The sequence below is a fragment of the Pantoea sp. GL120224-02 genome (genome assembly GCF_900215395.1).
Taxonomy (GTDB): Bacteria; Pseudomonadota; Gammaproteobacteria; order Enterobacterales; family Enterobacteriaceae; genus Pantoea; species Pantoea communis.
This window is the reverse complement of record NZ_OBEC01000005.1, coordinates 170,262-227,642: the sequence shown is the minus strand read 5'-3', so window position 1 is coordinate 227,642 and position 57,381 is coordinate 170,262. Positions and strand designations below refer to the sequence as shown.

Genomic DNA, 57,381 nt, shown 5'->3' with positions numbered 1-57,381 from the left:
TCTGTTTAAACACCGGCGTTTCATGTAACCAACGGCGCAGATACATTGCCAGCAAACCAAACAGGCCACCGAGGAAGAACGGAATGCGCCAGCCGTGATCGCGAATCGCAGCCGATGAAAGCGTGGTGTTCAGCAACGTCGCCACCAGCGAACCCAGCAAAATCCCCGCCGTTAAACCTGCTGTCAGCGTGCCACAGGCAAAACCGATGCGTTTTTCCGGCACATGTTCAGCCACGAAGACCCACGCACCCGGCACTTCACCACCAATCGCGGCGCCCTGCAGCACCCGCATCAGCAGCATCAAAATCGGCGCTGCGATGCCAATACTGGCATAAGTCGGCAGTGCGCCCATTGCCAGCGTGGGTAACGCCATTAACAGAATGCTCAGACTAAACATCTTCTTGCGCCCAATTTTGTCACCAAAGTGCGCCATGATGATGCCGCCCAGAGGGCGCGCCAGATAACCGGCGGCGAAAATCGCGAAGGTCTGCACCTGACGCAACCACTCTGGGATATCCGGCGGGAAAAATAGCTCGCCAATTACGGCGGCGAAGAAAACGAAGATGATGAAGTCGTAGAATTCCAGCGCCCCGCCGAGGGCGGCCAGCGACAGGGTTTTATAATCCTGGCCGTTGAGACGGCGCGATGTGTGTGCATCCATAGTCGTGCGGTATCCAGAAGCAAAGTCAGTGTGGTTGTAAAGCTGGAGTTACTATACCGTCAATATTTCGCCACACCAGCACCGCTGGATTTTATGCCTGAAAACGGCGATTTTCAGACGTTTGTCTCACGCCTTGCACTTTTAGGGCGAAATGCTGCTACCACCTCGGGATCGGTTTCCACATAGGGCCCTTCCAGTAACTGTAAACAATAAGGTACGGCGGCAAAAATGCCTGGCACTTTCACTGCACCATCTTCTGCTTTCAGCCCTTCCAGCGTCTCTTTGATGGATTTGGGCTGGCCCGGCAGATTGAGGATCAGCGACTGTTTGCGTATCACCCCCACCTGACGCGAAAGGATTGCAGTCGGTACAAACTGCAGGCTGATTTGGCGCATCTGTTCGCCAAAACCCGGCATCTCACGATCGGCGACTGCCAGAGTGGCATCGGGCGTCACATCGCGGCGCGCAGGACCGGTTCCGCCGGTGGTCAACACCAGATTGCAGAACAGTTCATCGACCAGTTCGCAGATCGCCTGTTCAATCATCGGCTGCTCATCGGGCACTAAACGGGTTTCGATTTCAAACGGGGTAGTCAGCGCGGCGGCGAGCCAGCTTTCCAGCGCCGGAATGCCTTGATCCTGATAAATGCCATTAGCAGCACGATCGGAAACGGAAATTAATCCAATACGTAAAGTATCCATTAAGTTATCGCTGTGGTTGACCGCAATGCGGTAATTGAAGGGGAATGCAAAAAGGATAATACAAAGCGGAAGCGAGGGGAAAGCGTAAAACCGTGGCGACGGGTGCCGCCACGGCAAATCACCTTACAGCAGTTCGGCGATCATCTTCTCAAGTTTGCCCTGATCGATGGCAAAGTTGCGGATACCTTCAGCCAGTTTGGTCACGGCCATTGGATCCTGGTTGTGCTGCCAGAAGAACTCAGCTTCGGTCATTTTCGCAGGGCGCGCTTTGACTTCACCGGTATAGCTCAGCTTGCGCTCAACCGCGCCTTCGCTCTCTGCCAGCTCTTTCAGCAGGCCCGGAGAGATGGTCAGACGGTCACAGCCGGCCAGTTCGATGATTTCACCGATGTTACGGAAGCTGGCACCCATTACCACAGTTTCATAACCGTGCTGTTTGTAATAGTTGTAGATTTCCGCCACTGACACTACGCCTGGATCTTCATGCGCAGCGTACTCTTTCTTGTCGGTGTTCTGCTTGTACCAGTCGAGGATACGGCCTACGAATGGCGAGATCAGGAACACGCCTGCTTCAGCACAAGCACGCGCCTGCGCGAAGGAGAACAGCAGAGTCAGGTTACAGTTGATGCCTTCTTTTTCCAGCTGCTCAGCAGCACGGATGCCCTGCCAGGTTGAGGCCAGTTTGATCAGGATACGGTCGTTGCTGATGCCCGCATCGTTGTACAGTTTGATCAGGCTACGTGCCTTCGCGATGCTCGCTTCGGTGTCGTAGGAGAGACGTGCGTCAACTTCGGTAGAGATACGGCCTGGGATCAGTTTCAGAATTTCCAGACCAATGTTGACGGCCAGCTTGTCAGAAACCAGTGCCAGCTGCTCTTCTTTGTTGCTGCTCTGCTGACGTGCCCAGGTAATGGCTTCGTCAATCAGTTTGCGGTATTCAGGGATTTGAGCGGCGTTGAGGATCAAAGAAGGGTTGGTGGTCGCATCTTGCGGCTGATAAAGCTTCATCGCCGCGATATCACCGGTGTCGGCGACCACAGTAGTCAGCTGACGCAAGGAAGTAAGTTTGTCCGTCATGGTTCTCTTTCTCTTAGGTTGACTGTCAGGGTGTAAAAGGCTGTTGGGATAATATCACGCACAATTCAGTGCGCAACATCACGAAGTGCCTCATAACGATAGCGCTAACAAATGGGAGCGATTTGCCGATCCGTGCAGCTTTTTTGCTACACTCGTCGCAACTTAATTCCCATCAATCCCCTGTTAACAAGCGGGTCAACAAGGACAAACACGATGCTGATGGTTATCTCGCCAGCGAAGACACTGGATTTTGAAAGCCCGCTGGCGACACAGCGCTTTACGCAGTCAACACTGTTAGAAAAATCACAACAGCTGATCGATGTTGCGCGCGATCTTTCACCGGCGCAGATCAGTTCACTAATGAGCATCAGCGACAAACTGGCACATCTGAATGCCGATCGCTTCAACCAGTGGCAGCCGCCCTTCACGCTCGAAAATGCGCGTCAGGCAATTCTGGCGTTTAAAGGTGACGTGTACACCGGTTTGCAGGCTGAGACGTTCAGTGATGCAGATTTCGATTTTGCCCAGCAGCACCTGCGCATGCTGTCCGGTTTATACGGCGTGCTGCGCCCACTGGATTTGATGCAGCCTTATCGTCTGGAAATGGGCATCAAGCTGGCCAACCCGGCGGCGAAAGATCTCTACGGTTTCTGGGGTGATTTACTGACGCAGAAGCTCAATGAAGCGATGGCCGAGCAAGGCGATGAGGTGCTGATCAACCTGGCATCTGATGAGTACTTCAAAGCGGTGAAGCCGAAGCAACTGAACGGTGAGTTGATCAAGCCGGTGTTCCTTGATGAGAAGAACGGCAAGTTTAAAGTGATCAGTTTTTACGCCAAGAAAGCGCGTGGCCTGATGAGCCGCTATGTGATTCAGAACCGCCTGAGCAAGCCCGAGCAGCTGAAACAGTTTGATGTTGATGGCTACTTCTTTGCGGCTGATGAGAGCAAAGGTAACGAGCTGGTGTTTAAGCGCCACGAACAGAAATAAAAAAGGTCGCCATCATGGCGACCTCACTCTTCAAAACGCGCATGGTCGCGCGCCTGTTTGCATTACTTCATCAAGAACTTACGCAGTTCAGAGAAGTCTGCCGCCATATTATGCGACAGCAGTGGCAGCTCAGCGCGCTCTGCCAGCTCTTTTGGCAGCGGCAATTCCTGACCCAGAATCTCGTCCACGCTCTCTTTGAACTTGGCCGGATGCGCGGTGCCGAGGAACAGGCCGAACTCGCCTTCCTGCAGGTTGTCGCGCAGCATGCGATAGGCAATCGCCGCGTGCGGTTCAGAGATGTAGCCAATTTCTGCCAGCTCACGCATGGTGGCTTTGGTGGTCTCATCCGATACCGCGCCAGACACCAGATCGGTCAGGCGCCAGGTTTTACGACGGAACAGCTCTTCCACGCGCGGCCAGTTGTTCGGCTGGCTGACGTCCATGGCGTTCGACAGGGTTGCCACTGTCGCATTTGGCAGCCATTCGCCCTTATCAAGGAAGCGTGGCACGGTGTCGTTGGCGTTGGTTGCAGCGATAAAGCGCTTGATCGGCAAGCCGAGGGATTTCGCCAGCAGGCCAGCGGTCAGGTCACCAAAGTTACCGCTTGGCACGGAGACCACCAATTGATTGCGCTGCTCTTGTGGCAGTTGCGCCACCGCTTCGAAGTAATAGCAAATCTGCGCCAGCAAGCGGCTGATGTTGATGGAGTTAGCCGAGTTCAGGCCAATCGCTTTCTTAAGCGCTTCATCATCAAACGCCTGCTTCACCAGCGCCTGGCAGGCATCGAAATCGCCTTCCACCGCGATGGTTTCAATGTTGCCGCCCAGCGTACAGAACAGCTTTTCCTGCAGCGGGCTGATTTTGCCCTGCGGATAGAGGATAACGACGCGCACGTTTTCCATGCCGTAGAAGGCATGTGCCACGGCGGCGCCGGTGTCACCTGAAGTCGCGGTCAGAATGGTGATCTGCTCATCAGCGCCTGACACATAAGAGAGCATCTGCGCCATGAAACGGCCACCGAAGTCTTTGAATGCCAGCGTGGGGCCGTGGAACAGTTCGAGGCACGCCACATCTGCACTGACTTTCGCCACCGGCGCGGGGAAGGCAAAGGCGTTTTTCACGCGCTCAGCCAGCTGGTGCGCGGCAATCTCATCGCCAATATAAGCTGAGAGAATTTTGCTGCTGCGGCTGACGAAATCCATCTCCAGCATCGCATCGATGTCGGTCAGTTCGAATTCCGGCAGTTCGAGCGGGAAGAACAGCCCTTGCTGCGAGCCGAGGCCCTGTTTAACGGCCTGAGCAAAACTAACCTGCTCGTTGTGATCCTTAAGGTTGTAGAGTTTCATGCGTTATCCCAAGTTACGTGCGCCAGCCGTATCAAGACGGCAGATATGGACGAAGCCTTCATCGTTCTGCAGATAGTGCTGGCTCAGCCAGTCTGCCATCCGCTGTGCCGTTGCCATCTCGTTGCAAACGGCGAAAAGTGTCGGGCCGGAGCCCGAAATACCACAGGCCAACGCACCGATGTCGGCAGCCGCCTGGCGCGCCTCAGCGAAGCCCGGCAGCAGTTTGGTGCGGTAAGGTTCTGCAATCACATCCTGCATCAGTTTAGCCGCCAGCAGCGGCTGGCGGGTATGACAGGCGTGAATAAAGCCCGCTAACAGACGGCCATGCTTGATGGCATCGTCTTTGCGGTACTGCGCAGGCAGAATCGCGCGTGCTTCAGCGGTTGAGACTTTAATGCCTGGATAGGCCATCACCCACAGCCAGTCATCAAAGCACGGCACATCCTGTGAGATGATACCGTTTTCTTCAATCATCAGCTGTACACCGCCGAGGAAGCAAGGCGCGACGTTATCAAAGTGCACGCTGCCGGAAATACGCCCTTCCAGCTCGCCCATCAAGGCCAGCAGCTCGGTATCGTTCAATGGCTTGCCGCAGAACTCGTTCATCGCCATTAAACCCGCGACCACCGAGCAGGCGCTGGAACCCAGACCTGAACCGATCGGCATGTTCTTTTCCAGCGTCATTGCCACCGGAACCTGTTTGCCAATCGCCTGGCAGAAACGTTCCCAGCACTGATAAACGATGTTCTCTTGCGGATTGGTTGGCAGCTTGCTGACAAAGCGCCCGGTGTTCACCAGGCTGAAGCTGTCGGCCGCTTCCACCGATACGCAGTCACCCAACAGGGTGCCATCCACCGGCGAAACCGCCGCGCCCAGCACATCAAAGCCGACGCTGACGTTACCTATCGAGGCCGGTGCATAAATTTTTACCATCATCAAACTCCCAACTTCCATGACAGTGTACGCAGCAAGTCGGCAAACACGCCGGCCGCTGTGACATCATTCCCCGCGCCGTATCCACGCAGAACCAGCGGGATCGGCTGATAATAGCGGCTGTAAAACGCCAGCGCGTTCTCGCCGTTCTTCACTTTGTACAGCGGATCGTTACCGTCCACCGCATCGATTTTCACTTTGCAGACGCCGCCTTCTTCAATGGCGCCGACGAAGCGTAACACTTTACCTTCATCACGCGCTTTGGCAACGCGGGCGGCAAAAGCATCATCCAGTTCCGGCAGGCGGGCCATAAACTGCTCAACGTCAGCGATGTCGGTGAGTTCAGCTGGCAGCAGCGGCTCAATCTCAATATCGCTCAGCTCCAGTTGATGACCCGCTTCACGCGCCAGAATCAGCAGTTTACGCGCCACATCGGTGCCTGAAAGATCGTCACGCGGATCCGGCTCGGTGAAGCCCATCTCACGCGCCATTTTGGTGGCTTCAGACAGTGAAACGCCTTCGTCCAGTTTCCCGAAGATAAAGGAGAGTGAACCGGAGAGAATACCGGAGAATTTGATCAGCTCGTCACCGGCATTCAGCAGATTTTGCAGGTTTTCGATCACTGGCAGACCAGCACCGACGTTGGTGTCGTACAGGAACTTACGACGCGATTTCGCCGCGGCCGCACGCATCTGCTGATAGTAATTCCACGACGATGTATTAGCCTTTTTGTTCGGCGTCACCACATGGAAACCTTCAGCAAGGAAGTCAGCATATTGATCGGCCACCGCCTGGCTGGAAGTACAGTCCACAATCACCGGGTTCAGCAGGTGATACTCCTTCACCAGACGCATCAGACGACCGAGATTGAACGGCTCTTTGGCTTCGCTCAGCGCGCCTTTCCAGTCGCTGAGATCGATGCCGTGCACATTGGTTAACAGCGCGCGAGAATTGGCGATACCGCACACGCGCAGATCGATGTGCTTCTCTTTCAGCCACGCCTGCTGACGATGCAGCTGCTCCAGCAACGCCGCGCCGACACCGCCGACACCGACAACGAACACTTCGATCACCTGATCGGTGGCGAACAGCATCTGATGCACCACGCGCACGCCAGTGGTCACTTCATCATTGCTCACCACCACCGAGATGGAACGCTCGGAAGAGCCCTGGGCAATCGCCACGATATTGATGTTGGCACGCGCCAGCGCCGAGAAGAATTTGGCGGAGATGCCGCGCAAGGTGCGCATGCCATCGCCGACCACGGAAATCACCGCCAACTGCTCCAGCACATCGAGTGGATCCAGCAAGCCATCTTTCAGCTCCAGATAGAACTCTTCTTCCAATACACGGCGCGCACGCGCCTGCTCGCTCTGCGGTACGCAGAAACTGATGCTGTATTCAGAAGAGGATTGGGTGATCAGCACCACGGAGATGCCGGTGCGCGACATCGCCGCAAACACGCGCGCTGCCATGCCGACCATGCCTTTCATACCAGGACCGGAGACGTTAAACATCGCCATATTATTCAGGTTGGTGATGCCTTTCACCGGGTTCTCATCCAACTCGCCTTCCCCACCGATTAAGGTGCCGGGCGCTTGCGGGTTGGCGGTATTTTTGATCAGACAAGGAATCTGGAACTGGGCAATCGGAGCAATGGTGCGAGGATGAAGGACTTTCGCGCCGAAGTAAGACAGCTCCATCGCTTCCTGGTAGGACATCGACTTAAGCAGTCGCGCATCCGGCACCTGGCGTGGATCGCAAGTGTAAACACCGTCTACGTCAGTCCAGATCTCGCAGCAGTCCGCACGCAAGCAGGCAGCCAGCACCGCCGCCGAGTAGTCAGAGCCATTACGGCCCAGCACCACCAGTTCGCCCTTCTCGTTACCGGCGGTAAAACCGGCCATCAGGATCATGTGATCGGCTGGGATCTGGCTGGCCGCGATGCGACGGGTTGACTCGGCGATATCCACGGTGGATTCGAGGTAGTGACCAACGGCCAGCAGTTTCTCCACCGGGTCGATCACCGTGACTTTGTGGCCGCGCGCCTGCAGCAGCGCTTCCATGATGGCGATAGAGAGCTTCTCACCACGACAGATAATGCCGGCATTCACCGCATCCGGGCACTGGCCCAGCAGGCTGATGCCGTGCAGCACCTGTTTCAGCTGGGCAAACTCCAGCTCAATGCGGGTTTTCTGTCCATCGTAATCGAAGCCCGGCTGAGCCTCCGCCAGGCCCTGCAGCAGGTCGGCAAAAATCCGTTCGGCATCGCTGATATTCGTCAGTGCGTCCTGGCCGCTAATGGTTTTCTCAATCATCGCCACCAGATGATTGGTGATTTTCGCTGGGGCAGAGAGCACGGTGGCAACCTGTCCCTGTTGCGCATTGCTTTCCAGAATATCTGCCACGCGGAGAAAACGTTCCGCATTGGCTACTGAGGTTCCGCCGAATTTCAGCACTCGCATGATTGAAGCTCTCCTGAATTTTTGCCGAAAAAAAAGCCCGCACTGTTTAGGTGCGGGCTTTTTTCTTTGTTTTTCCTGTATGCGTCAGCCCGCACCGTTACCTGTGGTAATGGTGGTGGTAATAATAATTGTGGTGTTCAGGCTGTGATTACGCATTGAGATTTTTTCTGTCTGTCTTTGTCTTGTCCGTCTGCCTTCCAGAAGTAAAGCAAAGCGCACGTTAAGTCAACGAATTTGTCTTAGCCGCCATTTTAAGGCGACTGCGCAGAGTTCGGTGTCTGCGCGTAAATCATATTGGGATCGTTCGACTGATCGCCCTGTTTCCCGATCAGTCACTATTAAAAACGATATTCACCGATTATTTATCTATAAGTTTTTTTTCTACATCATGTAGCAGGCGATGCAGCATGGCGCTATCGCGCTGTTCCAGTAGGCCAATGCGCTGATCGATCCAGTCCGCCATTTTGGCATCGTCGCTCACTTCCAGTTTCACCAGCAGCTGGTGGAAGCGCTCGCGCAGCGCCTGCAGCTGGTGTTCGTTCGCCACTTCTTTCACTTCTGCCGCGACCTGATTCAGCGCCGACAGCTGATAGCAGTACACCATCACCGCCTGTCCGAGGTTGAGTGAAGGATAATCATTGGCCATTGGAATGCCGGTCAGCAGATCGACCTGATCCAGCTCTTCATTGGTTAAGCCACTGTCCTCACGACCAAATACCAGCGCGATTCGGCTCAGCCACTGGCGCTTCTCCTGCAGAATGGTTTCGACTTGCGCCGGCGTGGCGTAGTAGCGGAACTTCGCACGACTGCGGGCGGTGGTGGCGACCGAGAAATCGACATCGGCCAGCGCCTCACTCAGCGTGGCGTAGGTTTTGACATTATCGAGAATCTCACCGGCACCGTGCGCAACACGACGCGCAGCCGGGTCTTGCCAGGCATCGCTGGCGACAATACGCAGTTCGCTAAAACCCATGGTTTTCATGGCACGAGCGGCCGCGCCGATATTTTCCGGACGGGCGGGTGAGACAAGGATTAGGGGGAAATGCATGATTTTTCCATCGAACTGTTAACAACTCGCCCTATGTTGGCATGCAGTGGCAAAAATACCAACCGCACGGACAAGAGAAAATAAGATGTTAAGGATGTTAAAAGAGGATAAAAGCGATGGGGAGAAGATATTGTGGGATATAACTAAAATTTCCACGCTTAATTAATATAAATCTATTGTTTTTCATATTATTAAAATATTATTTCCTGCAGGTTTTAGTTTTACCGTTATGCAGCCAAAATGTAGCAAAAATGCTGCTTTTTGTGAGCTAAGCTGGCATTCCTGGAGAAGTTTTTCATAAAAGTGTTAACGTGCTACACTTGCATTTGATATAAGTCAACGAAGCGTTGTTTTTATGCTTATCGGTTGTTGTTGGTGCTGTTAGGTTGCTGTTAATACGGTTAGGATAAGCGCCAGTCCGATACCCACGGGGCACGCAAATATTCATCCTGACTGGCTGAGCTAACACTGAAGTTGACATAGATGGATGGTGTATTCCGAAGATTATTTCGTACACCGGTTGCGTAAGGCACGCTGTTTTGATGAACAGTAAACGCAGCCATCGTACGCCCTGTTTTCGATTTGTTGGCAAATTTTAGGTAGCGAAACATGCAGACCCCGCACATTCTTATCGTTGAAGACGAACTGGTCACGCGTAACACCCTCAAAAGTATTTTTGAGGCGGAAGGTTACGTGGTCTATGAAGCCACCGACGGCGCCGAGATGCATCAGGTTTTGACGGAAAATGACGTCAATCTGGTGATCATGGATATCAACCTGCCAGGCAAAAACGGTTTGCTGCTGGCACGCGAATTGCGTGAACAAGCAAACGTTGCGCTGATGTTCCTGACAGGTCGTGATAACGAAGTAGATAAAATCCTCGGCCTGGAGATTGGCGCCGATGATTACATCACTAAACCGTTTAACCCACGTGAGCTGACGATTCGTGCACGCAACCTGTTATCGCGCACCATGAATCTGGCGATGCCAAGTGAAGAACGTCGCGCGGTTGAAAGCTATCGCTTTAACGGCTGGGAGCTGGATATTAACAGCCGCTCACTGATCAGCCCGAACGGTGAACAGTATAAGCTGCCACGCAGTGAGTTCCGCGCGATGCTGCACTTCTGCGAAAACCCGGGCAAGATTCAAACCCGTGGCGATCTGCTGAAGAAGATGACGGGCCGTGAGCTGAAGCCGCATGACCGCACCGTGGATGTCACCATCCGCCGCATTCGTAAGCATTTCGAATCCACCCCGGATACGCCAGAAATCATCGCCACCATTCATGGCGAAGGGTATCGCTTCTGTGGTGAATTGCAGGATTAAGTTTGCTGCAGTAAAAGAAAAACGCCCATCAGGGCGTTTTTTTATGCCTCAATGCCACGGCATGATTGGCACAGCGCTCAGCGCATTCTTCGGCGAACCGTCCACCACTTTATCTGAGTAGCTCAGGTAAACCAGCGCATGACGTTTTCGATCATAGAAGCGCACCACCTGCAGCTTCTTAAATACCAATGAAGTGCGCTTTTGGAAGACCACTTCTCCTTGCGCCTTGCCTTGTGCGATTTTATCGCTAAGCTCTACAGGCCCAACCTGCTGGCAGGAGATGGCCGCGTCGGAAGTATCTTCCGCCAGACCTAATCCGCCCTTGATCCCACCGGTTTTCGCCCGGCTGATATAACAGGTTACATTTTTTACGTCGGGGTCGTCGAAGGCTTCCACCACGATCTTATGGTCGGGGCCAAACATCTTGAAAACCGTGTCTACCGAGCCGATTTCCTCGGCCTGAACGCCCGCGCTGAAGAGACAAGTTGCAAGCGTGATTATAAGAAAGCGAGTTATTGTCATTGAGTTACCATTGCCAATCGAATAGATGAGACTGTAATGTACTGTCAATCGAACCCGGAACCAAACCTAAACGGGTTGTAGCCCGCATTGATTTAGCACAGCCGATTGACAAACCGCCCCCACGCTTTTGTGCATTTCGTGCTATTATTCGACGACTTCATAGTTGCGCCACCAGAGAGTTATGAGGATGTTTTATGGACCAAGCCGGTATCATTCGCGATTTGCTTGTCTGGCTGGAGAGCCATCTGGATCAACCCCTTTCATTAGATAATGTTGCGTTGAAAGCGGGCTATTCCAAGTGGCACCTGCAGCGTATGTTCAAGGAAGTGACGAGCCACGCCATCGGCGCTTACATCCGCGCGCGTCGCCTGTCGAAAGCCGCTGTGGCCTTGCGCCTGACCAGCCGCCCGATCCTCGACATCGCTTTACAATACCGCTTCGATTCACAGCAGACTTTTACCCGTGCGTTTAAAAAGCAGTTTAATCAAACGCCCGCCTGGTATCGTCGCTCATCGGAATGGAACTCCTTCGGCATTCGCCCGCCGATTCGTCTGGACGATCACCACATGCCTGAGGCCACGTTTGTCACGCTGCCGGAAACGGTGCTGGTCGGGCAAACGCAGAGTTACACCTGTACGCTGGAGCAAATTTCCAGCTACCGTGACGAAATGCGCATCCATTTCTGGAAACAGTTCCTGCTGGAAACTGATACCGTGCCACCGGTGTTATACGGTCTGCATCAGGTACGTGCCAGCCATGAAAAGGATGATGAGCAGGAGATTCTCTACACCACGGCAGTGCCTGCCGATCAACAGGCATTGAGCATGCAGTCGAATCAAAATGTGATTCTCGAAGCCGGGGATTACGTGCAGTTCACCTATAACGGTGCGCGCAGCGCACTGGGTGAGTTCATTCTGCTGCTGTACGGCACCTGTATGCCAACGTTGGGTCTGGTGCGTCGTCAGGGCCAGGATATTGAGCGTTTCTTCACGCATGGCGGTAAGAAACGCAGCGAGCCGCCAACGGAAATCCGTTGCGAATACCTGATTCCCATTCGCCCGCAGCAGAATCGCTGATATGAAAATGCCGTCATGATGACGGCATTTTTTTGGCTTCAATAACGGCAGGTCGTCATAAATGGCGAGCTGACCCTTTTGCTGGGCAGGCAATCATTACCCCCACCCTTTACAGGCAGCGCATTGATGCGCACCGAAACCGAATGACGCTTAACGCTGCAATTCGTCCAGCGCAGGCGCATCCAGATGCGACACATCGCCTGCCGTCTCGACCACCCAACCTGCAGCCAGCCACGCGCTCTGTTGATGATCCACGCGTGAAATCGAGCAGTTGCGCAGGCGCAAACGGCGCTCAGCGTGCGCCGGCAATCCCAATAGCGTACTCACTAACACGCCTAACGCCATACCGTGACTGACAATCAACGGACGGCTGCCCGCTGGCAGTTCGAGCAACGCGTTCAGCGCTTCGTGCATGCGCGTCGCCATCTCCAGCATCGATTCACCGCCAGGGATGCGGCCGTCTTGGGTGCCATCCACCAGCGTTTTACGCCAGCTCTCCTCTTCCGGCGTTAAGCCATCAAGGGGGCGCTGTTCGAGACAGCCCATATTCAGCTCACGCAAACGTGCATCAACCGTGACCGTACAACCGCAGGCATCCGCGATGATCTCGGCGGTGCGGCGCGTGCGGCCTAAATCGCTGGCGATCACATGGGTGATGCCCTGCGATTTCATCCGTTCACCCACTTGTTGGGCCTGTTGCTCACCTTTTTCCGTCAGCGGACTGTCGGATTGACCTTGAATGCGTCGGGCCGCATTCCATACCGTTTCGCCGTGACGAACAAGATAGACCTGTAGCATGCTTAATTTCCGTTATACTGCGACAAATTTGCCTTGAGGGTTCAAACAATTATGTACCACGTTGTCGCAGCCACCATCAACCCGGCAAAAATTCGCGCGATTGCTCAGGCGTTCAACGACGTCTTTGGTGAAGGATCCTGCCATATTGAAGGGGTCGAGGTCGAGAGCGGCGTCGCTGCTCAACCGTTAAGCGATGTCGAAACGCGAACTGGCGCACGTACCCGCGTAGCGAACGCCCGTCAGCAACGCCCTGAATCTGACTATTGGGTCGCGATTGAAGCCGGCATCGAGGGCGATTGTGCCTTTGCATGGATGGTGATTGAAAACGCCCAGCAGCGCGGCGAATCGCGCTCCGCCAGCTTCACCTTGCCGCCGATTGTCATGGCGGGCTTAGCCGCCGGACACGAACTCGGTCACGAAATGGCACGCTTAACCGGCGTTGATAATATCAAGCAGAAAGGCGGCGCTATCGGCGCGTTTACCAACGGTCTGTTGAGCCGCTCAAGCGTTTACCACCAGGCGCTGATACTGGCACTCTGCCCGTTCACCCATCCGCTGTATCAGCAGTAATTAATGGCGGCCTAAGCGCGCTTCCAGCCAGCGTTTCAGCTCAGGAGGCGCTTCTTTCAGACTGTTAGATCCACGCGTGATGGTGGCGATACCGACGCCCAGCTCATTCTTCAGCTCGCGCTGGCTCATGTCGCCGTTCATCAGCTCTTCAATAATGCGCAGGCGCGTGCCAAACGCTTCACGTTCATCGGGCGTCATCATCAGTTGCAGCAAAGGCAACGACACACCGTCCGCGAAAGCGTTCTGCATCAAATCAATAAAACGCAGCCAGTTATCTTCAACAGGCTGAGCCGCATCCGGCTGGGAAGAAAGAGGTTGGCTCATGAAGGGCTTCCGTACTCATTAGCGAGTACGGAAGCATAGCACAGCTAGTAACGGCGATTCCACTCGCCATCGGCGAGAATCTTATCCGGCTTGCCCATGAAGTAACGGTAGTAGGCGTCATACGCCAGCACGTTTTTCACGTAGCCGCGTGTTTCTGAGAACGGAATGGTTTCGATAAACGCCACTGCATCCAGTTTGCCACCGCTGTTATTCAACCAGCTGCGTACCCTGCCCGGCCCGGCATTATAGGCCGCCGAGGAGAAGATGCGGTTCTGATCGAACTGCTGATAGACGTATTCCAGATACTGCGTACCAATCTGAATATTGGTCTGTGGGTCGAGCAACTGGCTGCTGTTCACATAGCCGGGGATGTTGTACATCTTCACGGTATGGCTGGCCGTGGCTGGCATCACCTGCATCAAACCACTGGCACCGACCGGCGAACGCGCTTTCGGATTCCACGCACTCTCCTGGCGGGAGATCGCCATGGCATAGCTCTGCGGAATACCTTTATCGCTGGTGTATTGCTGATACAGATTGCGCCACGCCAGCGGGAAACGCTCTTTCAGGCTATCCCACATTTTCGCGGTAATGGTCGCCTGCACGCTTAGATCCCACCAGTCCTGCTCGTTGGCGTAACGCGCCAGCATCTGTTGCTGCGAATGGGTCTTGCTGGAGATCAGATTGGCCCACTCACTGCGCGCCAGGTTATCCAGCCCCCAATACATCAGCTCACGCACGCGCGCCAGTTCAGGCCCCTGCACCACCGAGCTGTCTGCCGCCGGGGCCTGATCGATCTGCAACGGATATTCCACGCCGAGACGTTGCGCCGCCACCATCGGGTAGAAACCACGAGCCTGCATCAGTTTACGCAGAATCTCATCGGCTTCTTCTTTGCGCCCCTGAGAAATCAGCAGATCGGCTTGCCAGTATTGCCACTCATCTTTCTCTTTGGCTTCAACCGGTAAACGCGCGATCCAGGTGTTCAGTCCACGACGATCGTTCTGACTCAGCGCCAGACGCACGCGACGCTCCACCAGCGCGGTGGATTCACTGTTCATCACCACTGCATCACGCCAGCGCGCCTGCTCGGAGGTCAGATCGGCGCCCATCATGCGCCACACCACGGTTTCCTTAAGATCCTGCTCTTCCGCCGGGCTCATTTTCTGCGCCTGCACCAGTTGCGGGATCATCATGCGCGCATTATCCATGTCTTCACGCGCGACGCGGGCAAAGGCATAACTGGTGGCCATACGGGTGAAATCGGTCGGACCGAGGCTGCTGGCAAAAGTGGTGACGGTCTGCGGATTTTGCTGCAGCGCAATCAGCGCGCTGGAAGTGGTTTGATAATCCGCCGGCAGCATTTTCGCCAGATAATTCACCAGACTGTCGTTGCCGGCTTTCATCGCCAGGCGAATACGTTCGAGAATGGTAATCGGCGACATCTGTCCGGACGCTTGCCACACCGAGAACAGCTGATCGCAGTCATTCGGTAGCGCGGAACCGCGCAGCCAGATCGATTTCGCGCCATCAAACGCCACCTGCTGCTGGCCGGTAGCCCACTTGGCGTAATACCAGTTACAGCGCGCCTGCACCGGTTTGGGCTCATCCGGGCTAAAGCTCAGCACGCCCTGCCAGTCCTGACGATGTGCCAACACGTTGACGAAGCGTGTCGAGAGTGAACGCGCCGGTGGCAGCGTTGGATATTGCTGAATGAAATTCTTCACCGCCAGCGGCGTCTCTTGATCGAGATCCTGCGCCAGCAAACGGTATTGCAGATACGGATAGAGCGGATAATCCTGCAGCGTTGGCATCAGCTGCGAGACCTGGTCCATTTGATTGTTATCCCAGGCTTGTTTGATTTGCGCATAGCGCTGTCTTTGTTGATCCAGCGAGTCGGCCCACACGCTGCTGGCCGTGCTGACCAGACAGATCCCTATCATCCAGTTACGCCACTTCTCCACTCTACTCTCCTCTCTGCTGCGATCCAGCTCATGCCAGACTTAACTCATGCTAACCAGGCCAACGGTCTCTTGCCATGTTCTTCACAAAATTTACGCAGGCGCACCGTGATTGCACACCGTCTGCGCTGTGACTGTGCAAATTATCATCACAAAATCCTATGTCATATCAATTAGCTACAGCTATTCATTTACTTACAAAAATGGCACGCGCTTTGCTCTGTTGAATTCCATCTTGTATACCAGTTGGAATTCACTCATGGCAGCAACCTTCGGATACACGCTTCAGGATTGGCAACACCGCTATCAGCAGGACCCACAGTGCATCAGCACCTTGTTGGCAGCACACCTCGACGCCATCGACCAGCAGGATAACGCCTGGCTGTATGTCGCTTCGCCCGCACAGCTGCAGGCGCAAATTGAACCCTTGCTGGCCAGTTACTTGCGCAATCCCGCTGCACTGCCGCTGTTTGGCGTGCCGTTTGCGGTGAAAGACAATATCGATGTGGCAGGCTGGCCGACCAGTGCCGCCTGTCCGGCCTTAACCTATACAGCTGAATCTGATGCCTTTGTGGTCGCACAGCTTAAAGCGGCCGGTGCGGTGGTGATCGGCAAAACCAACCTCGACCAATACGCCACTGGGTTAGTCGGCACGCGTTCTCCGTTCGGTGCGGTAAGCAACACCTTTAACCCCGAGTATGTTAGCGGTGGTTCCAGCTCCGGTTCTGCTTCGGTGCTGGCGCGCGGCCTGGTGGGCTTCTCGCTAGGCACCGATACCGCCGGTTCCGGTCGCGTCCCGGCAGGTTTTAACAACATCGTCGGTCTGAAACCGACCAAAGGCTGGTTCTCGGCCAGCGGCGTAGTGCCTGCTTGCCGTTTGAATGACACCATCTCCGTCTTCGCTCTGACGGTGGAAGATGCCTTCACCGTTGCCACCGCCGCAGGCGGTTACGATGCGGGAGACGCCTTCTCACGCAACAATCCGCACACCGCGCCTGCCAGCTTTAAGGCTCGACCTGATTTCGCCATTCCTGCCACGCCTGAATTCTTTGGTGATAAGCAGGCCGAAGCAGCCTGGTTACGTGCACTGGAGCAACTGCAAGCGGGCGGTGCGACGCTGCACCCTATCGACTTCACCGCATTCCACCAACTGGCGGAACAGCTTTATTACGGCCCGTGGGTTGCCGAGCGCACTGTCGCTGTCGGTGAGATGATCAATCGCCCGGAAGAGATGGACCCGGTGGTGTACGGTATTGTCAGCAGTGGCCTGAAATACACCGCCGTCGAGGCTTATCAGGCGGAATACCTGCGCGCTGAGCTGACGCGTCAAATCCAGCAAACCCTGGCGCAGTTCGATGCGCTTGTGGTGCCGACCTCGCCAACCATTCACACGCTGGAAGAGATGAAGCAGGAGCCGGTGCATTACAACTCGCAGTTTGGCACCTACACCAACTTCACTAACCTTGCTGACCTTAGCGCACTGGCGCTGCCTGGTCCGTTCCGCGCCGATGGCCTGCCTGCGGGCATCACGCTGATTGCGTCTGCCTGGCAGGATCGCGCGCTGGCAGGCTTCGGCATTCAGTGGCAACAGCAGATGGCGCTGACGTTAGGCGCGACCGGCAAAGCTCAGCCCGCTCAATACACCGCCTTCCCGGTGTCTGCCGATCACGTACGCGTGGCAGTGGTCGGTGCGCACCTCACCGGCATGCCGCTCAATTTCCAGCTCACCACCCGCAATGCGGTGTGGGTGGAAGAGACACAAACCGCCAGTCACTACCGCCTGTTTGCCCTGCTCGATGGTCCGATCAAAAAACCCGGCCTGCTGCGCGGTGACAGCGGTGCCGCCATCACCGTGGAACTGTGGGATATCCCACTCGCGCGCTTTGGCGAATTCGTGGCGGAAATCCCGGCACCGCTCGGCATTGGATCTCTGACGCTGGCTGATGGTCGCGTGGTGAAAGGCTTTATCTGTGAACCGGCGGTGCTGTCGCAGGCGCTGGAAATTACCGAATTTGGCGGCTGGCGCAACTGGCTGGCCTCTCAGGGGAGTAAATAACCATGTTCAGCACCGTCCTGATCGCTAACCGTGGCGAAATCGCCTGCCGTGCGATTCGCACCCTCAAGCGCCTCGGCGTGAAAAGCGTCGCCGTTTACTCCGATGCCGACCGTAACGCGCGACATGTCAAAGAAGCCGATGTGGCGATTGCCCTCGGCGGTGACAAAGCCAGCGACAGCTATTTGCGCATCGATAAAATTCTGGCTGCTGCTAAAGAGACCGGCGCAGAAGCCATCTGGCCGGGCTACGGCTTTCTCTCCGAAAGCCTGCCGTTTGCCGCCGCCTGTGAAGAGGCGGGTATTGCATTTGTTGGTCCGACGGCGCAGCAGATTGGCGAGTTTGGCCTGAAGCACCGCGCGCGTGAACTGGCGGCTAGCGCAGGTGTGCCGATGACGCCTGGCACACCGCTGCTCAACTCGCTGGAAGAGGCGCTCAGCGCGGCAGAAAACATCAATTATCCGGTGATGCTAAAAAGCACGGCGGGCGGCGGCGGTATTGGCTTAACCCGCTGTGACGACGCCGATGCGCTGCGCAATGCATGGGAGAGCGTACGTCGTCTCGGCGAACAGTTTTTCAGTGATGCAGGCGTGTTCCTGGAGCGCTTTATCGACCGCGCACGCCACGTTGAAGTGCAGATTTTTGGTGACGGCAGCGGCAAAGTGATTGCCCTCGGTGAGCGTGACTGCTCATTACAGCGTCGCAACCAGAAAGTGGTGGAAGAGACCCCGGCACCGAACCTGCCGCAGGCGACGCGTGAGGCGCTGCTCTCATCGGCCGTGCGTCTGGGCGAGTTAGTGAGCTATCGCAGCGCCGGTACCGTGGAATACATCTACGACGCCGCACAGGATGCGTTCTATTTCCTCGAAGTGAACACCCGCTTGCAGGTTGAGCATCCGGTGACGGAGTGTGTGACCGGGCTCGATCTGGTGGAGTGCATGCTGCAAGTCGCCGCCGGTGATGCCATCGACTGGGCGCGACTGCAGCAGGCCCCCAAAGGCGCATCGATTGAAGTGCGTATCTACGCCGAAGATCCGTTGAAAAACTTCCAGCCAAGTCCCGGCACCCTGACCGGCGTCAGTTTCCCGGATGGCGTGCGCGTGGATGGCTGGATCGATACCGGCACCGAAGTCTCAGCATTTTACGATCCGATGATTGCCAAACTGATTGTTCACGCCGACACGCGTGAAGCGGCGCTGGCAAAAATGCAGCAGGCGCTGGATGCCACGCAGCTGCACGGCATCGCCACCAACCTCGATTATCTGCGCCAGATTGTGGCCACCGAAGCGTTCAGCAGCGGCAAAGTCTGGACGCGTTTCCTCGACAGCTTTACCCCGTCCGCCAGCGTGATTGAAGTGCTGCAACCCGGCACCTTCAGCAGCATTCAGGATTTCCCTGGCCGCCTGGGCTATTGGGATATTGGCGTGCCACCTTCAGGCCCGATGGATGACTTCGCTTTCCGCCTCGCAAACCGCATTGTCGGCAACCACGACAGCGCCGCCGGGCTGGAGTTTACTTTGCAAGGCCCGACACTGCGTTTCCACAGCGACGCAGTCATTGCCCTGACCGGCGCAGATTGCCCGGCAGAACTGGATGACGCAAGCCTCGATTACTGGCAACCAATCAGTGTAAAAGCAGGCCAGACGCTGACGTTAGGCCGTGCGCAAAGCGGTTGCCGCACTTATCTGGCAGTACGCAACGGTTTCGATGTGCCGGAATATCTGGGCAGCCGTTCTACCTTCTCACTCGGCCAGTTTGGTGGTCATGCCGGACGCACTCTGCGCGTCGCCGATATGCTGCCGATCTCCCAGCCGCTGCTGGCCGCCTGCACCACGCCCGCGCCGATCAGTGAACCGCAAGCGCTCGATCACGTGCTGGTGCCGCACTATGGCAACGAATGGCGCATCGGCGTGCTGTACGGCCCGCACGGCGCGCCGGATTTCTTCACCCAGGCTGCCATCGACGAGTTCTTTGCCAGCGACTGGCAGGTGCACTACAACTCCAACCGTCTCGGCGTGCGCTTAGTGGGACCCAAACCGACCTGGACGCGTGCCAACGGCGGCGAAGCCGGGCTGCACCCTTCCAACGTACACGACTGCGAATACGCAATTGGCGCGGTGAACTTTACCGGTGACTTCCCGGTGATCCTGACCCATGACGGCCCGAGCCTCGGCGGCTTCGTCTGTCCGGTGACGATTGCCAAAGCGGAGCTGTGGAAAGTCGGTCAGGTAAAACCGGGCGACCGCATTCGCTTCCATCCGGTCAGCGCCGACGAAGCGGTGGCGCTGGAGAAAGCCCAGGCGCACAGCGTGGAAACCTTGCGCAGCACTCATGCGCCAGCCTTTGAGGTGCCCTCACTGGCGGCCAGTGACATCGGCTCAGCCACCTTACTGGCGGCGTTGCCTGCGACATCGACTACGCCAGCGGCGGTTTACCGCCAGGCCGGAGATAAATATGTGCTGATTGAGTACGGCGATAACGTGCTGGATCTGGCGCTGCGTCTGCGTGTGCACCTGCTGATGAATGCGCTGCGTGAACGTGCGGTGCCCGGCGTCGAAGAGCTGTCACCCGGCGTTCGCTCACTGCAGGTGCGCTATGACAGCCTGATCCTCAGCCAGAAACAGCTGATGAATCTGCTGCTGGAACTGGAAGCCGGACTCGGCGATGTCAGCCAGCTGAAAGTGCCTTCGCGCATCGTCTGGATGCCAATGGCATTTGAAGACAGCGCCACGCTCGGTGCGGTTGAGCGTTATCAGGAAACCGTGCGCGCTACCGCGCCATGGCTGCCGAACAACGTTGATTTTATTCAGCGCATTAATGGGCTGGAGAGTCGCGAAGCGGTGCGCGACACCATTTTCGATGCCAGCTATCTGATTCTCGGCCTGGGCGATGTCTACCTCGGCGCACCATGCGCAGTACCGATCGATCCGCGCCATCGCCTGCTCAGTTCCAAATACAGCCCGGCACGTACCTTTACCGCCGAAGGCACAGTCGGTATTGGCGGCATGTACATGTGCATCTACGGGATGGATTCACCCGGTGGCTATCAGCTGGTGGGCCGCACGCTGCCAATCTGGAACAAATTCCTCAAGAACGACCAGTTCGCGGCGGATGAGCCATGGCTGCTGCACTTCTTCGATCAGGTGCGCTTCTATCCGGTGACCGAAGACGAACTCACCCAGCTGCGTGATGACTTCCGCGAAGGTCGCGCCACGGTGCGTATCGAAGAGACGCTGTTTGATTTCGCCGCCCATCAGCAGTTCCTTGCTGAGCATGCGCAGTCGATTGCCGACTTCCGTCAGCGCCAGTCAGCCGCTTTCGAACAGGAAGTGACGCTGTGGGCACAGGAAGAGCAGAACGCGCCGCTGACCAGTGAAGAGACGCTGATGGCCCCGGAAGCCGACGAAGATGCGCTAGCGGTCTGTGCCGATATGAACGGCAACATCTGGAAAGTGCTGGTGCAGCCAGCTGACGCGGTGGAAGCCGGTCAGACGCTGATCATCGTCGAAGCCATGAAAATGGAACTGGCGATTGTCGCGCCGCAGGCCGGCACGGTGAAACGCATTGCCTGTCAGGCAGGACGTCCGGTGAGTCCGGGCGACACTCTGCTGTGGCTGGAATAAGGAGCTCGTATGCATCAAAGCCCACGCAGCAAAGGCCGCCCGGAAGCGCTGGCGGAGAAGGTTTATCAGGCATTGAAACAGGACATTTTTGAGTTTCGTTTGATGCCCGGTGACCGCTTTAGCGAAAACGAAATCGCCGATCGGCTCGACGTGAGCCGCACGCCGGTACGTCAGGCGCTGTTTTGGCTGGAGCGCGAGGGCTATGTCGAAGTGTGGTTCCGCAGCGGCTGGCAGGTGAAGCCGTTCGACTTCGAATACTTCGAAGAGCTGTACGACTTCCGCACCGTGCTGGAGCGCGAAGCAGTGCGCCGCCTGTGCGCGCTGCCGCCGCTGGCCTGTGCGGAAATCCTCAACGAACTGAAAGGTTTCTGGATCGATGCGCCACGCCTGGAGGATGGCAAAGCGGTGTCGGCGCACGACGAAGCCTTTCATATGGCGCTGGTAGCCGCCGCGGGCAATCAGGAGATGGCACGCATCCACGCCGAACTGACCGAAAAGATCCGCATCATCCGTCGTCTCGACTTTACCCGTGACGACCGGGTAGATGCGACATACCGCGAACACGCTCAGATTTTACGGGCGATTTTCCAGCAACAAACCGAGGAGGCACAACGCATTTTAACCGACCACATTGCCGTCAGTAAGGCAGAGGTCAGAAAGATCACATTGCATATGTTACAGCAGGCCCGGCTTCAACCCATTGAATAAAAACACTAACACATTTAGAGGGTTAACGATGAAAAGACGTTCGTTGCTAAAAGCTTTTGCGCTCTCCGCCACCGTGACCAGTTTGGGCTTTACCTTTGGTGCCCAGGCCGCTGATACCATCAAAGTCGGCATCATGTCGTCGCTTTCCGGCACCATGGCGATCTCCGAGACGCCGCTGAAAGACGTGGCCCTGATGACCATTGATGAAATCAACGCCAAAGGCGGCGTGCTGGGCAAAAAGCTGGAACCGGTGGTGGTCGATCCGGCGTCTAACTGGCCGCTGTTCGCGGAGAAAGCGCGTCAGCTGTTAACACAGGATAAAGTCGCGGCGGTGTTCGGCTGCTGGACTTCGGTCTCACGTAAGTCAGTGCTGCCGGTGTTTGAAGAGCTGAACGGCCTGCTGTTCTATCCGGTGCAGTACGAAGGCGAAGAGATGTCGCCAAACGTGTTCTACACCGGTGCGGCACCCAACCAGCAGGCGATTCCGGCGGTGGAATACCTGATGAGCGAAGACGGCGGCAGCGCCAAACGCTTCTTCCTGCTGGGTACCGATTACGTCTACCCGCGTACCACTAACAAGATTCTGCGCGCCTTCCTGCACACCAAAGGCATTCAGGATAAAGACATCGAAGAGGTCTATACGCCGTTTGGCTACAGCGACTATCAGACCATCGTTTCTAACATCAAGAAGTTCTCTGCCGGTGGCAAAACGGCCGTGATCTCCACCATCAACGGTGACTCCAACGTGCCGTTCTACAAAGAGCTGGCTAACCAGGGCATTAAAGCCACGGATATTCCGGTGATCGCCTTCTCGGTCGGGGAGGAAGAGTTGCGCGGCATTGATACCAAACCGCTGGTCGGTCAGTTAGCCGCGTGGAACTACTTCGAATCGGTGGATAACCCAACTAACGCGAAATTCGTGGCGGATTACCGTGCTTATGCCAAAGCGCACAACCTGCCGAACGCAGGCACCGTGGTCACCAATGACCCGATGGAAGCGACTTATGTCGGCATCCATATGTGGGCACAGGCGGTAGAAAAAGCGGGTACCACCGATGTGGACAAAGTGCGTGCGGCGATGGCCGGACAGACCTTTAAAGCGCCGGACGGCTTCACGCTGACCATGGATAAAACCAACCACCATCTGCACAAGCCCGTGATGATCGGCGAAGTGGAAGAGAACGGTCAGTTCAACGTGGTGTGGCAGACCGATAAGCCAATCCGCGCTCAGCCCTGGAGCCCGTACATCGCCGGTAATGATAAGAAGCCGGATTATCCGGTGAAATCGACGAAGTAATACGCAAAATGCGCGCTGATGCCCGATCTGGCTCTGTAATGGAGCCAGGGCAAAGGCATTAGCCGCCTGCGGATCTTCTCTGGCAAAGTATGGGAGAGGATGCCGAATGTGATTAACAGCGTTCTTTGCTGGATCGGTCCCCTCTCTCGCTTACGGGAGAGGGTTAGGGTGAGGTCACCAACCGCCCCCAAGCCCAACGACATACAGGATCATCATCATGACAATCCGCCGTTATCTTTGCTGTCTGCTGCTGCTCCTGCCGTGGCTCGCCCAGGCGGGCGATGGCGCGGATTTCGCCGCTGCCAGCCGCACTGATCAGGCCAACCTGCTGCAACAGTGGGCGGCCGCACCGCAGGCCAGCCGCTTGCCGCTGCTGCAGGCACTGCGCAACGAAAGCATGGTCATCGACCAAAATAAACAGCCGTTCAGCAAGCAGGATGACAAACTCATCCCGCTGGATAGCGCACAACAGCCGACGGGTGAGACCAAAAAGCTGTTTATGAACAACCGGCTACGCGTGTTAATCGCCAGCGCCCTCGCCGCCCACCAGCTGGTGAGCGAGGATCCCGCGATTCGCCTGCGTGCCGCCCAACAGTTGCAAAACGACGGTGCCGCCGATCAGTTGCCGCTTATCGAACAGCGTCTCGCCGTGGAAAAAGACACTCAGGTTCACGCCGTGCTCGTCATGGCCGCCGCCAACCTGCAACTCGCCAGCCCGGATGCCCGCGTGCGCCTCAAAGCCGTCACACTGCTCGGTGAGTCCAGCGACCCGAATATGCAGGCCAGCCTCGATCGCTTAACGCAGGCCAGCAACGAACCCGATGCGCAGGTGCGCGCCGCGGCCACGGAGAGCCTGCAACAAATCAAACATCGCCTGATGTGGGGCGATCTCTTCGGTCAGGCGTTTACCGGCCTGTCACTCGGCTCGATCCTGCTGCTAGCCGCGCTGGGTCTGGCGATCACTTACGGCCTGCTTGGCGTGATCAACATGGCGCACGGTGAGATGCTGATGCTCGGTGCGTACGCCACCTGGTTTGTACAAAACTTGTTCCAGCAGTTCGCACCGCAGTGGCTGGCGTGGTATCCGCTGCTGGCGCTGCCTGTGGCATTCCTGATCACCGCGAGCATTGGCATGCTGCTGGAGCGCACCATCATTCGTCATTTATACGGCCGCCCGCTGGAAACCCTGCTCGCCACCTGGGGCATCAGTCTGATGCTGATCCAACTGGTGCGTATGCTGTTTGGCGCACAGAACCTGGAAGTGGCTAACCCAGGCTGGCTGTCTGGCGGCTGGCAAGTGTTGCCTAACCTGGTGCTGCCGTACAACCGTATTGCGGTGATCCTGTTTGTGTTTGCGGTACTCGGCCTGACCTGGCTGCTGCTCAATAAAACGCGTCTGGGCCTGAGCGTGCGCGCCGTGACGCAAAATCGCGCGATGGCCGATTGCTGCGGCGTGCCAACCGGACGCATCGATATGCTGGCGTTTGGTCTGGGCTCTGGCATTGCTGGACTGGGCGGCGTGGCGCTGTCGCAGCTCGGCAACGTCGGCCCGGAACTTGGCCAGGGTTACATCATCGACTCTTTCCTGGTGGTGGTGCTGGGCGGCGTGGGGCAGCTGGCGGGCACCGTGGTAGCGGCCTTCGGCCTGGGCATCCTTAACAAAGTGCTGGAACCGCAGATTGGTGCGGTGCTGGGTAAAATCCTCATCCTCGTGCTGATCGTACTGTTCATTCAGAAACGTCCACAGGGCCTGTTTGCCTTCAAAGGGAGGGTAATAGACTGATGAGCCAACCCCTGACGTTAACGCTGACGCGCAAAGCGCCGCGCCTCAGTATCAGCCTCGGCATCGTGATCTCCTTGCTGCTGCTGGTGCTGCCGTTCTGCGCCCTATTACCCGCCACGCATCCGCTGGCGATCTCTACTTACACGCTGACCTTGATCGGCAAAATCCTCTGCTACGCCATCGTCGCGGTAGCGCTGGATCTGGTATGGGGCTATGCCGGATTGCTGTCTCTTGGACACGGTCTGTTCTTCGCATTAGGCGGCTATGCGATGGGCATGTACCTGATGCGCCAGGCATCGGGCGAGGGCTTACCGGCCTTTATGTCGTTCCTGTCGTGGAATGAGCTGCCGTGGTTCTGGGCCGGCACGCAACATTTTGCCTGGGCGCTGTGTCTGATCATGCTGGTGCCGGGTTTGCTGGCGCTGGTGTTCGGCTACTTCGCCTTCCGCTCAAAAATCAAAGGCGTTTACTTCTCGATCATGACGCAGGCGCTGACCTATGCCGGCATGCTGCTGTTCTTCCGTAATGAAACGGGCTTTGGCGGTAACAACGGTTTTACCGGCTTCACCACCCTGCTCGGCTTTAACGTTACCGCCACCGGCACGCGCATTGGATTGTTCGTCGCCACCGTGCTGCTGTTGTTCATCAGCCTTGGCATTGGCTTCACACTGGCGCGCAGTAAGTTTGGGCGGGTGTTGACGGCGGTACGCGATGCCGAAAACCGCCTGATGTTCGTCGGTTACGACCCTAAAGGCTTCAAGCTGTTTGTCTGGACGCTGTCGGCGGTGTTGTGTGGTCTTGCGGGCGCGCTGTATGTGCCGCAGGTCGGCATTATCAATCCCAGTGAAATGTCGCCGACCAACTCGATTGAGGCGGCTATCTGGGTGGCACTCGGCGGGCGCGGCACCTTAATTGGCCCGCTGTTAGGGGCCGCGATTGTGAACGGGGCCAAAAGCTGGTTCACCGTCGCCTTCCCGGAATATTGGCTGTTCTTCCTCGGCCTGATATTTATCCTCGTCACGCTGTTCCTGCCGCGTGGTGTGATTGGCCTGCTGCGCCGGAGGCGTGATGACTGAGCAACTGTTTACCCAACCCCATCCCGCCGATCGCCATCGCGATCAGAGCGATCCTGTGCTGCAACTGGAGAAGATCAACGTCTCATTTGATGGCTTCCGCGCGCTCACCGATCTGTCGCTGAAGATCGGCGTCGGTGAACTGCGCTGTGTGATCGGCCCCAACGGCGCGGGCAAAACCACGCTGATGGACGTGATCACCGGCAAAACGCGTCCCGATAACGGGCAGGTGATCTATGACCAGGATACCGATCTCACCCGCATGTCGTCGGTGGAGATCGCCCGGGCCGGCATTGGCCGCAAGTTCCAGAAACCCACGGTTTTTGAAGCGCTCACCGTATTCGAAAATCTGGAAATCGCGCTGAAAAACGATAAGTCGGTGTGGGCTAGTTTGCGTGCACGGCTTAACGGTGAACAGCAGGATCGCATCGATGAGGTGCTAAAACTGCTGCGGCTGAGCGGTGAGCGCCAGCGCAAAGCGGGCTTGTTGTCGCACGGTCAGAAGCAGTTTCTTGAAATCGGCATGTTGTTAGTGCAGGACCCGCATCTGCTACTGCTCGACGAACCCGCGGCAGGTATGACCGACGCGGAAACCGAGTACACCGCCGAGCTGTTCCGCAGTCTGGCAGGCAAGCATTCGCTGATGGTGGTGGAACACGACATGGGTTTTGTCGAGACGATTGCCGATCATGTCACGGTACTGCATCAGGGCCAGGTGCTGGCAGAGGGATCGTTACGCGAAGTGCAGGCGAACGATCGGGTCATCGACGTTTATCTGGGGCGCTAAGATGCTGCAAGTATCCGAACTGAATCAATATTATGGCGGCAGCCATATTCTGCGCGGTCTTTCGTTTGAGACGAAACCGGGCGAAATTACCTGCCTACTGGGCCGCAATGGCGTGGGTAAAACCACGCTGCTGAAATGTCTGATGGGGCTGATTCCGGCGAAATCCGGTGAGATTCGCTGGCAGGATAAGGTGATAAACAGTCGTAAGCCGCACCAGCGTGTACAGGCGGGCATTGCCTATGTGCCGCAGGGCCGTGAAATCTTTCCGCGCCTGACGGTGGAAGAGAATCTGCTGATGGGGCTGGCGCGCTTCCCGGGGTCGCAGGCCAAATCCGTGCCCGAGGAGATTTACGAGTTGTTCCCGGTGCTGCGCGAGATGAAAGCCCGACGCGGCGGCGATCTCTCCGGCGGGCAACAGCAGCAGCTGGCGATCGGTCGGGCGCTGGCTTGCAAGCCACAGCTGTTGATCCTGGATGAGCCCACCGAAGGGATCCAGCCGTCGGTGATCAAAGAGATCGGCGCAGTGATCCGCCAGTTAGCCCAGCGCGGTGATATGGCGATCCTGCTGGTGGAGCAGTTTTACGATTTCGCCGCCGAGCTGGCCGATCAGTATCTGGTGATGTCGCGTGGAGAGATCGTGCAGCGCGGCGCGGGTTCCAATATGGAAGCAGAAGGCGTGCGCGGGTTGGTGGCGATTTAGAGGTCTGGGGCGGATTGCCAGCCCCGGAACGGTACCAGCCTGCTCTGAACTTTCAGTGCGTGTTGTCAAAAACGGCACGATGGTAGAGGCCAGAGCGCCTCTACCCTGAAGCAACCCCTAGCCAGCTCTAAAGCGTAAGTGCGTGTTGTCAAAAACGGCACGATGGTAGAGGTCAGAGCACCTCTGCCCTGAAGCAACCCCAAGCCAGCTCTAAAGCTTCAGTGCGTGTTGTCAAAAACGGCACGATGTTAGAGGCCAGAGCGCCTCTGCTGCTGCAAGGGCTATCCGCAGCGCTGAGGCTTTTACGTTGGGCCAGGAGCCAGGCGCAGGGATGCGACTGGCAGTTCGGGTTGGCCAGGACGGCCTTACCCGAACGGTCCGTCGGCACGACGTGGAAGCCGAAGGCACCGCGTCAGCGGCGCGAGGACGGCCCGGCAGCAGCAGAGGCGCTCGGGCCCGCACTCCGGAATGCTTACCCAAACGAAAAGGCTGTCACTATTAACAGCGACAGCCTTTGCAAATATCGCCCTAACTAACAAGCATTACGCTATAAATAACGCCGCCACAGGCCAGCGCCTATCGGTGTAACGGCGTAGTTTGTTGCGCGACGTTACTGAGCCGGTTTCGACTCCAACTGGAATACGCTGATATTCTCCACCAGCGAGCCGACCTGCTGATTCAGCGCGCGTGCCGATTGGGCGGACTGCTGCGACAGCGTGGCGTTCTGCTGGGTGGCGGCATCCATATGCGTCACCGCCAGGTTCACCTGCTCAATACCCACGCTCTGCTCCGCGCTAGCGGATGAGATGTTCTCCATCAGCTCGCACAGCTGCTTCACGCTCTCGACGATCTCCTGCATCGACGAGCCCGCGCCTTTCACCAGCGTGTTGCCCTGTGCAATCAAACTCACCGAACGATCGGTTAAGCCACGGATGTTGCGTGCCGCCGAAGCCGAACGCTGTGCCAGCGCACGCACCTCCGACGCTACCACCGCAAAGCCACGCCCATCATTCCCAGCGCGTGCCGCTTCGACTGCGGCATTGAGTGCCAGAATATTGGTCTGGAACGCGATGCCATCAATCACCGTCACGATCTCGTTGATCTCACGCGAGAACTGGTGGATCTCGCCCATTGCCACCACCACTTTTTCCACCACCTCGCCGCCCTCGCCGGCGCGCTGGCGGGTATCACGCGCGATATCGCTGGCATGGCGTGCGTTCTCGGCATTGTTTTTCACCACGGAAGTCAGCTGCTCCATTGAAGCTGCGGTCTCTTCCAACGCACTGGCCTGCGCTTCGTTGCGCGCCGACAACTCGCGGCTGCCGTGTGCGACCTGATCGGTGGTATCGGCTATTGCCTCAGTCCCCGAACGCACGCCGGTCACAATACGCGTCAGGTTATGGTTCATATCACGCAGCGCCGCCATCAGCTGTGCGGTTTCATCACGTCCTGAGACCGCAATCCGGGCTCGCAGATCACCTGCCGCCACGGTCTTCGCGACGTTAATTGCCTGCTTCAGCGGACGCGTGATGCTCTGCACCAGCCAGGCCGTAATGCACACACCAACCAGCAAGATACAGCCCATCGCGATCAGCAGTAGCATGCGGGTTTTCTGGTAATGGGCGAGGTTGTTGGCTTCTATCTCCTGATGCATCTGCTGCGCGCGTTTCAGCGTGGCAGCCACCAGATCGTCGATTTGCTGTGTCGGTGCGCGGTCGATACCGGTGACCAGATGGTCAACGCGTGCCGCACTGTTAATATCGCTGATACTGTAGTTTTCCAGCGCCGCCAGATATTTGCTCTCCAGCCCGGCATGCACCGCGCGCGCCTGTTCCACGGGAGCGTCAGGTAACTCCAGCGACGTCTGAATCTGGCTCAGCTTACTCAGCAGCGCCTGCGTTTGCTGGCTCTCTTTCAAAAACGCCTTTTTGTACTTATCGAAGGTCTCCTGCCCTTGGGTGCCGCGCAACAGGGTATTTTTCCACTCCTGTACCTGTATCTTGAACTGCACCTGCGCACTGCGCGCGGTGTCGATGCTGTCGGCAATCAGGACTTCACGTGCCATCACGTCCTGATTGTTTTCCAGCGCCTGCATATTGACTTGCAGTCCGTGCAGTCCCATCAACAATGTGGCGAGCAACAGCAGCGTGGCGAGAAAACCCAGCCGCTGGCCAATTTTAAACTGATTGAGCTTCATAAATCTGAACCCTGGTAAAGAGAGAGGAGAACCAATGTGACGAATGTCACAGGCGTTATCGTCCAACAGGGCAGTTGGCTTTATAGGATTGGCAAGGATATTGCGTGACAGTTTCGTGAATAGCGAAGCGGTAAAAATTGAGGCGGCGCAAGGGCCGCCAGTGATTACAGAATGCCGGTCTCGACGCTGAAATGTCGCTTCTCGCCGGGTGCCAGCTCAATTAGGGTTCCAGCACGCTGTGCCGCCTTAAATCCTTCAGGCCGACAAGTTGAGGGCAGCACGTAAGCCGCGACCTGCTGATCGTGATTATGCAGCAGCCAGCGTGTGGCGTGGGGGAATTGTCGGCTATCGAAGCGCGTCATCAAGGCATAACCTTCCGGGGCATGCAGTTCGAACTGCACCTCGTTGCCGTATTGCGGCAGATTATCGGCAAAAAACACGATTTCCGGATCGCACATCTCCGGTTGATCTAGCTGCTGCAATGCCTGGGGATCGCGCGCCAGCCGATCAGTGTACGCGGTCCACTGGGGCGTTGGTTTTACATGTGCCGGGATCGAGGTGCGTAACTTGAACGCATCCTGCGGGATCGACTGTTTAAAGCGGCCATTGGCCAGCCAGGCGCTGTTCAGATGGCACATGTACTGCAGCGGCATTGGCACGCCCGCCAGATTGGTGACGTTCATCTCAATCTGCAAGCGCGGCGCGTTAGCGTGCAACCGCACCGCTGGAGAAGCCAGATAGTGATGACCAAAACCTTTCACATATTCGGTTTCCCCTTCCAGAGAAACGCGATCTTGCTCCAGCACCATCCACGCGCTGTCCATACGTGCGCAGGCCATTTCACCGTGCAGCGGATGTTCGTCATCGGGCGCAGGACAGCCGTTCGCCAGCAATCCAGAGTGGAAGGCAAAACAGCCGTAAGTATCGATAATCGAACTGCCTGGCAGCGGCTGTTTAAAGCTGTGCCCCATGGTGAGGGAATGGCCATCGAAGGTCGCATCCCACACCATTTGACCGTAAAACGGCAGCACAATCACCGTGCCACGCTGGTTGCTGATACGCACCGCTTCGACACCCGCCGGATAGCGAAACAACTCGACGTGGAAATAGTCATTGTGCAACAGCGTGCTGGGCGTTTCATGAAACTGCTCACGACGCAGCGGCAAACGGGTTTTCATGGCATCTCCTCAACCAGACGACCTGCCTGCATCGCCTGATTTTTATGGCGCAGTTCGCCCCAGAAATAGAAACCAACCCAGGCGAAGCACAGCAGCGACACACCAAAGGCCAGCTGCATCGACCCGAGATGATCAGAGGCGAATCCCTGTATAGCCGGGATAAACGCCGCGCCGACAATCGACATGACAATAAACGCGCCTGCCACTTCGGTGTACTTGTTATCCACCGTGGCCAGCGTGCCCGCGTAAATCGTCGCCCAGCAGGGTCCAAACAGCACACTGACAAACACTGCCGCGTAAACAGCGGTAAAGTTTGGCACAAACATCACCCACGCGAGGGTGATCACGCCGAGTACCGAGTAGGCAATCAGCACTTTTTCCGCACGGAACCGTGTCATCAGGAAGTTGGCGACAAACTTACCGATAAAGAAGCAGATAAAGCTGTAAATCATAAAGTTAGACGCGTGGCGTTCGTTTGTCGCACCCAACGTCAACGCCAGACGGATGGTGAAGGACCACACCGCTACCTGCATGCCGACATACAGGAACTGCGCCACGATGCCGCGTTTAAAGTGGCGATTACCGGCCAGATAGCGGAAGGTTTCGCCCAGCGACGGCAGTGACTTCTCACTCGACGCCGGTTTGCAGCGCGGATAACGGGTAAACAGAAACAGCAGCATCACCACCACTAACACCATCACCAGATATTTATACGGCTCCAGCGTGTGTTCCAGCATGCTCAGGCGGAAGGCATGTGCCTGCTCGGCATTCATGCCCGCCATCTGCGTATGCAGACTTTCGCCGTCCTGGAACACCAGATATTTACCCAGCACGATGCCCATCAGCGCGCCAATCGGATAGAACGTCTGGCTGATGTTAAGACGCAGCGTGGCGTGATCGCGATGGCCTATCATCGAGCTATAGGTATTCGCAGCGGTTTCGAGAAAGCTTAAACCAATGGCGATGGCGAAGATCGCCGTGAGGAACATGGTGTAAGTCGCCATATGTGACGCCGGATAGAACAGCACGCAACCGACGATATACAGCACCAATCCCATCAATATCGCCAGCTTGTAAGTGGCTTTGCGGATCACCAGCGAGGCGGGAATCGCGATCAGGAAGTAGCCACCGTAAAAGGCACTCTGCACCAGCGCACTGGCAAAATCGCTCAGCGCAAATACGCTTTTGAATTGCGTAATCAGGATATCGTTTAAGCTCGCGGCACAACCCCACAATGGGAACAGGCACGAGAGCAAAATGAACTGAAACAGTGGCGTCTTATTCAGATAGCCGTCAGATTGCTGAACAATGTTCTGTTGCATGACTCGACCTCAGTTTAGGTTGAGAAAACGCTGGAAGGTTTCCGCGTCCGGGTAGGAACGTTGCGTGCCGCGTCCAGTGACGCTGCAGGCGGCATAGGCCGAGGCTTGCGCCATCGCCGTGGGAATATCGCCGGTCTTCACCAGCGTGTGCGCAAAGCAGCCGATAAAGGCATCACCGGCACCGCTGGTGTCCACCGCCTTCACTGACGTTGGCGCGACCTGATGCAGCGTGTCGCCCGCCATCCACAGTGAACCGCGCGCACCCAGGGTGATAATCAGGTTTTTGAGGCCGCGCTTGAGCAGCGTCTGGCCTGCACGGATCACCTCATTATCGGTTCCGACCGGCATGCCGGTGAGGATCTCCAGTTCGGTTTCGTTAGGCATAAAAAAGTCGCACTTGCAGGCGTAATTGATATCGAGATTCGCCACTGCCGGCGCCGGGTTGAGGATCACTTTGATGTCATGCTGACGGGCAAAATCAATCGCGTAATAGACGGTTTCCAGCGGGATTTCGAGTTGCAGGATAATCAGTTGGCACGCTTTCAGCCCCTCGGCCGCCGCATCAATATCGGCCGGTTTGAGCTGCTGGTTGGCGCCTTTGATGATCAGAATGCGGTTCTGCGATTGATCATCAACAAAGATCGGCGCTACGCCGCTGGAAGTGCCCGGCGCGGTGGTGACAAATTGGGTATCGACGCCCTGTTGTTTCAGGTTCGCCACGGTGTTCGGCGCAAACAGATCGTCACCCACTTTGCTCACCATCATCACGCTGCCGCCCATTTTCGCCGCGGCCACCGCCTGATTTGCGCCTTTGCCACCACAGCCGATGGCGAAATCAGGCGCTTCCAGCGTTTCGCCCGCTTTCGGCATCTGATTGGTGTAGGTAATGAGGTCCACCATATTTGACCCAATAACCGCGATATCCATTGTTTACTCCCCGGTGAATTTTTAGCATTTAAATGTTATTTAAATCACACTAGCAGGTATACAAAGTAATCTGTGTGACAAAATTCACATCCTGAGCAGCGTATGAAAACGATTTTTCTGACAGAAAGGCCCGCAACAATGTTATTATTTTAACAAAACAACATCAGCGCCGTTGACGCTTTCAGCGGGGTGTGGGAAGTTTGCGGGGCGATTTCATTACAGGTAAGATTGAAAAACTGCCGGCTAGATAAGTCGCAAATCATTAAAATATGAGAGATTTACCTTGGTTTGTCGGTGGCGCTTCTCTCGCGCCGACGGGTAAAACTTTTCCCCTCAGGATAGCCATAACACAGAGATGCTCATGGAAACCCGGCGCGAAGAACGTATTCACAAGCTGGCGCAAGCACTGAAGCGCACCGATAAGCTGCACCTGAAAGATGCGGCGCAACTGTTGGGCGTCTCAGAGATGACTATTCGTCGCGATCTGACTGAGCCAGCTTCGACGGTGGTCCTGCTCGGGGGCTACATTGTCAGCGATCCGAAAAGCCATGCCGGGCACTATTTCGTCTCCGACCAGCACGGGCAAAACGCTGCACGCAAACAGCGCCTGGCGCAGGCCGCAGCCAGTTTGATCAGCGAAAATGACACGGTGTTTTTCGACTGTGGCACCACCCTGCCTTATATCGTGGATGCAATTCCGGACACGCTGGCGTTCACCGCGATTTGCTGCGCCATGAACACCTTCCTCGCGCTGAAAGAGAAACCCGCCTGTAATGTGATATTGAGTGGCGGCGAGTTTCATGCCGATAACGCGCTGTTTACACCGATTGGCGCTCACTCGATCCTCGACGATCTCTGCCCGACGCTGGCCTTTATCTCAGCCGCGGGGATCGATCCGGAACAGGGCGCAACCTGCTATAACATCAATGAGCTAGCGATGAAACATCACGCCATGCTGCGTTCGCGCACGCGCGTGTTAGTGGCGGACAGCAGCAAATTTGGCAAAGTGCTGCCCGCGCGCATTGGCGAGCTACGCCATTTTGATTTACTGGTGAGTGACAGCGCGCCAGAACCGGCGCTGAAGAGCTGGCTGGCGCAACAGAACATCCCGCTGCGCCTGCCTTAAAATTATGCCTTGCGATCGATCACCGCGTCGCCGTCGCGCAGACGGCGCAAGTTATCGCAGATCCCTTTGATAATTCCCTTCATTGAGACATCGGTGACGCCGCCAATGTGCGGCGTTGCGATCACGTTATAGCGGAACACCGGATCTTGTGGATCGGGTGGTTCCTGCCAGAACACATCCAGCCCGGCTCCAGCCAATTTTTTTGTCTCCAGCGCTGACAGAAAGGCCTGTTTCTCGATCAGTCCACCGCGTCCCAGGTTGATCAGGAAGCTGTCTGGTTTCATCTGCGCCAGCGCATCAGCATTAATGATGTTATGCGTCGCCGCATTGTCAGGCAGACTGAGCACGACAAAATCGGCTTGCTGCAACAGTTCCGGCAACTGCGCCATATTGCCGACCCAGTCGAGTTGATGTTGACGCGCAAAAGCTTCATCCGCTTCACGTTTTACCCCGATCATGCGCATACCAAACGGAGCAAGTCGCTTCGCCAAAGCTTTGCCGATGCCGCCCAGCCCCACCAGTCCCACGGTTTTGCCCATCAGGCCTAAGCCAATGGGTTGACCCAGTCTCTGCTGCGCCAGGCAATCGGCGATCTCATGCTGGCGACGTGCCAGGCCAATCATCATCCAGATCCCCAATTCCGCCACCGAATCGGCATTACCGGAATGGTCGGAGGGAACATTCGCCACCATAATGCCGGCCTTTTTGGCCGCTTCAAGATCGACACCTTCCAGCCCGACACCCGCCTGCTGCAACAGCTTCAGGCGATCGGCCGTGGCGATCAGTCGGGCATCCACCCGGCACATACCAGGAATTAGCGCATCAAAACCGGCCAGACTCTCCGCCGCATGGCCCGCCGAGGCAATAAACTCCATATCCGGTAACGTCTGACGAATGGCCGGAATTAATCCGCCCCAGGCATGTTCATCTGCAGCAATCAGCACTTTCATCGAACCCCCTCCGTTTTCCAGGCAAAAAAGCAGCATAGCGACTGTTGAGTGAGAATCAATCAGTTATCCCCTGTTCAACCCCACTCCAGAAGATTCAACGCCATGCGGCTGTGATTGCCAGGTGAAAACGGCTAAACTTCAGCATCTGAGGTTCCACCATTCACAGACCAGAGGCTCATTACAACGTGGCTCAATTCGTCTATAGCATGCATCGCGTCGGCAAAGTGGTTCCGCCGAAGCGTCACATTCTGAAGAACATCTCTCTTAGCTTCTTCCCTGGCGCCAAAATCGGTGTACTCGGCCTGAACGGCGCGGGTAAATCCACCCTGCTGCGCATCATGGCCGGTATTGATACCGATATCGAAGGGGAAGCACGCCCACAACCGGGCATTAAAGTCGGCTATCTGCCGCAGGAACCCAAACTCAATCCAGAGCACACCGTGCGTGAATCTGTGGAAGAGGCGGTTTCTGAAGTGGTTGGTGCGCTGAAGCGTCTCGACGAAGTGTACGCACTGTATGCCGATCCTGATGCCGATTTCGATAAACTGGCTGCCGAACAAGGTCGTCTGGAAGAAGTGATTCAGGCGCACGATGGCCATAACCTCGACACCCAGCTGAACCGTGCTGCTGATGCGATGCGTCTGCCAGACTGGGATGCCAAAATTGGCAACCTGTCCGGTGGTGAGCGCCGCCGCGTCGCGCTGTGCCGCCTGCTGCTCGAAAAGCCAGACATGCTGCTGCTCGACGAACCGACCAACCACCTGGATGCAGAATCCGTGGCCTGGCTGGAACGTTTCCTGCACGACTTTGAAGGCACCGTGGTGGCGATCACGCACGACCGTTACTTCCTCGATAACGTTGCAGGCTGGATTCTGGAGCTGGACCGCGGTGAAGGTATTCCGTGGGAAGGTAACTACTCTTCCTGGCTGGAGCAGAAAGATCAGCGTCTGGCGCAGGAAGCTTCTTCTGAAGCGGCGCGTCGTAAGTCGATTGAAAAAGAGCTGGAGTGGGTACGTCAGGGCGCGAAAGGCCGTCAGTCTAAGGGCAAAGCCCGTCTGGCGCGTTTCGAAGAGCTGAACAACACCGAATACCAGAAACGTAACGAAACTAACGAATTGTTCATTCCACCAGGTGCGCGCCTCGGCGACAAAGTGCTGGAAGTGACCAACCTGAGCAAATCGTATGGCGACCGCGTACTGATCGACGATCTGACCTTCTCGGTGCCGAAAGGCGCGATTGTCGGCATCATCGGCCCGAACGGTGCCGGTAAATCGACCCTGTTCCGCATGATGTCCGGTCAGGAACAGCCCGATTCTGGCACCATCGAGCTGGGCGAAACCGTCAAGCTGGCGTCTGTGGACCAGTTCCGTGACGCGATGGACAATTCGAAAACCGTGTTTGAAGAAGTGTCAGGTGGTCAGGACATTATGCGCGTCGGCAACGTTGAGATGCCAAGCCGTGCCTATGTCGGCCGCTTCAACTTCAAAGGCACCGATCAGGGCAAACGCGTTGGCGAACTGTCCGGTGGTGAGCGTGGTCGTCTGCACCTCGCGAAACTGCTGCAGGTTGGCGGCAACCTGTTGCTGCTCGATGAACCGACCAACGACCTGGACATCGAAACCCTGCGCGCGCTGGAAAACGCCCTGCTGGAGTTCCCAGGCTGTGCCATGGTGATCTCGCATGACCGTTGGTTCCTCGACCGTATCGCCACCCACATCATCGATTATCAGGATGAAGGTAAGGTGGAGTTCTTCGAAGGTAACTTTACCGAGTACGAAGAGTACAAGAAACGCACCCTCGGCGCTGACGCGCTGGAGCCGAAGCGTATCAAGTACAAGCGTATGGCGAAGTAATTGTTATGATGTGAAAAAGGCGCCGATTGGCGCCTTTTTTATTGCTGGAGGGTTAGGCCCCCAGCATCTGCTTCACCAGTTCAACGCAGCGCAGGAAGCGCGTGTCGTAGTCATCCTCTTTGACATGGACGAAGTCGATATTGTTTTCACGCAACATGGTCACCAGCATCGACTGAAACTCGCGACGATCCATTGAGCTGCCCAGGCTGCGCAAACCGTCAGCCACCCACGGCACATTGTTCTCCAGCAAGATCACCAGATCGAAACGGTACTCATCGATCAGCGCCTGCACAAACGGATGCTCGCGCCCTTCATACTTGAGGCAAAACGCCTGCGTGGTGACAAAATCGGTATCGATAAACGCCACTTTGCTGGCGTATTTCACCGCGAAATCAATGTACTGCGCCTGCCCTAAGGCAATCTTGTCGTAGTCTGAATACTGCAGCGCCATCTCATCGCCACCGAGGTGCGAGAACACATAATCGCGGCCATATTCCCACGCGCTGGTGGTATTGAAGATATTTGCCAGCTTGTTGACCAGCGTGGATTTGCCGCTGGATTCCCCGCCTAGGATCGCCACGGTGCGCACAAAGAACGGCTTCACTTCGGTGGGAATATATTCCCAGTAGCGGAACGGATCCTGGCGAATCTGCCCGCCGCTGATGTTCATAAAGGATCGGTTGGGATCGATCACCACCGTCGAGATGCCGAGATGCTGTTGATACATCGCCGCATCCGGCTCTTCACTGGTGTAAATGCAATCCGGCTCAATGCCCTGCTCGGAGAGGAATTTCTTTACCCCTTCGCTCCACACATCCCAGCCGTGTGGATAAGGTTCGATCCCCTCTTCATCAAACGAGTGGATGCGGATGTTCTTCTGGTACTTGAAGGTCTGTAACAACCAACGCAGACGATCGCTGACGGTCGGCTGCTGTGACATGGCACTGTTTTCAAACAGCTCACGATCGCGCGGATCGTCATGGCCCATGATGATGTGCAGCTCATCCACCTGGCTGCAGGCGCGCTGGATCAGATAGATGTGGCCGGTGTGCAGCGGGTAGAACTTACCGAACACCACGCCAACGGTTTTGTCACGACGGGGGAATTCCAGCCCAAGAAATCGATGCAGTGCTTCCAGCTTTTGCGCGCTGGGGCTTTTGATTTTGGCATTCAGCAACTGGCTCAAGTAGCCTTTGGTCATCCCGCTGGCATCTGCAACCTGCTGCAGCGTATGGCCCTGCTGGCGTATGGCGGTTTTCAGGTAGTCGAACGATGACATTTGGTGCCTCCTGCATAGGAAAGAATGGGATGGGGTATGCGCTGGCCCCCACCCCGGCCCTCTCCCGTTTACGTGAGAGGGAAAAGTCTGTGCGGTACGTTTATCAAGATGCGCATGAATGCGCACGCTACAGTGACGGTAAAAGGCAGGGGCGGCAGGTATGCCGCCCGGCGAAATTACAGCTCGTCTAATATCGCCAGCGCATCCGCCAGCTTCTTCGCGCTATACACCTTCATGCCTTCAATCGCTTTCTTCGGTGCATTGCCCGCCGGCACAATCGCACGTTTGAAACCGTGCTTGGCCGCTTCGGATATGCGCTCCTGACCACTTGGCACCGGACGTATCTCCCCCGCCAGCCCCACTTCGCCGAAGATCACCAGATCCTGCGGCAGCGGACGATCGCGCAAGCTTGATACCATTGCCAGCAGCAGCGCAAGATCAGCACTGGTTTCGGTGACTTTCACACCGCCGACCACGTTGACGAACACATCCTGATCCGCCATCTGCAAACCACCGTGTCGATGCAGCACTGCCAGCAAAATCGCCAGACGGTTTTGCTCCAGGCCAACAGCGACGCGACGCGGGTTGCCCATCATCGAGTGATCCACCAGCGCCTGAATCTCCACCAGCAGCGGACGCGAACCTTCCCACACCACCATAACCGAACTGCCAGAGGTGACTTCATCTCCACGTGACAGGAAAATGGCGGATGGATTGCTGATTTCACGCATGCCCTGCTCGGTCATGGCGAACACGCCCAATTCGTTCACCGCACCGAAGCGGTTTTTATGACTGCGCAGCGTGCGGAAACGGGAATCGGCATCGCCATCCAGCATCACTGAACAGTCGATGCAGTGCTCCAGCACTTTTGGCCCGGCCAGCGAGCCATCTTTGGTCACGTGGCCGACCATCACAATCGCCACGCCGCGTGTTTTAGCGAAGCGCGTCAGGTAAGCGGCAGTTTCACGCACCTGCGCTACGCTCCCGGGCGAAGACTGGATATCCGCCATGTGCATCACCTGGATGGAGTCGATAACCATCAGTTTCGGCTGCTCCTGCTCGGCGATCAGACAGATCTGCTCGATGCTGGTTTCCGACAACATATTCAGGTTTTCAGTGGGCAATCCCAGACGATGGGCGCGCATCGCGACCTGTTGCAGTGACTCTTCGCCAGTGACGTACAGGGTTTTCATCCCTTCGGACAGCTTGCACATCACCTGCAACAGCAGCGTCGATTTACCGGCTCCCGGATTACCCCCGATCAAAATCGCACTGCCTGGCACTACGCCGCCCCCCAACACGCGATCAAACTCTTTGAAGCTGGTGGAGAAACGCGGCACGGCTTCGAGGCTGATCTCGGACAGCTTCTGCACCCGGCCGGGTCCCGCGCTACCGGCATAGCCACTCAGGCGCTCATTACGCGCTGCCGCAGGCGAGGCGGCAATACGCACCTCGGTGATGGTGTTCCACGCGTTGCAGGCGCTGCATTGCCCCTGCCAGCGTGGATAATCTGCGCCACACTCGTTACAAACGAAGGCGCGTTTTGCCGCTTTGGCCAAATCAAATCCTCAGTTAACGCTCTTCGTGAATCAGGCTGCCGGTCAGGATGCAGAACACCCCCATCAGATCGGCATGACGGATAATGATCGACGCCTGCTCATTCACTTTTGGTTTAGCATGGTAAGCGATACCCAATCCCGCCGCCTTGATCATCGGCAGATCGTTGGCGCCATCGCCAATCGCAACCGTTTGTTCTGGCGCGATTTCATGACGTTCAGCGAGATTCTTCAGGGTATCGGCTTTAAATTGGGCATCCACAATCTGCCCCAGCACTTCGCCCGTCAGCTTACCATCGCGCATTTCCAGCTCGTTGGCGACGGCCGCAGCCAGATGCAATGTCTGACGCAAATGGTCGGCGTAGTAAGTGAAGCCGCCGGAGGCAATCGCCACCTGCCAGCCCAGCGCCTGCAGTTTATGTACCAGCGTGGTCAGGCCCGGCATCAGAGGCAGCGTATCGCGTACTTGCTTAAGGATGTTGGCATCAGCGCCCGCCAGTTTTGCCACGCGCTCACGCAGGCTGGCTTTGAAGTCCAGCTCACCGCGCATCGCGCGTTCGGTGACTTCTGACACCTGCTCGCCGCAGCCCGCCAGTTTGGCGATCTCATCGATGCATTCGATCTGAATCGCGGTGGAATCCATATCCATCACCAGCAATCCTGGGGTTTTCAGATGCGGGATCTTGCCAAGCGGCGCCACATCAAATCCCACATCGTGCGCCAGTTTGGTCGCACGGGGCGTCAGCGAACCGGCCAGACGAACCACCTGATACTCATCGACATTCCAGGCACTAACGATCACCATCGCCGCACCCAGCAGATGCTGATAATCGGTCAGTTTTTGTTTATCGAGTCCGCGCCCATACAGCAACCAGCCAGTCCGACCGGCACGGTAATCCAGCGGCATCACTTCATCACCGCTGAGAGAAAGGGGTAGACCCGGCCAGAGTGAAACATCGGCGGGCAGATCGCACCAGGTAAGACGATTTGGCATTACAGCTCCTGTAGGGACAACAAAACCACGCAAGAGGCTACCTTGTCTGCGCGGGTTCTGGCAACATAATTGCCAGCCTTTCTGCTGTTACGTCACACGGGTTTCTGATGGTTAAAACCGCACTGAAATTTCGCCTGCATCGCACGGTGATTGTTCTTATCTCGCTGGCCCTGTTAGTGGTGCTGATGCAAGGGGCATCCTGGTTCAGTCTCGGCCACCAAATGGCACGCTCTGAGCAGGTGGAAGAACTCGCGCATACGCTGACGCGCCAGGTGGCATTTAGCCTCAAACCGCTGATGGACAACAGCGACGACAACCGTACGCAAATCGAAGCCATCCTTAATCAGATGACCGATAACAGCCGCATTCTGGATGCCTCGGTGTATGCCGACGACGGCAGCCTGGTGGCGCACAGCGGCGAAAGCATTAACGTGCGCGATCGTCTGGCGCTGGATGGTAAACGTGCCGGCAGCTACTTCAACCATCAAATCGTACAGCCGCTGGAAGGCAAAGAGGGGCCACAGGGATTCCTGCGCGTGACCCTGGATACCCACGTGCTGGTCACCGAATCACGCCAGGTGGACAACACCACCAACATTTTGCGGTTGATGATGCTGCTGGCGCTGGCGATTGGCATCATCCTGACACGCACCCTGCTGCGCGACCGCCGTACCCGCTGGCAGCAATCACCGTTCCTGCTCACCGCCAGCCGCGCGGTAAAAGAGGATAAGGAACGAGAGGAAGAAGAAGCGGCCACTAACTCAGAAAATGAAAAAAGCCTTTAAGCCATTTTGCGGATGGTCTCATCCAGCGTATCCAACTGCTGCCATGCTTGCGTGGCGATACGCTGGAAGTTGGCGCTGAACGTTTCGTCATCCGCAATCGCCTGCCAGTAGGTTTTCGCCATAGTGCTGGCAGCACGCCACACCTCACCTGGTAATGAAAAATCCAGCGTTAATGACAGTTCATCACGCATATGCCCCTGCGCGTTCGGTGCCAGTGCCATAGGCAGCATGTCGTAGGCTGGCGTCAGACTGAATTTTTCCTGGTCGGTGAAGAAAGACAAATTCCCTGCGTGCATATCACTGTTACCAATCAGGCGACCAAATGCCCATTGCAAGGTGCCACGCTGTAGGGTGACATCATCAATGCGCTGCTGATGGTGCAGTTCACGCAGCGCGGCAGGCCAGTGTTGTTGATGACCAACAAACTCTGCGCTGACGGCCTCAAGTGAACTCATCTCACGTCGACCACGCTCACCGATGCGATCAAAACGCTGCACTTCGAGAAATAACTGCTCTGCACCTTCAATCAACTGGCTCTGCGCCGCGGCCACGCCTGTAGCATGCAAATGCTTTAATGCCAGATGTTCCGCACTTAGCAAATCGCGCCAGCGCTGCGCATTATCACTGTGGCGCGCCACAGTGAATTTCACCAGACAGTGACGATCGCCATTGTCTGTCGCGGCATAACAGAGGAATTTAGGTTGCTCGCCCCCCGCTGATGACCCGGGCTCATCCCCACTCAGCGCATGATGTGCTCGCTGCGGATACGTTAACGTTTTCTCTTTTTCGCTGATGGCGTGCGGTGCTTCCTGCTCTAACCAACGCTGATAGGTGTGTTCACCGATGATGAACGCGCCCGGCATATCGACACCACCGCTTGCCAACGCCATTAAGCACTGATCATCACTCCACAGGCGAATGTCATCATTCAATCCTAATGGGTGGGCATTCTCTCTACCCCACTGACGACCGATAAAGCCCTGCGGGCGCATATCCTGTAAAAACCACGGCAACCCTTCGAAAAAGTGGCCTCGGCCCTGCTCATCCTGATGCAGGCAACTGCCCTGCGGCCAGGTGGGTAACAAAGCACCCGCGGGCTGCGCCTGGCCTTGTGCAGAAATGCGATACAGTGGGAAGCGGCTTTTGCCGCGAATCGGACGGAGCAAGGCATAACGCGTCGCGCGGGCTTTGCCCCATTTCACGATTTGGGGCTGTTGTCGTAATTGCCGCGACAACGTCGCCTGACTAATGCCAGAGCGTTGCAGTAAATCGGCTGCACTGAGCGGCCCCGCTAGCAGCAAACTTTGCAGATCGGCCATTGTCGTTCACCCTATCAGCGTCTGATGAATAGATTCGTGAATAGATTTATGCATAGATTTTATCATAAAAAAAGCCCGCACAGCGGGCTTCTTCGAATCATCACAACGTTAACGGTGAATAGATACTTTTAGCGTTCTGTCAGCAACGCCTGCAGCTCTGCCAGGGTCTTCACCTGCCAGGTCGGTTTAATATGTTCCGGTAACGGGCGTGTGCCGTGATCGATCCAGCAGGTTTTTAGCCCGGCATTCATCCCACCCAGAATGTCAGACTCAGGTGTATCACCGACCATCAACACCCGGCTGCGATCCGGGTTGCCAAGCAACGCCAGCGTGTGGTCGAAAATCGCCACATCCGGCTTCGGTACGCCGACCTGCTCAGAAATCACCAGCTCATCAAAGAACTCGCGGAATCCGGTACGTTCCAGACGTGCTTGCTGCAAAGCGGTGAAGCCGTTGGTAATGATGGCGATCTTCACCTTTCCCTTCAGCGCATTGAGCAACTCAGCAGCACCGTCGAGAGGCAGGCAAATATCTGCCATCGCACTGAGGAAATCACTGTTCAGCACTTCAGGCGCGACGCTGAGTTTCTCACCCCACAGGGTGAAACGACGTGTTTGCAGCTGCAAGGCTGAAATGGTGCCGTTTTGATAATCGACCCACAGCGGTTTGTTGATCGCCTGATAATCGGCGTAATCCTGATCGCTGAAGTGCACGTCATAGCTGGCAAACATACGCTGTAAACCGGCGTAAGCGTCAAAATGAAAAAGTGTGTCATCCGCATCAAACAGGATGCAGTCCCAGTCGTTTAACATAGTGTCCCTTTTTAGAGAGTGAGCGCCATGATAATGGCATCTTCACGACCGTTGGCGGTGGGATAGTAATTGGGGCGTACGCTGACCTGATGGAAATCCAGTTGCTCATACAGCGCAATCGCCGGGTGATTCGAGGCTCGCACCTCTAGCCACAGCGTCATGACATCGCGCTTTTCCAGCTCAGCAATCAAATGTTGCAGCAGCTGGCGCGCATAGCCACGGCGCTGAAAATCGGGATCGACCGCAATGTTGAACAGCGAGGCTTCATCCAGCACCACTTGCGTAATGGCGAACCCTGCCAGTTTACCTTCGGCTTCCAGACGATAATTCACAAAACGTTCGCCCTGATTACTGGCAAACGTCTGCTCGCTCCACGGAAAAGCGTGGCTGCGACGTTCAATGGCCAGCAGCTGCGGCTGGTCTTCAGGGGTGACTAAAGAGATGGCTGTCATGGTTACACATCTGTTGCCACAGGGCGCGTTTTGCCGCACCACTGCTGATTAATTCGTTGAAAACGGCGGTGGAAAAGGTGATGCCGTTAAAGGTGTATTCGCTCTCGACGCCCAGCAACCAACCGGCACAATCCACCTGCTCAGGCAGCATCGGCAGCTGTTCCGGCGTCAGCGTCATCACCTGCGAAGGCTGAATATTCAGGGCATGCAGGACATCGCGAATTAAGGGTTCCTGCAGCGCGGGGGCATGTTCAGCCACCATCACCAGGCGGGTGTCCGGGGCCAGCGTCACGGCAATTTCTCCCTGCAGCACGCGCGGACGCCGCAATTGATACTGCGTAATCCCCATTTGCTGTAGAAGCCAGTCGCGCCTTGTGCTCATGCTATTACCCGTTATGCTGCCAGAATGCGACGCTATGCTAGCAAACCCATCGAACATGCGCCAACAAAGCACTATAATCCCCGCTCTGATTTAACAGGAGCGTTCCATGTCTGCTTTTACCCCGGCCAGCGAAGTCATTCTGCGCCACAGTGATGAATTTACCGCCCGCCATGTTTTGTTTGCTGGCGACCTGCAGGATGACCTGCCCGCCCAGCTGGAAACCGCATCAACGCGCGTGCACACCCAGCAGTACCATCACTGGCAGAACCTGAGCCGTCGCCTCGGTGAACGTGCGGTTTACAGCATGGTGGCCACTGCCGCCGATGTTGAAGGCTGCGATACGTTGGTTTATTTCTGGACGAAGAACAAGCCAGAAGCGCAGTTCCAGCTGCAAAACCTGCTGTCGCTGATGCCGGTCGGCTGCGATATCTTTGTGGTCGGTGAAAACCGCAGCGGCGTGCGCAGTGCAGAAGGCATGCTGGAAGACTGGACGAAACTGGAAAAAGTCGACAGTGCACGTCGTTGCGGTCTCTATCATGGTCGTCTGGATACACAGCCAACCTTTGATGCCAGCAGCTACGGCAATAGTTACATGATCGAGCACCTCACCATCCACACGCTGCCGGGTGTATTCAGCCGCGATGGTCTGGATATCGGTAGCGATCTGCTGCTCTCCACGCTGGAGCCGCACTTCCGTGGCAAAGTGCTGGATATCGGCTGCGGCAGCGGCGTGCTGGCCACCGTGATGGCACAAATCTCCCCGCGCGTGCGGTTGTGGCTCTGTGATGTGCATGCCGCAGCGATTGAAGCCAGTAAGCTGACGCTGGCCGCCAACGAACTGGAAGGGGAAGTGTTCGCCAGTAACGTCTTCTCGGATGTCACCGGCCGTTTCGATATGATCATCTCTAATCCACCGTTCCATGACGGCCTGCAAACCAGCCTCGATGCGGCCAACACGCTGATTCGTGGTGCCTTGAAGCATCTGAACAGCGGCGGTGAACTGCGTATTGTGGCTAACGCCTTCCTACCCTATCCGCAGATTCTGGATGAGACCTTCGGTAACCACGAAGTGCTGGCGCAGACCGGACGCTTTAAGGTCTACCGTGCCGTCTACGGACGCGGCGCCAAAGCGCGTAAATAACCCATTTTGCGCTTTCCGACGGTGAAAATGTTGTTTTTTGCAGCAATCGTTTCATCGTCGTGAAATATGTATTGACGCAAAGAGTAAAATCTCTAGAATGCGCCTCCGTGGTTAGCAATACTTTAGAGTGTTGCAGGGTACGCGACGGTGGCGGAATTGGTAGACGCGCTAGCTTCAGGTGTTAGTGTCCTTACGGACGTGAGGGTTCAAGTCCCTCCCCTCGCACCAATAATCACAAAGTTTATATCATAGCACTGAGCGATGGTGGCGGAATTGGTAGACGCGCTAGCTTCAGGTGTTAGTGTTCTTACGGACGTGAGGGTTCAAGTCCCTCCCTTCGCACCAATGCGATGGTATAAACAAGACAAGTAAAGACAACACAATGCGATGGTGGCGGAATTGGTAGACGCGCTAGCTTCAGGTGTTAGTGTTCTTACGGACGTGAGGGTTCAAGTCCCTCCCTTCGCACCACGTTGTCTTACTTTCCTGGCAGTCAATTCCCAATGTTGAATTAAACCAAAAAAATCACGCGCTAAGCGTGTTTTGTCGTTTCTGCCGTTCGAAAACGGCATCAAATAATGTGGAAGTTCACCGTAACGGCCGCAGCGCCCCCGGCCAATGCCAGGCAAGAAGGCAGCAGCAGATAGTGACGCAGACGATGATGGAACAGCATCACTACTGTCATCAACAGCGCAACAATCATCACCACGCGCCACTGGCTGAAACTCGGCTCCCACAGCGCAAAAATCGGTAAAGCCGCACAGGGCAACAAGACTCCCCAACCGCTGTCTAGCCGCTTACCCATCATCCAGCTCACGCCCCATAAGCCGCAGGCAGCCATCATCGCCATGATCATCGCGCAACCCTCAAATGATAAATATTCGTATTATCATATGACAATATTTCTCATCTTGCAGCGAATTTTTTATCGAGGGATGCGTTGGATGACAGATTTACTGGAAAATGCTAAATTGCCGCCGATAACTATTTCGATAACACGTCAATAACGTGCTCACTATCCGATTTGCGGGAGTATTTCCCACGGGTAGCGCTTTGATATTTCAGGGCTGTGAAGAGTAATAATAATGAAATTACAATCTTATGATGAGTTGAAACACAGCAAATATCGGCTTTCGCTGATGCTCTTTTTGTTTTTAAATGTCGCCGTTTCGCTTTTTTGCCTGTTACCTTTTTTAGGCACAGATAGCCCGGTAAGCTCGCTGCCAGTAGGGATTGTCGCGGCTTTCAGCCTGACATTACTGACCGTTTGTCTGATGATGCCAAAACGGAAATTACCGCTATTAAATCCTGTTGCCATGATATTAGGTGCGCTCTGGGCATGGCACATTAACCACAGGTATCATCAGGTTTTTTATTTTGATGGCAGCTTTTTAATAATCAGCTTGTTAAGCGTATTTTTTGTCAGTGCCATTGCGCTCAGTGATTATTTGATCGCATTTTGTTTACACATTACGCCCCCCGTATTAACCGTATTGCTATTAGATGATGGTCAGCATTTAATGATGATCATTTTTACGATCACGCTGCCGTTGATTGGTTTCTCGCTGCATCATTTAATGCGCCGCCGCTTTGATACTTTTACCCGACGACTGGTTAGCCAGCTATATGAGGAAAAAGAGAGTTTTAGCGATTTGAGTATGCTGGATCCGCTCACTGGTTTGTATAACCGCCGTGGCCTGAAAAATCGCCTCGACACCATCCTGGAAAACCACGCGGGCAGTCATTACGTACTGCTGCTGGATATTGACCACTTCAAAGCCTACAACGACAACTACGGTCATGCGATGGGCGATCAGGCGCTGGCGCGGGTATCGGTTGCCATTCGTGATGCCGTGCGTTCACGCGATGTGGTAACACGGTATGGCGGTGAAGAGTTTCTGGTGCTGATGACCAACGTTAATGCCTCGATTGCGATGAAGCTGGCGGAGCGCATTCGTCAGTACGTAGTGGACCTCGAAATCCCGCATCGCTTTAATGAAAAGGTCTCCACTCATGTCACCATCAGTGCCGGGATCGCGCCTATTTTTGGCGATGAGTTTGACCAGGCGGTGGCAAATGCTGACCGCGCATTATACGTCGCGAAAAATCAGGGGCGTAACACCATACTCGCCTGGGAAGATTTGCCGAGGCTGACGCAAGTCAGTAATGACCTGATGTAACCGGTAGATGAGCGAAGCCATTTATCACGGAGCAGCATCGGATCCTGATAAGTGGCGCCATCCCCCTTCTTCGCTTGATGACATCTTGTTCGCATTGACAGTAACGATTATCATTTGTCTCACGATTCCCGTTATCACTCAGGACCGGCATGACCATCATTACGCGTCAGGATCATCGCGTTAGCGACCATCCTCTGATTTTTATGCAGAGCGACCGCAGCTTAGCGAGCGCACTGGAAGATCTGATGCGCGAGCAACGAAGCTACATGCTGGATAACGTCAAACTCGGCCAGGCCGCTCCCGTAGGGACCTTGACGCTGGCCGAGTGGTCCACTCCGCTGCACTATCGTCGCCTGACACAGCGCTATAGCGATTATCTCTATCGCAATCACCCTGATGTGCAACAGGAAGCCAAACCGCTGCAGTCACTTTGGGCACAATGGTATTTTGGCTTGCTGTTGCCCCCGCTGATGCTGATGTTGCTGCAGGAGCCGCGGGCATTGAAGTGCGCCCCCCATCTGATTCATGTGGAATTTCATAAAAACGGCCATCCCTGTGCTTTCTGGATTGATGTGCAAGAAGATGAAGAGGCGCGTTACCTGAGTGCACAGCAGCGCATTGACCGCCTGATTCAGCAATGCCTGATCCCGGCTGTCAACGGCATGACGCAGCACGGTGATATCAACGCCAAACTCATCTGGAACAACATGGGTTATTCGTTTTACTGGTTCCTAGGTGAACTGAAAGGCCAGTTATCCGCGCCCGTCATCACTCAGCTGGAACAGGCATTGTTCTTCACCCAGACTCTGCTGGATGGCAGCGACAATCCGCTTTATCGCACCATGATCCCGCGTCATGGCGAGATGGAACGTCGCAGTTGCTGCCAGCGCTATCGCATTCCGGACGTGGAACGCTGTGGTAACTGCACGTTAAAAGTGGTTTAACCGGCGCGCATTCTGTTACAGATTCTCTTTTTATCCCGTTTACACTTTTCCCCCCTTATGGCAGCTTTTAGGCTCTGTTTTTACCGGAGAAAAAAATGAGCCTGGAGTCGGTACGGCACTTCTTTGCCGAACATGCACCGGATATCGACATCATCGAGATGCCGGAAAGCACCGCCACGGTAGAACTGGCCGCACGCGTCCATGGCGTGATGCCGGGGCAAATCGCCAAAACCCTGTCGTTGAAAGTGAAGGATGCCATTGTGCTGATCGTCACGCGCGGTGATGCCCGCCTCGACAACCGCAAGCTGAAAGCCGCACTCGGCGCTAAGGCCCGCATGTTGAGTGTGGATAAGGTGGTGAACTGGACCGGACATCCGGTAGGCGGCGTCTGCCCCTTTGGACTGGAAAATCCGCTGACCGTTTATTGTGATGTGACCCTGCGCGGTTTTGATGAAGTGCTGCCCGCGGCAGGTTCGATTCACAGTGCAGTGCGCATTTCGCCGCAGCGCATGGCTGAGCTGACTGCGGCGAAATGGGTCGATGTCTGCGAGGCGCTTTAACGCTGTTCGCGCGCCACGGCACCGGATATTTCAATACCCCGCGTCTCTCGCCCAAAGGCGACAAACACGCAAATCAGCACCGCCACCGTACCGGCAACGATCGCCATCCCCAGGCCGTAGTTGCCGCCGTGAGCCTCGGCAATGCGTGACTGCAAGGTCGCATTGACCGAGGCAATCAGATTACCCAACTGATAAACAAAGCCCGGCAGTACCGCACGTGCATTCGCAGGCACCAGTTCGGTAAGATAGGTCGGCACTACGCCCCACGCGCCCTGCACCATAAACTGCATCAGGAACGCGCCGATGCCAATCATCCAGGATCCGCCGGAAAACGCCCACAGCGGCAACACCGGCAGCGCAAGGAAGGAGGCAAGGATAATCGCTTTCTTACGGCCAATGCGTTCTGACAGCGCACCAAAAGTAATCCCGCCCAGCATCGCCGCAATGTTGTAGCTGATGGCGATGATGCTCACGGTGTGCGGATCAAACTGATGCTGCACTTTCAGGAAAGTCGGATAGAGATCCTGGGTGCCATGGCTAAAGAAGTTAAAGCACGCCATCAGCAGCACCATGTAGATGCAGATTTTCCAGTGCTGACGAATAATCGGCAGCAGCGCCGTGCTCTCTTTACGCTCGCGTGCAGCCAGCCAGACCGGGGATTCCGGCACTTTAAAATAGATAAACGGCAGCAGCAGAATCGGCAATGCGCCAATCAGGAACATGCCGCGCCAGCCTACCGACTCGAAAAACAGTCCGAAAATGATCGATGCCAGCAAGTAGCCACAAGGGTAGCCCGCCTGGAAGATGCCGGACATCAGCCCACGCGAGCGATCCGGAATGGTTTCCATTGCCAGTGACGATGCCACGCCCCAGATGCCGCCCATCGCCACGCCGTAAATCACGCGGAAGGCGAGGAAGGCGGTGAAGTTCGGTGACCATGCAGAGAGCAGCTCAAACAGTGAGAACATCACGATATTGAGCATCAGAATCGGGCGGCGGCCATACTTCTCAGCCAGACGGCCAAAAATCAGCGCGCCAATTGGTCGAACCGCCAGCGTGAGCATAATGGCAACAGAAACATCGGAGACACTGGTGTTGAAATACTGGGCAAGATCGCTGAGTACAAACACCAGGATAAAGAAGTCGAACGCATCCAGCGTCCAGCTGGCGAAACTGGCAAACGCCACGTTTCGCTGGGTCGCAGTCCAGTTGAACATAGGGGTATCCTGTCTGATTAGCTTCCGGTTCATTGACCAGAATTTATTGGAACGTTATCCGGCGAATGATTTCGCTGGTTATTATTGTGTTAACTATTTGTATATAGCATGTCAGAAAGGGGGGCTGCGGCGGGGAATTGTCAGGGAGTGATTCGCGGTGTAAGGAAGCGTGTCATCGAGTGAAACATTGCACCGCCGTACAGCAGTGCCATCTGAAAGGGCAAATTCCTGGCGGTATGGCAGGAAGACGGGTGCGGCTCAGTGTGCCGCACCCATCTATGGGCATTCAGCGCTGCAGTTGATTAAACGCCTTCTCAATCATCTCCAGCAGCAACGGATTGTTGACGTTCTGCATCACGTGCACCAATGCCCCGGTCTGCTCCGGCACGCCAATGTCCAGGCGCAGTGGCGACCGATACCGCCAGCTCTTGCCGCGCGTTGCGCCAGCACGTAACTCAATATCGACAAAGTAATCCACCCCATCCGCCACGCGCTGATTGAGTAGCCAGGCAATCACCAGCGCGTCGTGGATCCAGCAGCCCGGCAGATGGCGAGTGCGAATCGAGTAGTCAATCCACGGGCGCAGCGTCTCGCGGACAAATTGTGGCAATGGGTGGTTGTTGGTCGTCAGACGATTAAGATCCTGATGGGTCATCAATGTTTGTGTGGTGGCATCCATTGGCACCAGCGTGATGGCTGCTCCGCTGTGCAGCACTTGATGCGCCGCTTCGGGATCCAGACCAAAGTTGGTGTCTTTGATGTAATCATCTAAAGCGAACACACCGCCCATAATCACAATTTCTGCCACGGATTCAGCCATCTGTGGATAACGCTGCAACGCCTGCGCCACATTAGTCAGAGGACCGATCGCCACCAGAGTAAATTCGCCGGGATTATCGCAAATCAGCTGGCCCATTACGCCTGTGGCATCATTGCCATCTGCCGCGAGCAACTGCGGCTTACGCACGCCCCGCCACAGTTCAGCGAGGTTCGCATCCTTGACGCCATCGAGGCGTGCGCGCCAGGGGGCGGGGTCTTCGCGGAGTGCCTGTAACGCGCCCTGCACTACGGGAATATTCAGCCCTAATCGCTGGAGTAAATCTTTGGCAACCTGCGCCCCTACCGCACTCGGCGTATTGCCAGTGACGGTGGTAATCAGTTCAACCGACAGCGAAGGTGATGCCAACGCCAGTGCCAGCGCCAGGCCGTCATCGGTGTTCGCCCCTGCAATTCCATTTCCCGGATCACAATCAATAATCAGTCTTTTCATAATGTTATAAGTTTATTTTTGTTGAGTAAGCAGGCAACCACAGGACTCACCGATTTCAAGATAGTGAGGGAACTCTGCCAGTTGGGCTTCGCCATCCCCATTTTTCAGCATGGCGATAGCGCTGCGTGCCATTTCCCGCAGCGGTTGACGTACGGTCGTCAATGTCGGGACATGGAACGCGGATTGATCGGTGCCGTTAAAGCACACCAGGGCGACATCCTGCGGCACGCGCAAACCGTGTTCAGAGAGCGCACGGATACAGCCAATCGCCTGGCCCTCATTGCTGGTAAACAGCGCGCGCGGCACCTGTCCGCTGGCAATCATACGTTTTGTGGCGTCATAACCGCCTTGTCGCGAGTAGCTGGCAGGGAAAATCAGGGCTTCATCTGCCTGCAGGCCTTTCTCTGCCATGGCATCGCGCCAGCCCTGAATACGATCCTGGGCATTCAACATCTCCAGCGGACCGCTGATCATGCCAACTTGTTGATAACCGTGGCTGAGCAGATGTTCAGTCACCTGACGCGAGGCCTCGCGCTCATTGACCCGCAACATGCTCACGCCAGGACGGGGGGCAACACGATCCAGCATCACCAGCGGTGTACCACTGGCCTGAATCACATCAATGTATGGGTGGCGATCGACACTGGTATAAAACAGGCCATCCACCTGACGATTCAGCAAGCCCTGAATCAGTTCCAGCTCACGCTTGCGATCATCTCCGGCATCCCCCAGCAGCATCACGTGGCCGTGATCCAGCGACTCCTGCAGCAGCATATGCGCCATCGAAGCCACGAAGGGGTTGCTGATATTTGGCACTACCAGGCCAAAGGTTTTGGTGCTGCCGGATGCCAATGCTCGCGCCACCGCATTCGGTCGATAGCCGGTCTGTTTAATCGCTTCCAGCACCCGCAGCCGCGTGGCTTCCGCCACCGGGCGCGGTCCGTTGTTAATCACGTAGCTCACGACTGCCACTGAGGTGCCGGCGGCTTTCGCCACATCGCTACGTGTTACATTTCCGCCTGGGGATTTCGCCAATGCTCTTGCCTCTGCATGAATGCCATTGGCCGGAATAACCGGCCAATGGCACTGTTTCACTTACAGCGTGTTGCGCGTCAGATCGCATCTTCCGGTAGATTCAGATCGCGCCCACGCGTTTCCGGTGCCACAAACGTGGTCAGAAAACCGATGGTCGCCATCGCCGAGAAGTACACGGCAATCGCCCACCAGTGTCCGGTGAGCGATAACAGCGCCGCAGCCACCAAAGGTGCTGTCCCTCCAGAAAGGATAGACCCCAGCTCTTTTGCCACCGCCATCTTGGTGTAACGGTGTTTGACACCAAACATTTCCACACCCCACGCGGCCTGCACCCCAAAAATACCGAGCGAGGCCAGCGCCATGCCTACGACCATCACCGGGATCACAATCGCCGGGTCACGGCTGTCCATCAGGCTGAATGCCGGCCAGGCGTAAATCATCAGCAGCAGACAGAAACCACGGTAGGTGATACGGCGGCCAAAGCGGTCAGACATCCAACCGGCAAACGGAATAATCAGGAAACCCAGCAGCGAGGCAATAAACACCGCCGTCGTTGGCACCGACTTATCGAGCATTAGCACTTTCGCGACATAACCGACGATAAAGCCCTGCGCCAGATAGGAAGGACCGTTTTCGCCGATACGTAAGCCGACCATCGTCCAGAACGCACGGCTGCGCTGCCAGAAACTGCGGGTATCAACCTCGGCGGCGGCATGCTGCAATGTGGCGCTACGCTCTGCCTGCAGATGCGCCTGCTGGCGCTCAAACACCGGGGTTTCACGCAGATGGCGACGCAGCCATAACGCGACCACGGCAATCAGCACGCTACTGAGGAACGGAATACGCCATCCCCAATCCAGCAAGGTTTGTTTATCCATCTGAATCACCGCCAGCCACACCAGCGAAGCGATCAGCGTGCCACTATTCGAGCCGAGGGCAATCACGGAAGAGACCAGACCGCGACGCGCAACCGGGGCATATTCGCCCAGCATCACGGTGCCACCAGACAGTTCCGCACCGGCGCCCAACCCTTGGGTAAAGCGCAACAGCACCAGACAAGCGGGTGCCCAGACGCCGATCGTGGCGTAAGAAGGGATGAGACCAATCAAGGTTGTCGATGCGCCCATCAGGATGATGGTGGCGATCATCACGGTCTTGCGACCTTTGCGGTCACCGATCCAGCCAAACAGCAGCGCACCAATTGGACGTGCAATAAACCCGACGGACCAGGTGGCAAAACTGGAGAGCAGCGCCATAGCGGGTGTGGCATTGGGGAAAAACACATCGCCAAAGATGATGCCTGCTGCCAGGCCATAGAGTGCGAAATCCGCATACTCCATTGCCGTGCCGAGCCAGCAAGAGAAGGTGGCGCGCCAGAAATCTTTGCGGCCAGAAGAGGTTTCCAGCCGCATGTCAGCAGCTGAAGAGGTGCTCAGTGAAGTTTGTTGCGAAACGGACTGATGTACCGTCATGACCTTTTCCCTGAAATAGGTGAAAACAGCAAACGCCCTTCCGTGGGACGGTTCCCTTGCAACAAGCGGAACTCCCCGGTGAAGACGTTCAGTAGGCAAACCTGGATGAAAGTCAAAAGAACTCCCTGGTGTTGGAATTCACTCATTCGCCTGTTCTCGTCGATGTTTTTTTCATCGATCGCATTAATAAGGCAAATGTAACCACGTCATCTCAAGGCCAACTTTGTCTCTGGCACCGTGAGTTATCACTGTGGACACAGTCTATCTACGCGCGTAGATAAATCAAGTGATAAAAGTGAAAATAATTAATTTATCTTCACTATAGCTCGGGATTAGAAAGCAAAAATGGCGTTAATTCATAACATTACAGCTCATTCAAACCAACAGCAGCGCATTAACCTCAATGCAATTAACGAGCGTTGCTTATCATTAGCTGAGTTGTGGCTGATCCTTCATCGCGCTTTTTTTCGCACAAATCAGTTAAGCTTTAATGACAATTGCGAATTAATCTTAAAACCCTTTCGCCAGTGCGGTTCAGCTATCACCTGCATTACACTGGGTAAAAATCACACAGGGCGCCTATGACCATCATCCTCATGCGACACGGTAAACCTGACCATCCGGTCAGCGGGCGCTTTACTGCGCGAGCGCTGGCCGACTGGTGTGAAGGCTATGACCTGGCCGACATTTGCGACTCGCCGCCGCCGCGCAGTATGGCCATCGCTCGAATGGCCCGCGTGATCGCCTCCAGCCCGCTACCCCGCGCGCGTTCATCGCTCACGCGTCTCGGCCTGCAACCGCATGAGGTGGATGAGGTTTTCAGTGAAGTGGCCATGCCGCTGCTGCCGTTCGAACGCCTGCACCTGCCGCTGACTGTTTGGCTCGCTCTTTTGCGCCTGTTATGGTTATGCGGTTACGCCGGGCATGTGGAATCGTTGACTCATGCCCGAGCACGGGCGCGTCAGGCGGCAGATAAGTTGGTCACGTTATCAAAACAGGGAACGGTGTTACTGGTGGGGCACGGCATCATGAACAAAATGATCGCCCGGGAATTGCGTAAACGCGGCTGGCAGGCGGAAAAACATGCCAGCAGCCGCCACTGGAGCAGCGCGATTTACCACCGCCCGTTTATTTAACCCTGTTACGTCCAATCAAACGTCGCGATCAGGTGCCTGACGAACGTTGCCACAAGGAGATCCCCCGCAGTCAGTTCAACTGGAAGTAACTCAGCACCTCACAGCCTTTTCCGACGTTCGGGGTCGCTATCACTTTCATTTGCAGCAAATCAATCACGCTTAATGATCCATCGCCTTCATTGGCAATCAACAGCGTTCGATTATCAGCACTAAAACAGCCATCCATCGGTTTGTTGCCGACCGGAACATCCCCCAACGGATTGAGTAAATCATCAAACAGTGTGATGAGCGGCTCCTGATCGCCAATTGCTACCAATCGCTCACCGTTGGCGCTAAAACGTACCACCTGGCAGGGCTGTTGATGGGCCGTGAGTTTAATGCGCTGGCGAATACGATGGCTTTGGCGATCGACCACATACAGTAACGGCGCGTCGGCCGCGCTAGCGACCAGATAAGGATGCTTCGGCGAGGCCGCGATACCGGAGATCGGCCCCGGCAGCAGAATGTTGTCAATGATGCGCCCTTCTGCCTCGCACAGATCCACCACCGTGATGCTGGCGTCTTCTTCGTTCTCTGTGAACAATTTACGCCCGCTGGGTGAGAGCGTCAGACGATGCGCATTGTGCGATGGCAGCTTAATCATTTTTTCCACCCTATCGGTAACGGGATCGATGACTGCCACGGCCGCACTGTTTTCACAGCAGAGGTAGACTTTGCCATCGCGGCCCAATTGGCCACTGTGGGGCGACTGCAACGGAGATAAGTCGATAAAACCGCTGATCTGGCGTTTGCGTAGATCGATCACCGCCACTTTGTGACCGGGGTGGGGATTGTCTCCATGAATGCCATCACCATAGATCGGCACATAGGCTTTATCTTGCTCAGGCAACATCAGTAGCTCATGCGGACGCGGCGGAAACGCATTCAGCTCCTGTTGCACGGCAAAGGTGTCGGGATCGAGAAACAGAACCCGATTCCCCTGCTTATCGACCGCCAGTAATCCACGGTTGTGTGGCTGCATAGTGCCTCCTTTGTGTTAACCACCTCGTCTAAGCGTAGTTAACCTGCATCAGGAAGGGGCAAATCCCTGCCAGGCCAGCGAAAAATGTAGCCGCTTTAAACCATTTGAATGCGGGGATTTTTTATCTAAGCCGCAGCCAGCGCCAAGGCCAAGTTATTTTATTAGGAATAGTCCTAATGATGATTAATTATAAAATCAGTCGGCCATTCAATTATTTCCGGGAAATTTTACCCTTAACGGATCCTTCATTTTCCGTTTTATCTGAAAGAAAAAAAAAGTCATAGCCTCTAAGGCCAGAATGCTTTATTAAGCTGATGTGAGTACTTTTTACACACAGCCGTGAGGAAACATAAGAGCGCATAAGCTGCCAGCATCAGGGAATCCTTGCCACCATAATCACAATAATCAGGTGCACCATGAATAAAAAACGTCTCCAGCCAGCGCTCGCGCT

General features: G+C 55.9%; 51 protein-coding genes, 3 tRNA genes and 1 other annotated feature (2 of these 55 running past the window's edge). Of the genes, 24 read left to right on the top strand and 30 right to left on the bottom strand.

Features of this window, described 5'->3' with window-relative positions; all coding sequences use genetic code 11:
• The 3 genes from CRO33_RS12165 to tal all read right to left on the bottom strand — a co-directional run.
• Window positions 1-661, bottom strand: the 5' portion of a protein-coding gene (locus tag CRO33_RS12165) for an MFS transporter (protein WP_097118311.1). Its footprint begins 641 nt before the window's first position; 661 of the gene's 1,302 nt are visible here — the first part of the coding sequence; the start codon lies at window positions 659-661; its stop codon lies off the left edge, out of view.
• A gap of 113 nt (window positions 662-774) precedes the next feature.
• Window positions 775-1,362: a molybdopterin adenylyltransferase gene (gene mog, locus CRO33_RS12160; RefSeq protein ID WP_038649159.1), complete on the bottom strand. Its 588-nt coding sequence runs from the start codon at window positions 1,360-1,362 to the stop codon at window positions 775-777.
• 123 nt (window positions 1,363-1,485) lie between these two features.
• Entirely contained in the window at window positions 1,486-2,439 is a 954-nt protein-coding gene (gene tal / locus CRO33_RS12155) for a transaldolase (RefSeq protein ID WP_034826122.1), read from the bottom strand.
• 213 nt (window positions 2,440-2,652) lie between these two features.
• Here tal and yaaA point away from each other — a divergent pair, with 213 nt between their 5' ends.
• Window positions 2,653-3,429 (top strand): peroxide stress protein YaaA, encoded by a 777-nt coding sequence (gene yaaA / locus CRO33_RS12150; RefSeq protein ID WP_058959371.1) that lies wholly within the window; start codon window positions 2,653-2,655, stop codon window positions 3,427-3,429.
• 62 nt (window positions 3,430-3,491) lie between these two features.
• Here the strand turns inward: yaaA and thrC are convergent, their stop codons facing one another.
• The 5 genes from thrC to CRO33_RS12125 form a co-directional block, all read right to left on the bottom strand.
• Window positions 3,492-4,775: a threonine synthase gene (thrC, locus tag CRO33_RS12145; protein ID WP_097118310.1), complete on the bottom strand. Its 1,284-nt coding sequence runs from the start codon at window positions 4,773-4,775 to the stop codon at window positions 3,492-3,494.
• 3 nt (window positions 4,776-4,778) lie between these two features.
• Complete coding sequence (gene thrB / locus CRO33_RS12140; protein WP_097118408.1) at window positions 4,779-5,708, bottom strand: homoserine kinase; 930 nt, start codon at window positions 5,706-5,708, stop codon at window positions 4,779-4,781.
• Window positions 5,709-5,710: 2 nt separating this feature from the next.
• A complete protein-coding gene (gene thrA / locus CRO33_RS12135) occupies window positions 5,711-8,173 on the bottom strand; it encodes a bifunctional aspartate kinase/homoserine dehydrogenase I (RefSeq protein ID WP_097118309.1) in 2,463 nt (820 codons plus the stop codon).
• 26 nt (window positions 8,174-8,199) lie between these two features.
• Window positions 8,200-8,322 (bottom strand) — a sequence feature (Thr leader region).
• Window positions 8,258-8,329, bottom strand: coding sequence for a thr operon leader peptide (gene thrL / locus CRO33_RS24665; protein WP_128601299.1), 72 nt, complete (start codon window positions 8,327-8,329; stop codon window positions 8,258-8,260). It overlaps the preceding feature by 65 nt.
• Before the next feature lie 202 nt (window positions 8,330-8,531).
• The gene (locus CRO33_RS12125) at window positions 8,532-9,221 is read right to left on the bottom strand and encodes a tRNA/rRNA methyltransferase (protein ID WP_038649173.1); all 690 of its coding nucleotides are present in this window, start codon (window positions 9,219-9,221) and stop codon (window positions 8,532-8,534) included.
• Window positions 9,222-9,830: 609 nt separating this feature from the next.
• Between CRO33_RS12125 and arcA the strand changes: the two genes are divergently transcribed.
• Complete coding sequence (arcA, locus tag CRO33_RS12120; RefSeq protein ID WP_034826183.1) at window positions 9,831-10,547, top strand: two-component system response regulator ArcA; 717 nt, start codon at window positions 9,831-9,833, stop codon at window positions 10,545-10,547.
• Window positions 10,548-10,595: 48 nt separating this feature from the next.
• Here arcA and creA read toward each other — a convergent pair whose 3' ends face one another.
• Window positions 10,596-11,069, bottom strand: a complete 474-nt coding sequence (creA, locus tag CRO33_RS12115) for a protein CreA (protein ID WP_097118308.1) — start codon at window positions 11,067-11,069, stop codon at window positions 10,596-10,598.
• 194 nt (window positions 11,070-11,263) lie between these two features.
• Between creA and robA the strand changes: the two genes are divergently transcribed.
• Window positions 11,264-12,145, top strand: coding sequence for an MDR efflux pump AcrAB transcriptional activator RobA (robA, locus tag CRO33_RS12110; protein WP_034826193.1), 882 nt, complete (start codon window positions 11,264-11,266; stop codon window positions 12,143-12,145).
• A 150-nt stretch (window positions 12,146-12,295) separates the two neighbouring features.
• Here the strand turns inward: robA and gpmB are convergent, their stop codons facing one another.
• Window positions 12,296-12,943: a 2,3-diphosphoglycerate-dependent phosphoglycerate mutase GpmB gene (gpmB, locus tag CRO33_RS12105; protein ID WP_038649182.1), complete on the bottom strand. Its 648-nt coding sequence runs from the start codon at window positions 12,941-12,943 to the stop codon at window positions 12,296-12,298.
• A gap of 51 nt (window positions 12,944-12,994) precedes the next feature.
• Between gpmB and yjjX the strand changes: the two genes are divergently transcribed.
• Entirely contained in the window at window positions 12,995-13,513 is a 519-nt protein-coding gene (yjjX, locus tag CRO33_RS12100) for an inosine/xanthosine triphosphatase (RefSeq protein ID WP_097118307.1), read from the top strand.
• Here the strand turns inward: yjjX and trpR are convergent, their stop codons facing one another.
• Both trpR and sltY read right to left on the bottom strand, forming a co-directional pair.
• Window positions 13,514-13,837 carry a trp operon repressor gene (trpR, locus tag CRO33_RS12095; RefSeq protein WP_038649187.1) on the bottom strand — a complete coding sequence of 108 codons (324 nt, stop codon included), beginning with the start codon at window positions 13,835-13,837 and terminating at the stop codon, window positions 13,514-13,516.
• Between the two features lie 44 nt (window positions 13,838-13,881).
• Window positions 13,882-15,801 (bottom strand): murein transglycosylase, encoded by a 1,920-nt coding sequence (sltY, locus tag CRO33_RS12090; RefSeq protein WP_058959378.1) that lies wholly within the window; start codon window positions 15,799-15,801, stop codon window positions 13,882-13,884.
• A 256-nt stretch (window positions 15,802-16,057) separates the two neighbouring features.
• Here sltY and atzF point away from each other — a divergent pair, with 256 nt between their 5' ends.
• The 8 genes from atzF to urtE all read left to right on the top strand — a co-directional run bounded on the left by atzF (window position 16,058) and on the right by urtE (window position 27,822).
• Window positions 16,058-17,854, top strand: a complete 1,797-nt coding sequence (atzF, locus tag CRO33_RS12085) for an allophanate hydrolase (RefSeq protein WP_097118407.1) — start codon at window positions 16,058-16,060, stop codon at window positions 17,852-17,854.
• 2 nt (window positions 17,855-17,856) lie between these two features.
• Window positions 17,857-21,474 carry an urea carboxylase gene (uca, locus tag CRO33_RS12080; RefSeq protein WP_097118306.1) on the top strand — a complete coding sequence of 1,206 codons (3,618 nt, stop codon included), beginning with the start codon at window positions 17,857-17,859 and terminating at the stop codon, window positions 21,472-21,474.
• Window positions 21,475-21,483: 9 nt separating this feature from the next.
• Window positions 21,484-22,182 carry a GntR family transcriptional regulator gene (locus CRO33_RS12075; protein WP_034826206.1) on the top strand — a complete coding sequence of 233 codons (699 nt, stop codon included), beginning with the start codon at window positions 21,484-21,486 and terminating at the stop codon, window positions 22,180-22,182.
• Window positions 22,183-22,210: 28 nt separating this feature from the next.
• On the top strand, window positions 22,211-23,479 hold the full coding sequence (gene urtA / locus CRO33_RS12070) for an urea ABC transporter substrate-binding protein (RefSeq protein ID WP_097118305.1): 1,269 nt from the start codon (window positions 22,211-22,213) through the stop codon (window positions 23,477-23,479).
• A 217-nt stretch (window positions 23,480-23,696) separates the two neighbouring features.
• Complete coding sequence (urtB, locus tag CRO33_RS12065; protein WP_097118304.1) at window positions 23,697-25,262, top strand: urea ABC transporter permease subunit UrtB; 1,566 nt, start codon at window positions 23,697-23,699, stop codon at window positions 25,260-25,262.
• Window positions 25,262-26,338: an urea ABC transporter permease subunit UrtC gene (gene urtC, locus CRO33_RS12060; RefSeq protein ID WP_097118303.1), complete on the top strand. Its 1,077-nt coding sequence runs from the start codon at window positions 25,262-25,264 to the stop codon at window positions 26,336-26,338. Before urtB ends, urtC begins: the two co-directional genes overlap by 1 nt.
• The gene (urtD, locus tag CRO33_RS12055) at window positions 26,331-27,122 is read left to right on the top strand and encodes an urea ABC transporter ATP-binding protein UrtD (protein WP_034826215.1); all 792 of its coding nucleotides are present in this window, start codon (window positions 26,331-26,333) and stop codon (window positions 27,120-27,122) included. The genes urtC and urtD overlap by 8 nt, the downstream gene beginning before the upstream one ends.
• Window position 27,123: 1 nt before the next feature.
• Window positions 27,124-27,822: an urea ABC transporter ATP-binding subunit UrtE gene (gene urtE, locus CRO33_RS12050; protein WP_097118302.1), complete on the top strand. Its 699-nt coding sequence runs from the start codon at window positions 27,124-27,126 to the stop codon at window positions 27,820-27,822.
• Between the two features lie 610 nt (window positions 27,823-28,432).
• On the opposite strand, the gene CRO33_RS12040 is transcribed toward urtE, so the two are convergent.
• The 4 genes from CRO33_RS12040 to rbsK form a co-directional block, all read right to left on the bottom strand.
• Window positions 28,433-30,019, bottom strand: coding sequence for a methyl-accepting chemotaxis protein (locus tag CRO33_RS12040; RefSeq protein ID WP_097118300.1), 1,587 nt, complete (start codon window positions 30,017-30,019; stop codon window positions 28,433-28,435).
• A gap of 164 nt (window positions 30,020-30,183) precedes the next feature.
• Window positions 30,184-31,197: an aldose 1-epimerase family protein gene (locus tag CRO33_RS12035; protein ID WP_097118299.1), complete on the bottom strand. Its 1,014-nt coding sequence runs from the start codon at window positions 31,195-31,197 to the stop codon at window positions 30,184-30,186.
• Complete coding sequence (fucP, locus tag CRO33_RS12030) at window positions 31,194-32,519, bottom strand: L-fucose:H+ symporter permease (protein ID WP_097118298.1); 1,326 nt, start codon at window positions 32,517-32,519, stop codon at window positions 31,194-31,196. Before fucP ends, CRO33_RS12035 begins: the two co-directional genes overlap by 4 nt.
• A gap of 9 nt (window positions 32,520-32,528) precedes the next feature.
• Window positions 32,529-33,446: a ribokinase gene (gene rbsK / locus CRO33_RS12025; protein WP_097118297.1), complete on the bottom strand. Its 918-nt coding sequence runs from the start codon at window positions 33,444-33,446 to the stop codon at window positions 32,529-32,531.
• Between the two features lie 361 nt (window positions 33,447-33,807).
• Here rbsK and deoR point away from each other — a divergent pair, with 361 nt between their 5' ends.
• The gene (deoR, locus tag CRO33_RS12020; RefSeq protein WP_097118406.1) at window positions 33,808-34,572 is read left to right on the top strand and encodes a DNA-binding transcriptional repressor DeoR; all 765 of its coding nucleotides are present in this window, start codon (window positions 33,808-33,810) and stop codon (window positions 34,570-34,572) included.
• 2 nt (window positions 34,573-34,574) lie between these two features.
• On the opposite strand, the gene CRO33_RS12015 is transcribed toward deoR, so the two are convergent.
• Window positions 34,575-35,522, bottom strand: coding sequence for a 2-hydroxyacid dehydrogenase (locus CRO33_RS12015; protein WP_097118296.1), 948 nt, complete (start codon window positions 35,520-35,522; stop codon window positions 34,575-34,577).
• A 185-nt stretch (window positions 35,523-35,707) separates the two neighbouring features.
• Here CRO33_RS12015 and ettA point away from each other — a divergent pair, with 185 nt between their 5' ends.
• Entirely contained in the window at window positions 35,708-37,375 is a 1,668-nt protein-coding gene (ettA, locus tag CRO33_RS12010; protein WP_072017012.1) for an energy-dependent translational throttle protein EttA, read from the top strand.
• Window positions 37,376-37,427: 52 nt separating this feature from the next.
• On the opposite strand, the gene nadR is transcribed toward ettA, so the two are convergent.
• The 3 genes from nadR to serB form a co-directional block, all read right to left on the bottom strand.
• A complete protein-coding gene (gene nadR / locus CRO33_RS12005) occupies window positions 37,428-38,654 on the bottom strand; it encodes a multifunctional transcriptional regulator/nicotinamide-nucleotide adenylyltransferase/ribosylnicotinamide kinase NadR (protein ID WP_034826244.1) in 1,227 nt (408 codons plus the stop codon).
• A gap of 176 nt (window positions 38,655-38,830) precedes the next feature.
• Window positions 38,831-40,213 carry a DNA repair protein RadA gene (radA, locus tag CRO33_RS12000; RefSeq protein ID WP_034826249.1) on the bottom strand — a complete coding sequence of 461 codons (1,383 nt, stop codon included), beginning with the start codon at window positions 40,211-40,213 and terminating at the stop codon, window positions 38,831-38,833.
• 13 nt (window positions 40,214-40,226) lie between these two features.
• Complete coding sequence (serB, locus tag CRO33_RS11995) at window positions 40,227-41,204, bottom strand: phosphoserine phosphatase (RefSeq protein WP_034826251.1); 978 nt, start codon at window positions 41,202-41,204, stop codon at window positions 40,227-40,229.
• Window positions 41,205-41,311: 107 nt separating this feature from the next.
• Between serB and CRO33_RS11990 the strand changes: the two genes are divergently transcribed.
• Complete coding sequence (locus tag CRO33_RS11990; RefSeq protein WP_097118295.1) at window positions 41,312-41,989, top strand: YtjB family periplasmic protein; 678 nt, start codon at window positions 41,312-41,314, stop codon at window positions 41,987-41,989.
• Here CRO33_RS11990 and yjjJ read toward each other — a convergent pair.
• The 4 genes from yjjJ to CRO33_RS11970 all read right to left on the bottom strand — a co-directional run bounded on the left by yjjJ (window position 41,986) and on the right by CRO33_RS11970 (window position 44,954).
• Window positions 41,986-43,308 (bottom strand): type II toxin-antitoxin system HipA family toxin YjjJ, encoded by a 1,323-nt coding sequence (gene yjjJ / locus CRO33_RS11985; protein WP_097118294.1) that lies wholly within the window; start codon window positions 43,306-43,308, stop codon window positions 41,986-41,988. The genes CRO33_RS11990 and yjjJ overlap by 4 nt on opposite strands.
• Before the next feature lie 128 nt (window positions 43,309-43,436).
• Window positions 43,437-44,120 (bottom strand): pyrimidine 5'-nucleotidase, encoded by a 684-nt coding sequence (gene yjjG / locus CRO33_RS11980; RefSeq protein ID WP_058959391.1) that lies wholly within the window; start codon window positions 44,118-44,120, stop codon window positions 43,437-43,439.
• 11 nt (window positions 44,121-44,131) lie between these two features.
• On the bottom strand, window positions 44,132-44,572 hold the full coding sequence (gene rimI / locus CRO33_RS11975; RefSeq protein ID WP_097118293.1) for a ribosomal protein S18-alanine N-acetyltransferase: 441 nt from the start codon (window positions 44,570-44,572) through the stop codon (window positions 44,132-44,134).
• Complete coding sequence (locus tag CRO33_RS11970; protein WP_058959393.1) at window positions 44,544-44,954, bottom strand: DNA polymerase III subunit psi; 411 nt, start codon at window positions 44,952-44,954, stop codon at window positions 44,544-44,546. The genes rimI and CRO33_RS11970 overlap by 29 nt, the downstream gene beginning before the upstream one ends.
• 106 nt (window positions 44,955-45,060) lie before the next feature.
• On the opposite strand from CRO33_RS11970, the gene rsmC reads away from it, so the two are divergent.
• The 4 genes from rsmC to CRO33_RS11950 all read left to right on the top strand — a co-directional run bounded on the left by rsmC (window position 45,061) and on the right by CRO33_RS11950 (window position 46,566).
• Window positions 45,061-46,095 carry a 16S rRNA (guanine(1207)-N(2))-methyltransferase RsmC gene (gene rsmC, locus CRO33_RS11965; RefSeq protein ID WP_097118292.1) on the top strand — a complete coding sequence of 345 codons (1,035 nt, stop codon included), beginning with the start codon at window positions 45,061-45,063 and terminating at the stop codon, window positions 46,093-46,095.
• A gap of 141 nt (window positions 46,096-46,236) precedes the next feature.
• Window positions 46,237-46,323 (top strand) — tRNA-Leu (locus tag CRO33_RS11960).
• 30 nt (window positions 46,324-46,353) lie between these two features.
• A tRNA-Leu gene (locus CRO33_RS11955) sits at window positions 46,354-46,440 on the top strand.
• A gap of 39 nt (window positions 46,441-46,479) precedes the next feature.
• Window positions 46,480-46,566, top strand: a tRNA-Leu gene (locus CRO33_RS11950).
• Window positions 46,567-46,666: 100 nt separating this feature from the next.
• On the opposite strand, the gene CRO33_RS11945 is transcribed toward CRO33_RS11950, so the two are convergent.
• Window positions 46,667-46,951, bottom strand: coding sequence for a DUF1435 domain-containing protein (locus CRO33_RS11945; protein ID WP_097118291.1), 285 nt, complete (start codon window positions 46,949-46,951; stop codon window positions 46,667-46,669).
• A gap of 229 nt (window positions 46,952-47,180) precedes the next feature.
• Here CRO33_RS11945 and CRO33_RS11940 point away from each other — a divergent pair, with 229 nt between their 5' ends.
• The 3 genes from CRO33_RS11940 (at window position 47,181) to CRO33_RS11930 (ending at window position 49,779) form a co-directional block, all read left to right on the top strand.
• On the top strand, window positions 47,181-48,275 hold the full coding sequence (locus tag CRO33_RS11940; RefSeq protein WP_034826268.1) for a GGDEF domain-containing protein: 1,095 nt from the start codon (window positions 47,181-47,183) through the stop codon (window positions 48,273-48,275).
• Window positions 48,276-48,424: 149 nt separating this feature from the next.
• Window positions 48,425-49,219, top strand: a complete 795-nt coding sequence (gene fhuF / locus CRO33_RS11935) for a siderophore-iron reductase FhuF (RefSeq protein WP_097118290.1) — start codon at window positions 48,425-48,427, stop codon at window positions 49,217-49,219.
• A 95-nt stretch (window positions 49,220-49,314) separates the two neighbouring features.
• Window positions 49,315-49,779: a YbaK/EbsC family protein gene (locus CRO33_RS11930; RefSeq protein WP_097118289.1), complete on the top strand. Its 465-nt coding sequence runs from the start codon at window positions 49,315-49,317 to the stop codon at window positions 49,777-49,779.
• Here CRO33_RS11930 and CRO33_RS11925 read toward each other — a convergent pair.
• The 4 genes from CRO33_RS11925 to CRO33_RS11910 all read right to left on the bottom strand — a co-directional run bounded on the left by CRO33_RS11925 (window position 49,776) and on the right by CRO33_RS11910 (window position 54,773).
• On the bottom strand, window positions 49,776-51,029 hold the full coding sequence (locus CRO33_RS11925) for an MFS transporter (RefSeq protein WP_176505764.1): 1,254 nt from the start codon (window positions 51,027-51,029) through the stop codon (window positions 49,776-49,778). The two genes, CRO33_RS11930 and CRO33_RS11925, sit on opposite strands and share 4 nt — an antisense overlap.
• A 253-nt stretch (window positions 51,030-51,282) precedes the next feature.
• Window positions 51,283-52,266, bottom strand: coding sequence for a nucleoside hydrolase (locus tag CRO33_RS11920; protein WP_097118287.1), 984 nt, complete (start codon window positions 52,264-52,266; stop codon window positions 51,283-51,285).
• A 12-nt stretch (window positions 52,267-52,278) separates the two neighbouring features.
• The gene (locus CRO33_RS11915; protein ID WP_058959396.1) at window positions 52,279-53,301 is read right to left on the bottom strand and encodes a LacI family DNA-binding transcriptional regulator; all 1,023 of its coding nucleotides are present in this window, start codon (window positions 53,299-53,301) and stop codon (window positions 52,279-52,281) included.
• 77 nt (window positions 53,302-53,378) lie between these two features.
• Window positions 53,379-54,773 carry an MFS transporter gene (locus CRO33_RS11910; RefSeq protein ID WP_097118286.1) on the bottom strand — a complete coding sequence of 465 codons (1,395 nt, stop codon included), beginning with the start codon at window positions 54,771-54,773 and terminating at the stop codon, window positions 53,379-53,381.
• Between the two features lie 581 nt (window positions 54,774-55,354).
• Here CRO33_RS11910 and CRO33_RS11905 point away from each other — a divergent pair.
• On the top strand, window positions 55,355-55,909 hold the full coding sequence (locus tag CRO33_RS11905) for a histidine phosphatase family protein (protein WP_097118285.1): 555 nt from the start codon (window positions 55,355-55,357) through the stop codon (window positions 55,907-55,909).
• 70 nt (window positions 55,910-55,979) lie between these two features.
• Here CRO33_RS11905 and CRO33_RS11900 read toward each other — a convergent pair whose 3' ends face one another.
• Window positions 55,980-56,930: a YncE family protein gene (locus tag CRO33_RS11900; protein ID WP_097118284.1), complete on the bottom strand. Its 951-nt coding sequence runs from the start codon at window positions 56,928-56,930 to the stop codon at window positions 55,980-55,982.
• Between the two features lie 416 nt (window positions 56,931-57,346).
• On the opposite strand from CRO33_RS11900, the gene CRO33_RS11895 reads away from it, so the two are divergent.
• Window positions 57,347-57,381, top strand: partial view of a glycosyltransferase family 32 protein gene (locus CRO33_RS11895; protein WP_097118283.1) — the 5' end (the start) only. It continues 979 nt past the right edge of the window; only the first 35 of its 1,014 coding nucleotides appear in the window; it begins with the start codon at window positions 57,347-57,349; its stop codon lies beyond the right edge, outside the window.

What these genes read in the sequence shown, in the direction of transcription:
- trpR (WP_038649187.1), bottom strand. Translation starts at nt 13,837, where the DNA reads ATGAGCCAACCTCTTTCTTCCCAGCCGGATGCGGCTCAGCCTGTTGAA.
- CRO33_RS11940 (WP_034826268.1), top strand. Translation starts at nt 47,181, where the DNA reads ATGAAATTACAATCTTATGATGAGTTGAAACACAGCAAATATCGGCTT.
- CRO33_RS12035 (WP_097118299.1), bottom strand. Translation starts at nt 31,197, where the DNA reads ATGAAAACCCGTTTGCCGCTGCGTCGTGAGCAGTTTCATGAAACGCCC.
- yaaA (WP_058959371.1), top strand. Translation starts at nt 2,653, where the DNA reads ATGCTGATGGTTATCTCGCCAGCGAAGACACTGGATTTTGAAAGCCCG.
- yjjG (WP_058959391.1), bottom strand. Translation starts at nt 44,120, where the DNA reads ATGTTAAACGACTGGGACTGCATCCTGTTTGATGCGGATGACACACTT.
- CRO33_RS11910 (WP_097118286.1), bottom strand. Translation starts at nt 54,773, where the DNA reads ATGACGGTACATCAGTCCGTTTCGCAACAAACTTCACTGAGCACCTCT.
- CRO33_RS11945 (WP_097118291.1), bottom strand. Translation starts at nt 46,951, where the DNA reads ATGATCATGGCGATGATGGCTGCCTGCGGCTTATGGGGCGTGAGCTGG.
- rsmC (WP_097118292.1), top strand. Translation starts at nt 45,061, where the DNA reads ATGTCTGCTTTTACCCCGGCCAGCGAAGTCATTCTGCGCCACAGTGAT.
- CRO33_RS12125 (WP_038649173.1), bottom strand. Translation starts at nt 9,221, where the DNA reads ATGCATTTCCCCCTAATCCTTGTCTCACCCGCCCGTCCGGAAAATATC.
- CRO33_RS11970 (WP_058959393.1), bottom strand. Translation starts at nt 44,954, where the DNA reads ATGAGCACAAGGCGCGACTGGCTTCTACAGCAAATGGGGATTACGCAG.
- rbsK (WP_097118297.1), bottom strand. Translation starts at nt 33,446, where the DNA reads ATGGATATCGCGGTTATTGGGTCAAATATGGTGGACCTCATTACCTAC.
- CRO33_RS12015 (WP_097118296.1), bottom strand. Translation starts at nt 35,522, where the DNA reads ATGAAAGTGCTGATTGCTGCAGATGAACATGCCTGGGGCGGATTAATT.
- fhuF (WP_097118290.1), top strand. Translation starts at nt 48,425, where the DNA reads ATGACCATCATTACGCGTCAGGATCATCGCGTTAGCGACCATCCTCTG.
- arcA (WP_034826183.1), top strand. Translation starts at nt 9,831, where the DNA reads ATGCAGACCCCGCACATTCTTATCGTTGAAGACGAACTGGTCACGCGT.
- CRO33_RS11930 (WP_097118289.1), top strand. Translation starts at nt 49,315, where the DNA reads ATGAGCCTGGAGTCGGTACGGCACTTCTTTGCCGAACATGCACCGGAT.
- deoR (WP_097118406.1), top strand. Translation starts at nt 33,808, where the DNA reads ATGGAAACCCGGCGCGAAGAACGTATTCACAAGCTGGCGCAAGCACTG.
- CRO33_RS11905 (WP_097118285.1), top strand. Translation starts at nt 55,355, where the DNA reads ATGACCATCATCCTCATGCGACACGGTAAACCTGACCATCCGGTCAGC.
- CRO33_RS12075 (WP_034826206.1), top strand. Translation starts at nt 21,484, where the DNA reads ATGCATCAAAGCCCACGCAGCAAAGGCCGCCCGGAAGCGCTGGCGGAG.
- CRO33_RS11990 (WP_097118295.1), top strand. Translation starts at nt 41,312, where the DNA reads ATGGTTAAAACCGCACTGAAATTTCGCCTGCATCGCACGGTGATTGTT.
- rimI (WP_097118293.1), bottom strand. Translation starts at nt 44,572, where the DNA reads ATGACAGCCATCTCTTTAGTCACCCCTGAAGACCAGCCGCAGCTGCTG.
- urtA (WP_097118305.1), top strand. Translation starts at nt 22,211, where the DNA reads ATGAAAAGACGTTCGTTGCTAAAAGCTTTTGCGCTCTCCGCCACCGTG.
- CRO33_RS11920 (WP_097118287.1), bottom strand. Translation starts at nt 52,266, where the DNA reads ATGAAAAGACTGATTATTGATTGTGATCCGGGAAATGGAATTGCAGGG.
- creA (WP_097118308.1), bottom strand. Translation starts at nt 11,069, where the DNA reads ATGACAATAACTCGCTTTCTTATAATCACGCTTGCAACTTGTCTCTTC.
- thrC (WP_097118310.1), bottom strand. Translation starts at nt 4,775, where the DNA reads ATGAAACTCTACAACCTTAAGGATCACAACGAGCAGGTTAGTTTTGCT.
- CRO33_RS11925 (WP_176505764.1), bottom strand. Translation starts at nt 51,029, where the DNA reads ATGAACCGGAAGCTAATCAGACAGGATACCCCTATGTTCAACTGGACT.
- yjjJ (WP_097118294.1), bottom strand. Translation starts at nt 43,308, where the DNA reads ATGGCCGATCTGCAAAGTTTGCTGCTAGCGGGGCCGCTCAGTGCAGCC.
- uca (WP_097118306.1), top strand. Translation starts at nt 17,857, where the DNA reads ATGTTCAGCACCGTCCTGATCGCTAACCGTGGCGAAATCGCCTGCCGT.
- fucP (WP_097118298.1), bottom strand. Translation starts at nt 32,519, where the DNA reads ATGCAACAGAACATTGTTCAGCAATCTGACGGCTATCTGAATAAGACG.
- urtC (WP_097118303.1), top strand. Translation starts at nt 25,262, where the DNA reads ATGAGCCAACCCCTGACGTTAACGCTGACGCGCAAAGCGCCGCGCCTC.
- urtB (WP_097118304.1), top strand. Translation starts at nt 23,697, where the DNA reads ATGACAATCCGCCGTTATCTTTGCTGTCTGCTGCTGCTCCTGCCGTGG.
- thrA (WP_097118309.1), bottom strand. Translation starts at nt 8,173, where the DNA reads ATGCGAGTGCTGAAATTCGGCGGAACCTCAGTAGCCAATGCGGAACGT.
- atzF (WP_097118407.1), top strand. Translation starts at nt 16,058, where the DNA reads ATGGCAGCAACCTTCGGATACACGCTTCAGGATTGGCAACACCGCTAT.
- tal (WP_034826122.1), bottom strand. Translation starts at nt 2,439, where the DNA reads ATGACGGACAAACTTACTTCCTTGCGTCAGCTGACTACTGTGGTCGCC.
- mog (WP_038649159.1), bottom strand. Translation starts at nt 1,362, where the DNA reads ATGGATACTTTACGTATTGGATTAATTTCCGTTTCCGATCGTGCTGCT.
- thrB (WP_097118408.1), bottom strand. Translation starts at nt 5,708, where the DNA reads ATGGTAAAAATTTATGCACCGGCCTCGATAGGTAACGTCAGCGTCGGC.
- robA (WP_034826193.1), top strand. Translation starts at nt 11,264, where the DNA reads ATGGACCAAGCCGGTATCATTCGCGATTTGCTTGTCTGGCTGGAGAGC.
- serB (WP_034826251.1), bottom strand. Translation starts at nt 41,204, where the DNA reads ATGCCAAATCGTCTTACCTGGTGCGATCTGCCCGCCGATGTTTCACTC.
- CRO33_RS11900 (WP_097118284.1), bottom strand. Translation starts at nt 56,930, where the DNA reads ATGCAGCCACACAACCGTGGATTACTGGCGGTCGATAAGCAGGGGAAT.
- urtE (WP_097118302.1), top strand. Translation starts at nt 27,124, where the DNA reads ATGCTGCAAGTATCCGAACTGAATCAATATTATGGCGGCAGCCATATT.
- yjjX (WP_097118307.1), top strand. Translation starts at nt 12,995, where the DNA reads ATGTACCACGTTGTCGCAGCCACCATCAACCCGGCAAAAATTCGCGCG.
- nadR (WP_034826244.1), bottom strand. Translation starts at nt 38,654, where the DNA reads ATGTCATCGTTCGACTACCTGAAAACCGCCATACGCCAGCAGGGCCAT.
- gpmB (WP_038649182.1), bottom strand. Translation starts at nt 12,943, where the DNA reads ATGCTACAGGTCTATCTTGTTCGTCACGGCGAAACGGTATGGAATGCG.
- CRO33_RS12040 (WP_097118300.1), bottom strand. Translation starts at nt 30,019, where the DNA reads ATGAAGCTCAATCAGTTTAAAATTGGCCAGCGGCTGGGTTTTCTCGCC.
- urtD (WP_034826215.1), top strand. Translation starts at nt 26,331, where the DNA reads ATGACTGAGCAACTGTTTACCCAACCCCATCCCGCCGATCGCCATCGC.